Source organism: Hymenobacter perfusus (genome assembly GCF_003944765.1).
Classification (GTDB): Bacteria; Bacteroidota; Bacteroidia; order Cytophagales; family Hymenobacteraceae; genus Hymenobacter; species Hymenobacter perfusus.
The window spans coordinates 57,672-114,740 of the sequence record NZ_RWIU01000009.1 but is presented as its reverse complement, the minus strand read 5'-3'; the positions used below and the strand labels follow the sequence as shown (position 1 = coordinate 114,740).

Annotated in this window: 52 protein-coding genes (2 of these 52 running past the window's edge); 14 read left to right on the top strand and 38 right to left on the bottom strand. The window is 60.2% G+C overall.

Annotated elements, in window-relative coordinates:
* The 5 genes from EI293_RS20150 to parS form a co-directional block, all read right to left on the bottom strand.
* Positions 1-33: the 5' portion of a flavin reductase family protein gene (locus EI293_RS20150; protein WP_125440352.1), read on the bottom strand. It extends 615 nt beyond the left edge of the window; the window shows 33 of its 648 coding nt (coding positions 1-33); the start codon lies at positions 31-33; the stop codon falls past the left edge of the window.
* Positions 34-198: 165 nt separating this feature from the next.
* Positions 199-771: a fasciclin domain-containing protein gene (locus tag EI293_RS20145; RefSeq protein ID WP_125440351.1), complete on the bottom strand. Its 573-nt coding sequence runs from the start codon at positions 769-771 to the stop codon at positions 199-201.
* A gap of 231 nt (positions 772-1,002) precedes the next feature.
* Positions 1,003-2,427 carry a L,D-transpeptidase family protein gene (locus EI293_RS20140; RefSeq protein WP_170170461.1) on the bottom strand — a complete coding sequence of 475 codons (1,425 nt, stop codon included), beginning with the start codon at positions 2,425-2,427 and terminating at the stop codon, positions 1,003-1,005.
* Positions 2,428-2,610: 183 nt separating this feature from the next.
* Complete coding sequence (locus EI293_RS20135) at positions 2,611-3,063, bottom strand: RES family NAD+ phosphorylase (RefSeq protein WP_125440349.1); 453 nt, start codon at positions 3,061-3,063, stop codon at positions 2,611-2,613.
* Between the two features lie 69 nt (positions 3,064-3,132).
* Positions 3,133-3,585, bottom strand: coding sequence for a type II RES/Xre toxin-antitoxin system antitoxin (gene parS / locus EI293_RS20130; RefSeq protein WP_125440348.1), 453 nt, complete (start codon positions 3,583-3,585; stop codon positions 3,133-3,135).
* Positions 3,586-3,736: 151 nt separating this feature from the next.
* Between parS and EI293_RS20125 the strand changes: the two genes are divergently transcribed.
* The 5 genes from EI293_RS20125 to EI293_RS20105 all read left to right on the top strand — a co-directional run bounded on the left by EI293_RS20125 (position 3,737) and on the right by EI293_RS20105 (position 10,777).
* The gene (locus tag EI293_RS20125; protein WP_125440347.1) at positions 3,737-4,426 is read left to right on the top strand and encodes an HD domain-containing protein; all 690 of its coding nucleotides are present in this window, start codon (positions 3,737-3,739) and stop codon (positions 4,424-4,426) included.
* 16 nt (positions 4,427-4,442) lie between these two features.
* Positions 4,443-4,685 (top strand): hypothetical protein, encoded by a 243-nt coding sequence (locus EI293_RS20120; RefSeq protein ID WP_125440346.1) that lies wholly within the window; start codon positions 4,443-4,445, stop codon positions 4,683-4,685.
* A 126-nt stretch (positions 4,686-4,811) separates the two neighbouring features.
* Positions 4,812-7,397: a DNA gyrase subunit A gene (gene gyrA, locus EI293_RS20115; RefSeq protein WP_125440345.1), complete on the top strand. Its 2,586-nt coding sequence runs from the start codon at positions 4,812-4,814 to the stop codon at positions 7,395-7,397.
* A gap of 86 nt (positions 7,398-7,483) precedes the next feature.
* On the top strand, positions 7,484-8,626 hold the full coding sequence (locus tag EI293_RS20110) for a tetratricopeptide repeat protein (protein WP_125440344.1): 1,143 nt from the start codon (positions 7,484-7,486) through the stop codon (positions 8,624-8,626).
* 1,017 nt (positions 8,627-9,643) lie between these two features.
* Positions 9,644-10,777, top strand: coding sequence for a hypothetical protein (locus tag EI293_RS20105; RefSeq protein ID WP_125440343.1), 1,134 nt, complete (start codon positions 9,644-9,646; stop codon positions 10,775-10,777).
* 161 nt (positions 10,778-10,938) lie between these two features.
* Here the strand turns inward: EI293_RS20105 and EI293_RS20100 are convergent, their stop codons facing one another.
* Positions 10,939-12,621, bottom strand: coding sequence for an ArnT family glycosyltransferase (locus tag EI293_RS20100; RefSeq protein ID WP_125440342.1), 1,683 nt, complete (start codon positions 12,619-12,621; stop codon positions 10,939-10,941).
* Between the two features lie 101 nt (positions 12,622-12,722).
* A complete protein-coding gene (locus EI293_RS20095) occupies positions 12,723-13,634 on the bottom strand; it encodes a glycerophosphodiester phosphodiesterase (protein WP_125440341.1) in 912 nt (303 codons plus the stop codon).
* 163 nt (positions 13,635-13,797) lie between these two features.
* On the opposite strand from EI293_RS20095, the gene EI293_RS20090 reads away from it, so the two are divergent.
* Positions 13,798-14,778 (top strand): GDP-mannose 4,6-dehydratase, encoded by a 981-nt coding sequence (locus tag EI293_RS20090; RefSeq protein WP_125440340.1) that lies wholly within the window; start codon positions 13,798-13,800, stop codon positions 14,776-14,778.
* Positions 14,779-14,875: 97 nt separating this feature from the next.
* On the opposite strand, the gene EI293_RS20085 is transcribed toward EI293_RS20090, so the two are convergent.
* The 14 genes from EI293_RS20085 to hisG form a co-directional block, all read right to left on the bottom strand.
* On the bottom strand, positions 14,876-15,532 hold the full coding sequence (locus tag EI293_RS20085) for a lipid-A-disaccharide synthase N-terminal domain-containing protein (protein WP_125440339.1): 657 nt from the start codon (positions 15,530-15,532) through the stop codon (positions 14,876-14,878).
* Positions 15,533-15,544: 12 nt separating this feature from the next.
* The gene (locus tag EI293_RS20080; protein ID WP_125440338.1) at positions 15,545-16,333 is read right to left on the bottom strand and encodes a glycosyltransferase family 2 protein; all 789 of its coding nucleotides are present in this window, start codon (positions 16,331-16,333) and stop codon (positions 15,545-15,547) included.
* Positions 16,334-16,460: 127 nt separating this feature from the next.
* Positions 16,461-16,991 carry a GNAT family N-acetyltransferase gene (locus EI293_RS20075; protein WP_125440337.1) on the bottom strand — a complete coding sequence of 177 codons (531 nt, stop codon included), beginning with the start codon at positions 16,989-16,991 and terminating at the stop codon, positions 16,461-16,463.
* 102 nt (positions 16,992-17,093) lie between these two features.
* Positions 17,094-17,732 carry a bifunctional phosphoribosyl-AMP cyclohydrolase/phosphoribosyl-ATP diphosphatase HisIE gene (hisIE, locus tag EI293_RS20070; RefSeq protein ID WP_125440336.1) on the bottom strand — a complete coding sequence of 213 codons (639 nt, stop codon included), beginning with the start codon at positions 17,730-17,732 and terminating at the stop codon, positions 17,094-17,096.
* Between the two features lie 109 nt (positions 17,733-17,841).
* Complete coding sequence (hisF, locus tag EI293_RS20065; protein WP_125440335.1) at positions 17,842-18,600, bottom strand: imidazole glycerol phosphate synthase subunit HisF; 759 nt, start codon at positions 18,598-18,600, stop codon at positions 17,842-17,844.
* 104 nt (positions 18,601-18,704) lie between these two features.
* Positions 18,705-19,421, bottom strand: coding sequence for a 1-(5-phosphoribosyl)-5-[(5-phosphoribosylamino)methylideneamino]imidazole-4-carboxamide isomerase (gene hisA / locus EI293_RS20060; RefSeq protein WP_125440334.1), 717 nt, complete (start codon positions 19,419-19,421; stop codon positions 18,705-18,707).
* 161 nt (positions 19,422-19,582) lie between these two features.
* Positions 19,583-20,173, bottom strand: coding sequence for an imidazole glycerol phosphate synthase subunit HisH (gene hisH / locus EI293_RS20055; protein ID WP_125440333.1), 591 nt, complete (start codon positions 20,171-20,173; stop codon positions 19,583-19,585).
* 223 nt (positions 20,174-20,396) lie between these two features.
* Entirely contained in the window at positions 20,397-21,509 is a 1,113-nt protein-coding gene (hisB, locus tag EI293_RS20050) for a bifunctional histidinol-phosphatase/imidazoleglycerol-phosphate dehydratase HisB (RefSeq protein WP_125440332.1), read from the bottom strand.
* A gap of 73 nt (positions 21,510-21,582) precedes the next feature.
* Positions 21,583-22,344: a tRNA(His) guanylyltransferase Thg1 family protein gene (locus tag EI293_RS20045; protein WP_125440331.1), complete on the bottom strand. Its 762-nt coding sequence runs from the start codon at positions 22,342-22,344 to the stop codon at positions 21,583-21,585.
* A complete protein-coding gene (locus EI293_RS20040) occupies positions 22,334-22,783 on the bottom strand; it encodes an AAA family ATPase (protein ID WP_125440330.1) in 450 nt (149 codons plus the stop codon). Before EI293_RS20040 ends, EI293_RS20045 begins: the two co-directional genes overlap by 11 nt.
* An 8-nt stretch (positions 22,784-22,791) precedes the next feature.
* On the bottom strand, positions 22,792-23,202 hold the full coding sequence (locus EI293_RS20035; RefSeq protein WP_125440329.1) for an Imm50 family immunity protein: 411 nt from the start codon (positions 23,200-23,202) through the stop codon (positions 22,792-22,794).
* A gap of 79 nt (positions 23,203-23,281) precedes the next feature.
* Positions 23,282-24,334 carry a histidinol-phosphate transaminase gene (gene hisC, locus EI293_RS20030; protein WP_125440328.1) on the bottom strand — a complete coding sequence of 351 codons (1,053 nt, stop codon included), beginning with the start codon at positions 24,332-24,334 and terminating at the stop codon, positions 23,282-23,284.
* Positions 24,335-24,503: 169 nt separating this feature from the next.
* Positions 24,504-25,805, bottom strand: coding sequence for a histidinol dehydrogenase (gene hisD / locus EI293_RS20025; protein WP_125440327.1), 1,302 nt, complete (start codon positions 25,803-25,805; stop codon positions 24,504-24,506).
* Positions 25,806-25,892: 87 nt separating this feature from the next.
* Positions 25,893-26,744 carry an ATP phosphoribosyltransferase gene (hisG, locus tag EI293_RS20020; protein WP_125440326.1) on the bottom strand — a complete coding sequence of 284 codons (852 nt, stop codon included), beginning with the start codon at positions 26,742-26,744 and terminating at the stop codon, positions 25,893-25,895.
* A gap of 531 nt (positions 26,745-27,275) precedes the next feature.
* On the opposite strand from hisG, the gene EI293_RS20015 reads away from it, so the two are divergent.
* From EI293_RS20015 to EI293_RS20000, 4 genes are all read left to right on the top strand, one after another.
* Positions 27,276-28,349, top strand: a complete 1,074-nt coding sequence (locus EI293_RS20015; protein WP_125440325.1) for a DUF2911 domain-containing protein — start codon at positions 27,276-27,278, stop codon at positions 28,347-28,349.
* A gap of 117 nt (positions 28,350-28,466) precedes the next feature.
* Positions 28,467-29,033, top strand: coding sequence for a Crp/Fnr family transcriptional regulator (locus EI293_RS20010; protein WP_125440324.1), 567 nt, complete (start codon positions 28,467-28,469; stop codon positions 29,031-29,033).
* A gap of 86 nt (positions 29,034-29,119) precedes the next feature.
* Positions 29,120-29,308 carry a hypothetical protein gene (locus EI293_RS20005; RefSeq protein ID WP_125440323.1) on the top strand — a complete coding sequence of 63 codons (189 nt, stop codon included), beginning with the start codon at positions 29,120-29,122 and terminating at the stop codon, positions 29,306-29,308.
* Positions 29,302-29,547, top strand: coding sequence for a hypothetical protein (locus tag EI293_RS20000; protein ID WP_125440322.1), 246 nt, complete (start codon positions 29,302-29,304; stop codon positions 29,545-29,547). Before EI293_RS20005 ends, EI293_RS20000 begins: the two co-directional genes overlap by 7 nt.
* A gap of 140 nt (positions 29,548-29,687) precedes the next feature.
* Here the strand turns inward: EI293_RS20000 and EI293_RS19995 are convergent, their stop codons facing one another.
* From EI293_RS19995 to mnmA, 6 genes are all read right to left on the bottom strand, one after another.
* Complete coding sequence (locus tag EI293_RS19995; protein ID WP_125440321.1) at positions 29,688-32,255, bottom strand: TonB-dependent receptor; 2,568 nt, start codon at positions 32,253-32,255, stop codon at positions 29,688-29,690.
* A gap of 9 nt (positions 32,256-32,264) precedes the next feature.
* The gene (rpe, locus tag EI293_RS19990) at positions 32,265-32,948 is read right to left on the bottom strand and encodes a ribulose-phosphate 3-epimerase (protein ID WP_125440420.1); all 684 of its coding nucleotides are present in this window, start codon (positions 32,946-32,948) and stop codon (positions 32,265-32,267) included.
* A 326-nt stretch (positions 32,949-33,274) separates the two neighbouring features.
* Positions 33,275-33,604, bottom strand: coding sequence for a hypothetical protein (locus EI293_RS19985; protein ID WP_148103287.1), 330 nt, complete (start codon positions 33,602-33,604; stop codon positions 33,275-33,277).
* Between the two features lie 227 nt (positions 33,605-33,831).
* Positions 33,832-35,541: a S8 family serine peptidase gene (locus EI293_RS19980; protein WP_125440319.1), complete on the bottom strand. Its 1,710-nt coding sequence runs from the start codon at positions 35,539-35,541 to the stop codon at positions 33,832-33,834.
* A gap of 154 nt (positions 35,542-35,695) precedes the next feature.
* Positions 35,696-36,454 carry a hypothetical protein gene (locus tag EI293_RS19975; RefSeq protein ID WP_125440318.1) on the bottom strand — a complete coding sequence of 253 codons (759 nt, stop codon included), beginning with the start codon at positions 36,452-36,454 and terminating at the stop codon, positions 35,696-35,698.
* A 118-nt stretch (positions 36,455-36,572) separates the two neighbouring features.
* Complete coding sequence (gene mnmA, locus EI293_RS19970) at positions 36,573-37,718, bottom strand: tRNA 2-thiouridine(34) synthase MnmA (protein ID WP_125440317.1); 1,146 nt, start codon at positions 37,716-37,718, stop codon at positions 36,573-36,575.
* A gap of 341 nt (positions 37,719-38,059) precedes the next feature.
* Here mnmA and trpF point away from each other — a divergent pair, with 341 nt between their 5' ends.
* Positions 38,060-38,683, top strand: coding sequence for a phosphoribosylanthranilate isomerase (gene trpF, locus EI293_RS19965; RefSeq protein ID WP_125440316.1), 624 nt, complete (start codon positions 38,060-38,062; stop codon positions 38,681-38,683).
* Positions 38,684-38,755: 72 nt separating this feature from the next.
* On the opposite strand, the gene EI293_RS19960 is transcribed toward trpF, so the two are convergent.
* The 10 genes from EI293_RS19960 to EI293_RS19915 all read right to left on the bottom strand — a co-directional run bounded on the left by EI293_RS19960 (position 38,756) and on the right by EI293_RS19915 (position 51,611).
* Positions 38,756-39,595 carry a maleylpyruvate isomerase N-terminal domain-containing protein gene (locus EI293_RS19960; RefSeq protein WP_125440315.1) on the bottom strand — a complete coding sequence of 280 codons (840 nt, stop codon included), beginning with the start codon at positions 39,593-39,595 and terminating at the stop codon, positions 38,756-38,758.
* A 192-nt stretch (positions 39,596-39,787) separates the two neighbouring features.
* Positions 39,788-40,450 carry a tRNA (guanosine(46)-N7)-methyltransferase TrmB gene (gene trmB, locus EI293_RS19955; RefSeq protein ID WP_125440314.1) on the bottom strand — a complete coding sequence of 221 codons (663 nt, stop codon included), beginning with the start codon at positions 40,448-40,450 and terminating at the stop codon, positions 39,788-39,790.
* 173 nt (positions 40,451-40,623) lie between these two features.
* Positions 40,624-41,925 (bottom strand): bifunctional folylpolyglutamate synthase/dihydrofolate synthase, encoded by a 1,302-nt coding sequence (locus EI293_RS19950; protein WP_125440313.1) that lies wholly within the window; start codon positions 41,923-41,925, stop codon positions 40,624-40,626.
* Between the two features lie 125 nt (positions 41,926-42,050).
* Positions 42,051-42,935, bottom strand: a complete 885-nt coding sequence (locus EI293_RS19945) for a hypothetical protein (RefSeq protein ID WP_125440312.1) — start codon at positions 42,933-42,935, stop codon at positions 42,051-42,053.
* A gap of 147 nt (positions 42,936-43,082) precedes the next feature.
* On the bottom strand, positions 43,083-43,493 hold the full coding sequence (locus tag EI293_RS19940; RefSeq protein ID WP_125440311.1) for an ExbD/TolR family protein: 411 nt from the start codon (positions 43,491-43,493) through the stop codon (positions 43,083-43,085).
* A 124-nt stretch (positions 43,494-43,617) separates the two neighbouring features.
* Complete coding sequence (locus EI293_RS19935; protein ID WP_125440310.1) at positions 43,618-44,349, bottom strand: MotA/TolQ/ExbB proton channel family protein; 732 nt, start codon at positions 44,347-44,349, stop codon at positions 43,618-43,620.
* Between the two features lie 111 nt (positions 44,350-44,460).
* Complete coding sequence (locus EI293_RS19930; protein ID WP_170170460.1) at positions 44,461-45,690, bottom strand: HU domain-containing protein; 1,230 nt, start codon at positions 45,688-45,690, stop codon at positions 44,461-44,463.
* Between the two features lie 193 nt (positions 45,691-45,883).
* Entirely contained in the window at positions 45,884-47,575 is a 1,692-nt protein-coding gene (locus tag EI293_RS19925) for a TonB-dependent receptor (protein ID WP_125440308.1), read from the bottom strand.
* Between the two features lie 153 nt (positions 47,576-47,728).
* Entirely contained in the window at positions 47,729-50,971 is a 3,243-nt protein-coding gene (locus EI293_RS19920; protein WP_125440307.1) for a tetratricopeptide repeat protein, read from the bottom strand.
* 184 nt (positions 50,972-51,155) lie between these two features.
* The gene (locus EI293_RS19915; RefSeq protein WP_125440306.1) at positions 51,156-51,611 is read right to left on the bottom strand and encodes a hypothetical protein; all 456 of its coding nucleotides are present in this window, start codon (positions 51,609-51,611) and stop codon (positions 51,156-51,158) included.
* Positions 51,612-51,853: 242 nt separating this feature from the next.
* Here EI293_RS19915 and EI293_RS19910 point away from each other — a divergent pair, with 242 nt between their 5' ends.
* Positions 51,854-54,268 carry an FG-GAP-like repeat-containing protein gene (locus EI293_RS19910; protein WP_246010757.1) on the top strand — a complete coding sequence of 805 codons (2,415 nt, stop codon included), beginning with the start codon at positions 51,854-51,856 and terminating at the stop codon, positions 54,266-54,268.
* Positions 54,269-54,417: 149 nt separating this feature from the next.
* Here EI293_RS19910 and EI293_RS19905 read toward each other — a convergent pair whose 3' ends face one another.
* On the bottom strand, positions 54,418-55,125 hold the full coding sequence (locus tag EI293_RS19905) for a hypothetical protein (RefSeq protein WP_125440304.1): 708 nt from the start codon (positions 55,123-55,125) through the stop codon (positions 54,418-54,420).
* Positions 55,126-55,233: 108 nt separating this feature from the next.
* On the opposite strand from EI293_RS19905, the gene EI293_RS19900 reads away from it, so the two are divergent.
* Positions 55,234-56,055 carry a hypothetical protein gene (locus EI293_RS19900; protein WP_125440303.1) on the top strand — a complete coding sequence of 274 codons (822 nt, stop codon included), beginning with the start codon at positions 55,234-55,236 and terminating at the stop codon, positions 56,053-56,055.
* 461 nt (positions 56,056-56,516) lie between these two features.
* Positions 56,517-57,069: the 5' portion of a PKD domain-containing protein gene (locus EI293_RS19895; RefSeq protein WP_125440302.1), read on the top strand. The gene runs 3,905 nt beyond the window's last position; only the first 553 of its 4,458 coding nucleotides appear in the window; it begins with the start codon at positions 56,517-56,519; its stop codon lies off the right edge, out of view.

The window sequence follows — 57,069 nt, the reverse complement described above, 5'->3', positions numbered from 1 at the left end:
CTGGGCGAGGTCGGAGGCGGTAAAATGGGGCATAGGGTAGCAGGAGAGAGAGGTCAGTAGCCTCTCTAACCGACAACCTGCGGAAAAGTCTGCTGAATATTTTATATTTATTCCTTTCTGTAAATATAAAATAAAACACCGAAAGGCGCCATAATTTAATTATGACGCCTTTCGGTGTTTTATCGAAGTGGCCGTAATTTACGGCATCAGTACTTTGTCAATTACGTGAATTACCCCGTTGCTCTGAATTACGTCGTAGGTGGAAATGGTGGAGATATTTCCTTTTTCGTCCTGCAGTACAACGTTTTTCGGCCCGTTCATCATGGCTTTCAATGTGCCGCCGCTCACTGTTTTCAGAGTGGCCGTGCCTTTGCCGGCTTTGATGGCCGCCATAATTTTGTCGGTAGTCATGTTGCCGGCCACGACGTGGTAGGTCAGAATTTTGGTGAGGGTGGCTTTGTTCTCAGGCTTTACCAGTGTTTCCACGGTGCCGGCGGGCAGGGCGGTGAAGGCCGCATTGGTGGGTGCGAATACGGTAAATGGACCCTTGCCTTGCAGCGTTTCTACCAGGCCGGCAGCCTTTACGGCAGCTACCAGGGTGGTGTGGTCGGCCGAGTTAACAGCATTTTCCACGATATTCTTGTTGGGGTACATGGCCTGACCGCCTACCGATACGGTGCCGGGCGTCATCTTGGCCTGAGCCGTAGCGGAAGTTGCGGAGGCCGCGCCCAGCAGGGCAATAAATGCGAGGGAAAGCAGGTGCTTTTTCATGGAAAATAACAGGAAACTGACGTGGGTTGGAACTATTTGCCAGCACTTACGCCATAACTTTCCTGTTCGGATTTCCAGTTGCCAAAAAATAATAATGGCAGGGAGCAATTTGTATTGCTAATAGAGCAGGCAGTGAAAATTAAATAAAGGTAAACATCTGAGCAGCTGAAATAAAAAATCCGGCCTCCACTAAAACCAGTGGAGGCCGGATCAAGAAAAAAACAGCCGTATTTACTGCCCGAATAATGCAGCAGCCAGCGGTCCGTCCTGTTGATAAATATCCGGCAGGAATACCAGCCGTCCGTTGTCGGTTTCGCAGGTGTAATAGCGCAGGTAGATGGGCAGGCTGCGCTGCAGGTCGAAGCGTTGCTTCTCGTGTTGTCGGACGCTTTGGTACAGGCCGGTCAGCTCTTGTGCCCGGTCCTCCCGGCGCAGCAGGTACTCAGCCAATTTGAATGGCTTTTCCACCCGCACGCAACCGTGGCTCAAAGCCCGTTCGGTGCGGGTGAAGGCGCTGCGGGCTGGTGTATCGTGCAGGAAAACGGTCTGCTGATTGGGAAAGTAGAATACCACGCTGCCCAGGGCATTGAACGAGCCCGCGCGTTGCCGGATGGCGTAGGAGAATTTCTGTGGCGTCATCTTCTGCCAGTTCACCTGCCACGGATTAATCTGCCGGCCCCGGCCGTCATACATGCGGTAATGATTGTCGTAGAGGTAGCCCGGGTCGCGCTGTAGTTCCGGCAGAAACTCCCGGACGGCAATACTGTACGGTACGCGCCACTCCGGCGACGTGACAAATACCGCTATGCGGCTGCTGAGGACGGGAGTCGGCCACTCCGGCTTGCCCACAATCACCCTGTGGGTCTGGATGACCTGCCCGTTGCGGATAAGCTGGAGCCGGTACGCCGGAATATTGACCACGGCGTATTCTGAATCGGCCGGGGCGGCCCACCGGAGCCGTTCCAGGTTCAGGGCCACGCGGTGGAAGCCGGCCGTGGTGTCCTGCATCAGACGGGCCGAATCGGAGGGGGAGGCGTGCAGGCTGCGTACCCAGGCCCCTTGCAGCAGGCGGTAGGCGCGGGCAGTAGGCTGATTGCCCAGCAGGACGGTCGTAAAATCGGGGGCCAGCAGGGCCTGCTGTAATAGGTTGGCGGTAGGGCCGGCAGTCAGGCTGTCGGCGGCGGGAGCGGGGGTAAGTGTTTCGGGAAGCAGATAGCCTTGGCGCAGGTGAGTGGTGTAGCGCAGCAGCGCATCCGTCAGGCGCAGTTCCGAGAGGGCTAGCTGTTCGTTCCGACTGGTGCTACTGGTTTGTCGCAGGGAGTCCGGAAAATCCTGCAGCGTTGCCCAGGCGTAGCGGTTTGGGTCCAGACCGACATCTGCGGCCCGGCTGAGCAAGGTCAGGGCCTGACGGGCCCGGCTGTTCCAGCCAGTTTCCTGTACCCAGCAGGTGGCGTACTGCTGGGTGGTATAGAATGTCTGTACGGCCGGGCCGGCCATCAGGCCCAATTGGCGGTACGTGGCCGCAGGGCCGCGCTGGCGAGTGTCCAGCAGGCTGCGCAAAGTAGCCCGGGCCGCCGTCATTTCCACGTCGGTTACTCGCTCACTATGTTTCCCCGGATGAGCTTCCAGAGAAAATGCGCAGCCAGTGAGGAGCACAAGTAACAGGGCAGACCGCACGGTGCTTCTTAACCAATCCATAAAGCTGTGGGCAAGAAGGTGACGGAAAAGCTGGCAGTAGGGTTCAGCACATAGGCTCCGGAATGAAAGTACGGCGCAGTACCCGGGTAAGGGTGAGTATGCTTTGATAAAGTAGAAAAAAAATAAAGAATATCCAACTTGCTATTTCAGCCGGGCATCGAAGGGATGCGGCTCCAGGCTAACGGTGCGCAGGAGCCGGGTGTGGTCGGCATGCAGCGGGTTGAACAGGTAGTTCCATTCCGATGGTGCGTGCGCCGACGGTACCCGTAGTATCCAGTGCCGGCCCTCCTCCAGCCAGGCCCGTCCGATTTCGGCCAGTTCGGCCGGATATGGCACCTGCTGCCAGTTGGCGGGCAGGTCGGCCGCCTCAATTTTTCGGAACGGCGTACCGTCGGGAATTTTCAGGGTGAGGGCGAAATAGTTGCGCGGCAGCACCGGCGAGTTGGCCAGTACTTCCAGCTTGGCCAAAGATAAATGCTCGGCCGTGTAGAGAATCTGGCTCCCGACTTTATGCCAGCGTCCGCCGTAATACAATCCTCCTTGCCCGGAGGTATCCGAAATGTAAGGTGCCTTGCCCAGGCGGTAGAGAAGCACAGACTAACGGTTTATGACGGTTTAGGGAATGATAAGGGAGTTGTCCAGCCCAGGAAAACTACCACATCATCAGGAAAAATGCCCGTGCTGAATACGGCCCAGTACATCGTGCACTTGGTCGCGGCCGATAACGGAATGGAGCAGATGCTTGGGCTTCTGCCCACCCAGGGCCGGAATAGGCGAGTTAAGCCAGAAATGCAGGTCTTCCTCGTCTTCGAACACCTCCATGCCCTTCGCTAACACGGCGGAGAGCTGAATGGCTTTCTCGCCCTCATCGAGCGTCAGGGGCTTACGGGTTTGCTCGCGCCGGGCCAGGGTGCTTTCCGAAACGCCCAGTACTACGCTCATTTCCTTGTTGGAAAAGCCCAGGTGCTGCTGCAAGGCCCGTACCGCCTGCACCGAAATGCCTTTGATAGCCACGGCCAGTAGGTCCATCTCATTGCGGACGAGCTGAGGAATAACGGTTGGCCCGCCCATCAACTCCACCATGTTGGCCACCGAGGTTTTACGAACGACTGTCATTTGGTTGTTTTTTACTCGTCATTTGACGACAATATACGCAGTAACGGCAAAACCCACGCGAATGATTCAGTTAAGGACCGGGTAATCGGGTAATGCATAGGTGGGGGCCGTTGGAAGCCGATATCTTTGCCGCAAACAATCCTGCGTCCTGATGTCTACTTCCTTGCTGCCAGCCCCTGATCAACTGGTAATCGACCGTACTGCCGAATTTATTCGGGAGAAATTCCTCCACGAAGGTTCCGGCCACGACTGGGAGCATATCCGCCGGGTGTGGCAGGTGGCCCGGGCCCTGGCCGTTCAGACGCCCACGGCCGATGCGCTGGTAACGGAGCTGGCCGCCCTGCTGCACGACGTGGCCGACTGGAAATTCCATGACGGTGACGAGGAGGCCGGCCCCCGGGCGGCCCGCCGGTGGCTGGAAAGCCAGCAGGTAGCGGAGGCAATTATTCAGCGGGTGGAGGCCGTCATCCGTGAAATCAGCTTTAAGGGTCTGGGAGTGGCCACGCCCATGAGCACGGTGGAAGGGGAACTGGTGCAGGATGCCGACCGGCTCGATGCCATTGGGGCCATTGGGGTAGCCCGGGCCTTTGCGTACGGCGGCCACAAGGGCCGCCCCCTGCACGACCCTACGGTGCCGCCCGTGGTGCATGAGTCGTTTGCCAGCTACAAGCAGAACGTTGCTCCCACCATCAACCACTTCTACGAGAAGCTGCTGTACCTGCGCGAGCGGCTTAATACTCCCGCTGCCCGCCGCGTGGCCGAGGAGCGCCACGCCTTTATGGAGCAGTTTCTCACCCAGTTTCTGCGCGAGTGGGACAGCCAGGATGTGGCCCAATCCTAATTCCTATCTTTACCCCATGCGTTTTTCTCCCTCTTTTGTCCGTTGGCTGGCTCCTTTGGTGGTGTTGCTACTGGTCGCCTCGTGCCGTACCTGTCCCATAGAAGCCTGCCACACTCGTAAGGTGCATCTGCATAACGGCACCAAGTATCGTGGGCAGCCTTGGTTCAAGAAACAGAACCCGGCTATCGGGGAAAAAATAAAGGTGCACAAGCAGGAAAAGGGCAAGCATTCCAACGACCGGAGCAAGACCCTTAAATAGGCCCCTAATCGGGCTTTTAGCTAGGTAAAACGGGTTTTTCTGCCTATCTTGCAGGCTTAACGAAGTTCACTCTCACGGGCTGCGAAGCTCCTCTTTACGGGGCTTCCGGCCGACTACATTCTCCCTATGGCGGAAGGCGAAAAGATCATTCCGATAAACATTGAAGACGAGATGCGTGGGGCCTACATCGACTATTCGATGTCGGTTATCATCTCCCGGGCACTGCCCGATGTGCGTGACGGCCTTAAGCCCGTACACCGCCGCGTGCTCTACGGCATGTCGGACCTGGGCGTTTCCTACAACAAGTCCTATAAGAAGAGCGCCCGTATCGTGGGGGAAGTGCTCGGTAAGTACCATCCCCACGGTGACTCCTCGGTATATGACACCATGGTGCGCATGGCCCAGGAGTGGAGCCTGCGCTACCCGCTGGTCGATGGTCAGGGAAACTTCGGCAGCATCGACGGCGACTCGCCTGCCGCCATGCGTTACACCGAGGCCCGCCTCAAGCGCCTCTCCGATGAGCTGCTGGGTGACCTGGACAAGGATACGGTGGATTTTCAGCCCAACTTCGATGACTCCCTGGAGGAGCCGTCGGTGCTGCCGGCCAAGTTCCCGAACCTGCTGGTGAACGGTACCACCGGTATTGCCGTGGGTATGGCCACCAATATGGCCCCGCATAACCTCACGGAGGTGGTCGACGGCATCATTGCCTACCTGGCCAACTCCGATATTACCATTGCCGAACTGATGGAGCACGTAACGGCTCCCGACTTCCCTACGGGCGGTATCATCTACGGCTACGAAGGCGTGAAGCAGGCCTTCGAAACGGGCCGGGGCCGGGTAGTGATGCGGGCCAAAGCGCACTTCGAAGTCCTGCCCTCGGGCAAGGAGCAGATTATCGTGACCGAAATTCCCTACATGGTGAACAAGGCCTCGATGATTGAGAAGACGGCCGCGCTGATTAACGAGAAGAAAATCGAGGGCATTGCCGACCTGCGCGATGAATCTGACCGCGACGGGATGCGCATTGTGTATGACCTGAAGCGGGACGCAATGCCCACGGTGGTACTCAATAACCTATATAAGTACACCCAGCTGCAAAGCTCGTTCGGCGTCAACAATGTGGCCCTGGTAAAAGGCCGCCCGATGACGCTCAACCTCAAGGACCTGATTCGCCATTTCGTGGATCACCGGGCCGATGTGGTGGTGCGCCGGACCCGCTACGAGCTGGCCGAAGCCCAGAAGCGCGCCCACATCCTGGAAGGCCTGCTCATTGCGCTGGACCACCTCGATGAGGTAATCAAGCTGATCCGGGGCTCCCGCGACGGGGACGTGGCCCGGGCCCAGCTTATCGAGCGGTTCTCGCTGAGCGAAGTGCAGGCCCGCGCCATCCTGGATATGCGTCTGCAGCGCCTTACCGGCCTGGAGCGCGACAAGCTCATGCAGGAGTTCAACGACCTGATGGCCCTCATTGACCATCTGAAGGCCGTGCTGGCCTCCGACGAGATGCAGCGCGACATCATCCGGCAGGAGCTCATCGACATTAAGGACCGCTACGGCGACGCTCGCCGCACCAGCATCGAGTACGCCGGCGGCGACTTCTCGATGGAGGATATGATTGCCGATGAGAGCATGGTGATTACCATCTCGCGCGAAGGCTACATCAAGCGCACGGCGCTGGATGAGTATCGGGCGCAGGGTCGGGGAGGAGTAGGGGCCCGGGGGGCTGCTTCCAAGCAGGATGACTTTACGGAGCACCTGTTTGTGGCCACCACCCACGAGTACCTGCTGTTCTTCACCGAAGCCGGCCGCGTATTCTGGCTGAAAGTATACGAAGTGCCCGAGGGCGGCAAGAACACCAAGGGCCGGCCCATTCAGAACCTGATTGAGATTCCCCGCGAAGATTCGGTGCGTTCCGTGCTGAACGTGCGCGGCCTGCGCGACCCGGATTACCTCGACAACACCTTCCTGATGTTCTGCACCGAGCAGGGCACCGTGAAGAAAACCCCGCTGGAGGCCTATTCGCGCCCCCGTACTGCCGGTATCAACGCCATTACCATCAACGAAGGCGACCGGCTGCTCGACGTGCAGCTGCTCAACGGCAACTCCGAGGTGGTGCTGGCCCTGCGTTCCGGCCGGGCCGTGCGTTTTCCCGATGAAAAAGTGCGCTCGATGGGCCGCACCGCTGCCGGGGTACGTGGCATCACGCTTTCGGAAGAAATGGCTGATGACCGGGTAGTAGGCATGGTGTGCCTGGATAAGGATAGCCAGGACGAGTTGCTGGTGGTTTCCGAGAATGGCTACGGTAAGCGCAGCCCGCTGGAGGAATACCGCATCACCAACCGTGGTGGTAAAGGCGTACGTGCCATGAAGCTGACCGACAAAACGGGCCAATTGGTGACCATCAAGACGGTAAATGATACCGATGACCTGATGATTATCAACAAATCAGGTATTACCATCCGTCTGCGCATGAGTGAGCTACGCAGCATTGGGCGGGCCACTCAGGGCGTACGACTACTGAAAATCAGTTCAGGCGACGAAATTTCTTCGGTGGCCAAAGTAGCGGCCGAGGAAAAGGAAATCGAGCTGGAAGCTGATGGGACCGAGGCGGTAACGCCGAATGGCAGTCCGGACGGAGAGGGGGCAGTCAGCCTTCCGGATACGGACCTCACGGACCTGACCGATCCTGAATCCATCAGCGCTAATTAACTTGCAACGGCAGAACTCCCTTGGGCGTTCTGCCGTTTGCGTTGCAATTCCTTTCCTTTACCTGTAAATTCTTCAGCAAAACTCCCATGAAGAAGATCATCCTGACCCTGGTAGCTGCCGCCGCGCTACACACCGTGTCGGCCCAGAATTCGGCCGTTACCAACGCCATTCTGTTTCAGAAGCAAGGCACCCTTGACAAGGCCCGCGTTGAAATAGACAAGGCCATCACCAATGAGAAAACCCAGGGGAAAGCCAAAACCTGGTATACCCGTGGCGAAGTCTACGAAGGCATCGTAGCCAGTCCGATCTACGGCAAGACGGTGCCCGCTACGGAAGCTACCAAAACGGCTTTCGAGTCATACTCCAAAGCCGTTAGCCTAGAAGGCAAAGACAGTGAGTACGGTAAAATGGCTACGGCTAAGCTCGATGGCCTGTATGGTCTGGCCCTGAATTCCGGAGTGGAAAGCTACAACGGCAAGGATTTCGCCAAGGCCATTGATTCGTATCGGATGGCCCAGCAGATTCGTCCACAGGACACGACGGCGTATCTGTACGCTGCTTATGCGGCCGAAGCCAATCAGGACTTTGGCGGGGCGAAAGAAATGTACGGCAAACTCCAGGGTATTGGGTATAAGACCCCCCAGATGTACGGCCGGATGCTGCAGATTGCCCGGCAGGAGAAAGATGACGCGGCGGCTCGTAAAGTAGTTCAGGATGCGCTGGTTGCTTTTCCGAATAACAAGGGCTTTATGCTGGAAGACCTGAACATGGAACTTAGTGCCGGTCGTGGTAAGGAGGCTATTGGTAAAATTGAAAAAGCCATTGCGGCTGATCCAACCAATTCCAACCTGTACGCGGTGTTGGGTTCCGTATACGACCAAGACAAGCAGCCAGCCAAGGCACTGGAAGCCTATAAGAAGGCTGTAGAAGTAGACCCCGCCAATTTTGATGCAAACTTCAATCTGGGTGTGTACAATTATAACAAAGCGGCCGACTTGTACACAAAAGCTAGCAAGATGAGCCTGGCAGAGTATCAGAAGTCGGGTAAGAAGTTTGAGGCCGACGGTAAGAAGTACTTCCAGGAGTCATTGCCATACTTTGAGAAAGCCCTGCAGGCGCAACCGGATGACCGGGCAGTTATTTCCTCCTTGCAGAAGGCGTATCTGCGGGTAGGGCGCCCTGCGGATTCAGAGCGGATGGCAGCTAAACTGGATGCTCAGAAGAAATAAAGCAGGATTCTATTTCGCAGCCTTGCTACTACTAGTAGGGGAGAATAAATTACAGCCCGGAATACCAACGGGCTGTAATTTTGAATCGATACTTAACATAATATAAATTATAAGACAAAATAAAATAGTCTTATCGTCTTACGGTAGCTACAACGGCATGGCCTTGATACATACACATGATAGATATGTGTGATTAGGCTAGGCAGAACGCAACACGAATGTAAGTCCCGTCGCTTGCTGTTTGTAAGGTGATCCAGCTAAAACGGATAGCGTGAAGTCGTAGCTTAACCGCTCATGACTGAAAAATCAAATCCTAGCGGCTTGCCTGCCACCCGTAATAAAGATATGTCGGCTTTCAAGGCTAAGTGCGTGCGTCAAGTAGCGGTCGGCATCCGGCAAAGCGACGGCCCCGTCTACTCATGTTGGGGCGCTGGTAAGGCGGGCCTTGGAAACCGATGTAAAGTTGATGACAGCCTTGATTGTGTGCTCGGTCAATCCTTGTCATTGTTTTCCTGTAGCAGAGATGCTCCGAGATGCTTAGTCCAGTACATGCAAGGCGACCTGGTGTGAGCGAATGCGGCGTCACCTGTTTGTTGCAGTAGTACAGCCAATGACGGAGTAGGTTTTGCGCTGCGGCCCATGAAGCAGATATTCCTCCCTCCTGCTTTACCATGCTTGTTGCGTTTTGATTCTTCCAGATACGTTGAGCGAGAGCCTTTTTAAGAAGGTCTTAACCCTGCGTGTGGCAACAGAGCTATATGGGTTTAAATCAATGGGAATTCACCCAATAAGGTCATACAGGCAAGTAGAATGCTGCCATAGTTCAAAAGAGTGGTTCCCCCCACCCGGCCGCCTTTTATAAAGAGGGTAATTAAACAGTGTCAATACGCTGGGAGAGTGGATATATAAAATGGTATAACCATAAATGGTAATAAAAAGTACAAAAAGTATTAAATAGTTAAACTTTTATATGCTTTGTACTGCTTTATTATACTATATGCTCTTTATTTTTACCTTATGCGTAGTTACTTTTACTTTATCCTTTTCATACTCTTACTATTTACCAATATGCCTAAAACCATAGACTACCCACGTACTTCTTACTTAGGAGCTTGGGAGGTTGCTGAAGTAGTTGATGACACAGGCGGAAAGTGTGCCATTGAAACCACTGCTCGCAAACTCAATCGCAAAGTCAGTGGCTCCTTTAAAGCCATTATTGGTTCAGCCGTCAAGTTCGGATTGCTAACCAGCAAACGTGAGTTGCTCACGACCACCAATTTATTCCGTCGAATCAAGCATGCGTATGACAAACAGGAGGAACGGATATATCATCGGGAAGCCTTCCTACATCCTCCCCTGTTTAACCAGATCTGCCGTAAGTTTCGCAACCGGGAATTACCGGTACACATGTTTGATGTAATGCTGGTCCGGGAGTTCGGTGTGGAAGAGATAAACGCCCAAAGCGTTTCGAAAGCATTCATCGATGGTGCCCGTATGGCCGGCATTCTGGATGAGAACAATATAATGGCCGACGTCGACGCCCTGGCTGCTCAGCAAGCCCCACGTAAGGAACTCGCCAGTTCAGAGATGCCTATGAACCTGTTCCGTCCTAGCGGTGTGCCAGAACCTGCGGTAGCGGTTACTGGCACACCACTAGGTACTCCTGCTCCTACACCGGCCATATACACTACGCAGCCTACCAAGCCAGTCGTAGCTGCCAGCATATCCTCTCCTGCCTCCTATGTACCTTCCGTAACAGCCCCGGCCCGTACCCATGATGCGGTATCAAACCTATTTGGCCTGGACACAAATGATCTGGATGACCATTACCCTCTTCCGGAGGATGAAGCCGGTCTATATAAAGGACCGGAGGCTGTCTTTATACCATCTGCCAGCCCACCTGGTATCCTGCCCCCGGCTACGCAACCCTCTGGGCAGCCGGTACCCATGAGCAGCCTCCCTGAGTCTATGGTTACGCCTGCTGCCATTACTATTGCCCAAACCACTACCGCTACGGAAACCAGCCTGAGCTATAGCATACGCATCCAGGGCCCAGGATTGGATACCCATCTGACCGTTCAGGACATTGACGACCTGGACATCGTAGAGGCTTTCCTAAAGCAGATTCGCCGTCGTTTATCCGTTTTATAAAGCAAAACAAAAAAGGGGAGCGGCTCAGAACCGCTCCCCTTTTTTGTTTTCTGTCAGTTATATAATACCTGTTATACCGAGCACAGGTTTGTGTTTCTGAATTATGTTAAATGGATTTTTTGACAACTATCTTGCTGTTACCCCTTTATTAAAAATAAGCACTATCTCCGTATAGGATCTATCCGGGAAACAAGCCAACGACCTGACTCCAGGTCCCGGCCCAAGTAAAAGCTATCCACCACCTGTGCGTGCACGAAACGGGACCAACCGGTGGGGAGCCGTGAACCGACCGGAGAGCCGGAAAGCACAACCACCGGCTGCCGAAGATTTGCCAACGAATCGAGCGTGGGGTGCCAGATCGGCACGGCTCGACCAGCCCCCCACACCTGCTTGACGTGCAACGTGTCCAGGCTGCGCCAGCTTACTACTCCAGCTACCGCTGGCGGCCGACGCATATCCTGCACATGGGACAACCCCGGTGCATCGCGCCGTCCCTCCCACACCGGATACACCGGCATCAGCAGTGCCAGCAGACTTCCCATCACGGTAAGCGTACCGGCCATGACCGCAACGGGTCGGGCCCGGCGGACACCCTGCCAGACAATCCAGCTAGCCAGTCCGCCAAACAGCACTACGGCCGCGGTAAAACGGGTCGAGCCAAACCCAAAACCCGGTAGCCCCAGAACAGCCATGGCAACGGGCAGAGCTACGCATACCAACGCCAGCAATGCCCCCCACCCACGTACCAACCCCAGATCCGACAGTCGCCACCCAGACCGCGGGGTGCTTTCCCAGTACCGCAGTAGACCAGCCACCAACAGGGCCAGCGGCGGCATCAGGGGCAGCATATATCGCTCTTTCTTCTCCGGCACCAGACTCAGCAGTACCAGGCCAGCGACCAGCCAGGTCAGGGCCACCACGTAGGGAATATACTGTGCTGCCCGGCGCTGCGCGTAGGGCTTCACCAGTGCCGCCAGCGCAACCAACGCCCACAGTCCGGTAAAGGCGAAGAAAGACCAATAATACCACAGCGGCTGCACGTGCCGATTGCTCCAGGAGGCCGTTTCGATGCGGGCGACGCGCAGGGCGGCGGGCGCTACTTCCGACCAGATGTAAACCGGCCAGCTGCCGCCTATTACCAACGCTACCACCGCCGCTGCCGCCGTACCCCACCCCTGCCGGGCCACCAGCCGACGGTGCAGCGGCTGCCGCACCAGATAAGCCAGCAGAAAGGGTAGCAGCAGCCCATACAACGGAACCGGGCCCTTGCTGAGAATGGCCAGCCCGATCAGCACCCCGGCTCCCAGCAGACTCCCGCTGCCACCCTGCTCCCGCTGCCAGCCCCGCACCAGCAGCCACAAGCCTCCCACCATAAGGCTATTGGCGAAAATATCCCACTGTCCTTCCCGTCCCGTGGTAATTACCAGCAGGCTACTGGCCAGTACCAGAGCGGCCAGCCAGGCCGTACGGCCGGGGTTGGCCGCCTCACCGGGGACGGTACGCGTCAGCTCCCGCACCAGGCCCCAGAAGAAAAGCACTAACAGAGTGGCCGCCAAGGCCGCCGGCCAACGCAGAATTCCCAGGTCTTCAGTGGGGCCGGTCAGCTGCTGCACTGCCGCTACGGCCCAAGTGGGCAGTGGCGGCTTAGCCAGGCGTAACTCGCCGTTCATGGTGGGAATCAGCCAGGAGCCGCCCGCTACCATTTCGCGGGCCGCCACAAAGTTGCGCGACTCCATCAGGCTCACGGCCGGCGCGCCGCCGTGCAGAAAAAAACTCAGCCCACATACCCCCAAAATCGTCAGAAGCCGCCCCCAGCGGGAACGGCTCACTTGCTGTACATCCATGAAAAACTACCTGTGACAACTGCGTAAGATGCTACCTATTGCTATACCGTGAGTACTGGTCAGAGCCCAGGACTCACGTCTGAAAACGTTAGTATACGTGTTTAATCGGATTGCCGCCGCAGCGTAGCCTGCAACCGTCGCACATTATCCACCTCGTAGGCATCCGTACCGGCGGCTACTACCCGGCTGACGGCTTTGGCCGAACGCCCCCCGAAGACGACTACTTCCTTGCCCAGCGCGTGCACCTGCGCGGCCCGCTCAGGCGTCAGATCATTTTTGTGCAACACGGCCATCTGCACGGTGGGCAAGCAACGGAGCGTGGCGAGGCCCGCCGCGAAGTCCGCCCCCATTTCCAGGCCCAAAGGTACTGCCGGCAACACCTGGCGCAGGTACACCAACGTACTGGCCCGGTTGGTGAGAACCAGGAGCCGCCCAGTTGGCACCCGGTACTGATGCAGCAGGTCGCGCAGGCGCCGCGCCAGGGCCTGACTGCGGGCCGGGTCGTTGCCGTTGCAGTCATCATCCTCGTGCAGATCCAGATGCAGATATGGGAACTCCGGCCGCTTGGCCAGCGAGTTCAGCAGGGTTTCCAACGTCAGGAGCTTTTCGCGCTGAAACCAATCGTAGGGCCACCCACCCCGGTAGTGCAGCGTGGTAAGCGTGGCGGCCGGCGTCTGGCTTACGCAGCCCGTGCCATCGGTCATGGAATTCAGAGAATTATCGTGGTAGAGTACCGGAATACTGTCCTGACTCAGACGAATATCTACCTCCACCCCATCGGCCCCCTGGCGCAGGGCACGGTTAATGCTGCGCAGACTACTGGGCGGCAACGGGTTAAACAACGGATGAAAGAAGCCGGAACCGGCATGCCCGATAACCAAAGGGCGCCGCTGGGTCTGCTCCCTGGGTGCGACATCGACCGGATGCGCCAAAACAGACGAAAAGGGAAGCCCGCTCAGCCCGCTCACAGCCACCACCACGGGCCAGGTAAGCAGGCGCGTAACGTACGTCATAGCCAACAGAGGAAGAAAGAAGGTAGGGCAGCGGCAAAACACCCGTGGCGGCCGCTGCGTACGGCCTATACGCAGGATAACCGGGGTCGGGTAATTCCGGTTACATTTGCGCCCCGGGCTTCAGGGCCCGGTTCTCTCCTCCTTTCCCTGCCTTTTTTTACGCATGGCTTCCATTCTGGTAACGGGCTGCGCGGGCTTCATTGGCTCGCACCTGGCCGAACGCCTGCTCCACGACGGGCACCGCGTGGTCGGACTCGATAACTTCGACCCGTTTTATGACCGCTCCCGCAAGCAGCAGAACCTGGCCGGCTGCCGGGCCCACCCCCGCTTCAGCTTCCACGAAGCCGACCTGCGCCACGGACTCGACGCGCTAGTAGACGCCCTGCCCGCCGACCCAATTGACGTAGTGGTGCACCTGGCCGCCAAGGCCGGCGTGGGACCCTCGGTGCAGCAGCCCGTGGCTTACCTGGAAAACAATGTACTCGGGACCACCCACCTACTGGAGTGGATGCGGCAGCGCGAGATTCAGAAGCTGTTCTTTGCCTCATCATCGTCGGTTTACGGCAATACCCGCGAGCAGCCTTTCCGGGAGGATATGAACCTGCTCTCCACCTGCATTTCGCCCTACGCCGCCTCCAAGCTCAGCGGCGAGCAGCTCACCTACACCTACCACCACCTGCACGGCCTGGATGTGCTCAATGCCCGGTTCTTTACCGTGTATGGTCCCCGCCAGCGCCCCGATCTGGCCATTCATAAGTTCGTACGGCTGCTGCAGGCAGGCCAGCCCATTCCGGTCTTCGGCGACGGCACCACGGCCCGCGACTACACCTTCGTGCTGGATACCGTAGACGGCATTTCCCGGGGCGTGGATTATCTGCTGGAGCACACGGACGTGTACGAAACCCTCAACCTGGGCAACAACTGCCCCGTGCCCCTGCTGGAGCTGATTGCGGCCATCGGCGAGGCCGTGGGTGTGGAGCCACAGCTGACGTTCCAGCCCATGCAGGCCGGTGACGTGGACATCACCTACGCCGACATCAGCAAGGCCCAGCGCCTGCTGGGGTACACCCCCCAGACTAGCCTGGCCGACGGGCTGCGAGAGTTTGTACAGTGGCTGAACGCGCAGGAAATGGCGGCCGTCTAAGAGTATTGAGACATGAGGACGGAGTAATTAGATGATTGTTAATTATCTAACTACTCCGTCCTCATGTCTCAATACTTAACTTATTGTATCACAATACTTATTCCGTTGATACGGCCCCCGAAGCGGTACGCCGCTGCTCCCGACGCAGCAGCACGATGTTGCGGGCGTATACCACCGTACCGAACACGTTGCCAATGATGAGCACGGCATCCCAGCGCAGGAAAGCATACACCAGAATCAGCACCGAGCCCACGAAGCTGATAACCCAGAAACTCAGCGGCAGCGTGGATTCGCCCTTGCGCTCGGAGTATATCCACTGATACACGAAGCGCAGCAGGAAAATCACCTGGCCCACGGCCCCCAGGGCCAGCAACCCGGCCGGAATACGGCTGCCCAGCATGGCCCGCAGGCTGAAGTGCTGGTTGCCGGCCACAAACCAGGCCAGCATGGCCACCGGAAACGCGTAGGCTCCGGCCCGGAACCACGGGCTCAGCTTGCCCCACTCCTTCAGCAGCTGCAGGTTGCGGATGTAGATGGCGTAGCTAATTACCTGCGCCCCCAGAATCACCGGGTCATGGCGCAGAATACCATACACAATCATCAGAAACGAGGATACCAGGCTGATCTGCCAGAACAGCGTGGGCACCAGCACGCGTTTGGCCCGCTCGCTCTGAATCCATTGCAGCACAATGCGGCTGGAAAACAGCAGCTGCGACACCAGCCCAATGCCCAGGGCAACTGTTTGTGACGTCATAAAACCCGGCGCTTACTTGCTGCTGGCACCAGTTGTCACCCCGGCAGCCTCCTGGCGGTGGGCTTCCCCGATTTCATAGTTCTTCCAGCGGCTGCGGATCCAGCGGAAGCCGAACGTATCCACCAGCGGCTTCCAGGCCCGGTTCCAGAGGTTGTACTTGGCCGTGCCCGCGAAACGCGGGAAGTGGCGCACGGGCAGCTGCTTGACTTTGCCACCCTGCAGCTGCACCAGCGCCCCCAGGAAGCGGTGCATGCCGTGAAACAGCGGAATGCGGCGGGCGTGCTCGGTTTTGATGATCTTCAGCGGGCAGCCGGTATCCTGAATCCCGTCGTTGATGAGCGTGCGGCGCACGGTATTGGCCACCAGGGACGACATCTTCTTCACAAACGTATCCTGCCGCTTGGCACGGATGCCGTTCACCATATCAAACTCGGGCAGAAACTCAAAGAAGGTCAGAAAGTCCAGCGGGGTGGTCTGAATATCGGAGTCGATGTAGCCGATGAGCGTAGTGCGGGCGTGGTCGATGCCGGCTTTCACGGCCGTGCTCAGCCCCCGGTTCTGGCTCAGGCTGATGAACTCGTACTGCGGCTTCCGGCGGCACACCTCGCGCAGAATGGCCACGGAACCGTCAGTGGAACCGTCGTTGACGAACAGCACGGTGGTAGCTACCGGCGTTTCGGCCAGAAACTTGTCCATCTCCACCACAAACTGCCCCAGGCTTTCTTCTTCGTTATAGACGGGCACCAGCACCGTCAGACTTTGGGAGGCGAGATAAGCAGCGCGGTCGGGAGCAGCAGACATAGAAACAGAAAAGGTAAAACGGGCCGCAAGGTACGCAAGGTTTCGAGCCTGATACCTGCCCATACGCAAAAGCAGCCGAACGGATGGATTTGACCGCCTCTGCGGGGTACTGCTCACCCACTACTCGCTACGACGCACTCCACTCCTCCCGCAGCACCGACATCATCAGCTTATCATGAAAGTCCCCATTACGCAAGCAGGCCTGCCGCAGCCGGCCCTCCAACTGGAAACCGGCCCGCAGGTAGGCTTTCACGCCGCCCTTGTTCGGCTCCGAAACCGTAAGCATAATCCGGTTCAAGCCCAGTTCCTCAAAACCGCGCGCCACAACTTGCCGGGTTACCTCCGTGGCAATACCCTGCCCCCAGTACCGCTTTTCGCCCAGCAGAATAAAATACTCCCCCGCCTGATTAGCCGTGGAAATACCGGAAATACCGGCGTGTCCAATCAACTCCTGGGTCTCGGCCAGATACACGCCCAGGTTCAGGCAGCGCGGATCAGCCAACGTAGCTTCCAGCCATTCCGCAACCTTCGCCAGCGAATCCATCTGCTGGAAGGCATTCAGTGAGTAAAGAACAACCTCCTGGTCCTGAATCCAGCGGTGGAAGATTTCGGCCTGGTCAAGTCGTAGAGGCAATAACTGGATAGCGGAAGGAAACATTAGAGACGTAACTGAGAAGATTAAAGAAATGGCAAAACGCTGCCCGTACCTGATGAGGCACCAGCAGCGTTTTGCTTGCAGATACAAAGAAAGGAGAAGACGTTACTCCCGCCGCACCCCGCCGGAAATGGTGGTGTGGCGCTCCTTCAGCACAGCTACCACGTCTTCCAATGACAAACCCGAGGCCGTCAGCAGGACCAACAAATGGTAAAGCAGGTCGGCGGCTTCGCCTTTGAGGCCCTCCACGTTGCCGCCCACGGCGTCGATGACGGTTTCCACGGCCTCCTCTCCCACTTTCTGGGCAATTTTGGGCATGCCCTTGCGGAACAGGGAGGCGGTGTACGACTTGGGGTCTTCGTCGGGGTGCTGGTGGCGGCGCTGCACCAGGCGCTCCAGCTCCGCCACGAAGCTCACGGCCGGGGCCGGGTAACGCGTCTGCTGGGGCTGCTCGAAGCAGCTGGTGGTACCCCGATGGCAGGTGGGGCCGTCGGGGCGGGCCAGGATGAGCAGGGCGTCCTGGTCGCAGTCCTCGTGCTCACTCACCACGGTAAGGTAGTTCCCGGAGGTTTCGCCCTTGGTCCAGAGGCGCTGCTTGGAGCGGGAGAAGAACGTCACGCGGCCCGTTTCGCGGGTCACGCGCTGCGCTTCCTCGTTCTGGTAGCCCAGCATCAGCACCTGCCCCGTGTGGGCATCCTGCACAATCACCGGAATCAGCCCATCGGGCATTTTGGCAAAATCCATTTCGTAGTGGTTTTTGGTGGGTGGTTTTTGGTTTTTGGCAGATGTTTATTTCGATTATCGGCAACGACTTTCCGTCCCAAGCCAACAACCACCCACCAAAAACCAGCCATTACAGCCGCACGGCAATGCCGTCGTGGCACAGATGTTCTTTCAGCTCGCGGATACCGATTTCGCCGAAGTGAAAGATACTGGCGGCGAGGCCGGCGTCGGCGTGGGCCTGCTGGAACACGTTGGTGAAGTCCTGCTTGGAGCCCGCGCCGCCGCTGGCAATGACCGGGATGGTCACGGCCCGGCTCACGGCCCCGGTGATGTCCAGCGCGAAGCCGTCCTTGGTGCCGTCGTTGCTCATGGAGGTCAGCAGGATTTCACCGGCGCCCCGCTCGGCGGCTTCCCGGCACCACTGCACCGCGTCGCGGCCGGTGTTGTGGGTGCCGGCCCGGGTGTACACCTGCCAGCCGTCGGCGTCGTTGTAGCGGGCATCGGCGGCCACCACAATGCACTGGGACCCGAAGCGGGCGGCCAGCTCGTCAATCAGCTCCGGACGCGCTAAGGCGGCCGAGTTGATGCTCACTTTGTCGGCTCCGTTCATGAGTAGGGCCTCCACATCGGCCACCGTGCCAATGCCGCCGCCCACGGTGAACGGAATGTCCAGCTCCCGGGCCACGTCGCGCACCAGGGCCACCAGTGTGGCGCGTTTCTGGTTGGTGGCCGTGATGTCGAGGAATACCAGCTCGTCGGCGCCTTCGCGGGCGTAGCGGGCAGCCAGGGCCACCGGGTCGCCCGCGTCACGCAGGCCCTCGAAGCGCACCCCTTTCACGGTGCGCCCGTCCTTCACGTCGAGGCAGGGAATGATTCGTTTGGTTAGCATCTTGCTCGTTATTGGTTGTTCGTTTTTCGGCTGTTAAGTATTCGTTGGCAGACTTCGTTTCCTCTTGGACGAACCGAGCGAGAAACGAACAACGAAAAACGAAACTACAGCCAGGGCTGCAGCTGTTCCAGCGTGATGGTGCCTTCGTAGATGGCTTTGCCGATGATGGCCCCGTGCATGCCTACGGCGGCCAGGGCCTCCACGTCGGCAATGGTGGTGACGCCGCCGCTGGCAATGAGGCGGGCGGCGGGCAGTTGCTTGCGCAGCTCGGTGTACGTAGCCAGCGACGGGCCCTGGAGCTTGCCGTCCTTGCTCACGTCGGTGCAGATGAAGGTGGTGGCCCCGCTGGCCAAGTAGCCCTCCACAAACTCGCCCAGGGTCCGCTCGCTCTGCTCGGCCCAGGCGTTGATGGAAATGTGGTTGTCGCGGTAGTCGGCCCCGATGATGATCTGGTCGGCCCCGAAGGTGTGGAGCCAGCCGTTCACGGTTTCGGGCTCGCGCACGGCAATGCTGCCGGCCGTAATCTGCCGGGCCCCGGCGTTGAATGCCTGGCGCACGGCTTCCTCGCTCTGCAGCCCGCCTCCGAAGTCGATGTGCAGGCTGGTGTGGCGGGCAATGCGCTCCAGCACGGGCAGGTTCACGGGGCGCTTGGCGCGGGCTCCGTCGAGGTCCACCAGATGCAGGCGCTTCACGCCGGCGGCCTCGAATCGTTGGGCCACGGCCAGCGGGTCGGCATCGTAGGTGGTCAGCTGGGCAAAGTCGCCCTCCGTCAGGCGCACGCACTGGCCGTTGATGAGGTCAATAGCGGGAATGATTTCCATGTTGGAATTAGGGCTTGGTGCTGTTGATGCTGGTAGCGGATCAAAAGAACGTCATGCTGAGCGGAGCCGAAGCATCTCTACCGAGGGTAATCAAGTACTACCACAACGAAGCGGTAGATATGCTTCGACAAGCTCAGCATGACTGTTCTTTTATCACGGGCTTACAGCTTGAGAAAGTTTTCCAGGATACGGGTGCCGACGGGGCCGCTCTTTTCGGTGTGGAACTGCACGGCGTAGAAGTTCTCGTGCTGCACGGCGGCGCTGAACGGCGCGGGGTACGCGGCCTCGGCAATAGTATACTCGCCTACCGGGGCGTAGTAGCTGTGCACGAAGTACACGTAGTCCTCGGCGCTGAGGCCTTCAAACAGCGGACCGCGCAACGCCTGCAGGTTGTTCCAGCCCATGTGCGGCACTTTGTACTCAGCGGTGGCCTGGAACCGCACCACATCAAACGGGAGGATACCAAGCAGCTCGGTGCCGCCGCCCTCCTGGGTGTGGCGGCCCAGCAGCTGCATGCCCAGGCAGATACCCAGGAACGGTTGCGTAAGCGTGGGCAGCAGCTCGTGCAGGCCCTGGGCGCGCAGCTCCTTCATGGCGGAGGCAGCCTCACCTTCGCCCGGGAACAGCACCTTATCGGCGCGGCGAATCACGTCGTGGTCGGCCGTGAGCGTGGCCTGCACGCCCAGCCGTTCCAGCGCAAACAGTACCGACTGCACGTTGCCGCCTTTATAATCTACTATGGCTATTTCCATTTGAACATATCGAGTGAAAGACGTTGTTTATTCTTTTGTTTAAACAAATGTTTAAGGGAGTTTCTGCTTATAAACCGTCAGCCTGATTGCAGCGAAGGGCCTTATTACGGTAGCACGAATCGATGCAATGTGATAAGGTCCTTTGCTCCACTCAGGCTGACAATTATGCGCGCAATTCACATCTCAGTAACTCTTTACTCATTTGTTTAAACAAATGAGTAAATTACAGAATACCTTTGGTGCTCGGGATTTCCATGCGGCCGGCGTCACGCACCAGGGCCATTTTGATGGACTTGGCTACGGCCTTGAAGATAGCTTCGATCTTGTGGTGCTCGTTCTGCCCCTCGGCTTTGATGTTGAGGTTGCAGCGGGCGGCGTCGGAGAAGCTCTTGAAGAAATGGTAAAACATTTCGCAGGGCATATCCCCTATTTTCTCGCGCTTGAACTCGGCATCCCACACAATCCAGGGACGGCCCGAGAAGTCGATGGCGGCCTGAGCCAGCACGTCGTCCATGGGCAGCAGGAAGCCGTAGCGGGCCAGGCCGCGCTTGTCGCCGAGGGCCTGGGTGAATGCTTCGCCCAGGGCAATGGCCGTGTCCTCGATGGTGTGGTGCTCGTCGATGTGGAGGTCGCCCTGCACCGTGATTTTCATATCCACGCCCGAGTGCTTGCTGAGCTGGTCGAGCATGTGGTCGAAGAAGCCCAGACCAGTGTGCATCTCGGGGCGGCCGTTGCCGTCGAGGTTGAGCTCGATGCTGATTTTGGTTTCGTTCGTGTCGCGTTGTACCACGGCGGTGCGGGCGGGCAACCGCAGAAACTGGTATATTTTTTCCCAGCTCATGGTCGTCAGCGCGGCGCGCTCGTCATCCTCCCCTTCCGGCTTCAGCAGGATGGACTGGCAGCCCAGGTTCTGGGCCAGCTCCACGTCGGTCAGCCGGTCGCCGATGACAAAGGAATTTTTGAGGTCGTAGCCGCTGCCCTCGCCCAGGTACTGGGTGAGCATGCCGGTGCCGGGCTTGCGGGTGGGCAGGTTCTCGTGGGGGAAGCTCCGGTCGATGTGCTCGGCCGCAAACTCTACTCCTTCCGAGCGCAGCACGTCGAGCATCATATTGTGCGCCGGCCAGAAGGTATTCTCCGGGTAGCTGGCGGTGCCGAGGCCGTCCTGGTTGCTCACCAGCACCAGCTCATAATCCAGCTCGCGGGCAATGCGGGCCAGACCCGTGATGGCGCCGGGCACAAACTGAAATTTTTCCCGCGTCAACGCGTCCACCTGAAAATCCGTCGGAGGCTCGATGAGGATGGTCCCGTCGCGGTCAATGAAGAGTACTTTTTTCATGAAAAGAAATCTTGGTGCCGGATCACTACAATCCGACAGCCGGGAATAAACAAAGAAACAGCCGCCGTCTTACTCAGGCGGCCGGCAAAAGGGTCCGGATGAAATCCGCGTAAGCATCGCCCAGCGGCAATTCCAGATTAAGCGCGAGTCGCCGGCGCATCGTTTCCACGGGCTCCTGCGTGTGCGGGTTGAGGCCGGATTTCGGATACTCTTCCCAGTAAAAACCTAAGCCCCGCTTTTGCCAGGCCGGCAAATCATTATAATTAATGCCGTGCGCGAACAGCAAATCGTGCTTAGTGGCAGTCCGCTGGCCTTTTACCTGCGCCGTAGCTTCGGCTACAGAGCTGCCCTGTTTGCGCAGTAGCCAGTAGCAATGGGCGTTCAGGGAGTTACGGCCAGCATCTTCCTGCCGCCACCGAAAATAGTCCACCACATTCTCCCGGCGCGGCAGCTGAGAAATCCGGCAGTCAAAAACGCCGACGTCACCCAGCAACAGGGAAAATTTGGCTGAGGCCTCCCCGGCCAGCACCGACGTATACTTGCGCAGCTTACGGCCGAAGGAATCCTCGACAGGATGCAGCAACAGGGAAATTTCGTCGCTCTGGGTGTAGCCGTAGACCATCCGGAACCCACATTCCAGCAAATGCCGGGTGGTTTCGGCCATATAGTCGCGCATCCGCACGTCGAAGGGAGCCTCGAAAGGGTGTATTTCCTTCGTTAGGCGGGTGAAGCCACGCCCGTCTAAACGGGCCACCAGGTAAAGGCCGGGCAAAGCGCAGTGGTCGTGAGCGGTTTCGAATACCCGCAACCGCGCGTCGAGGTCGTTAAATTTCATCTTGCCAACTGGTAACGTCAAACGCCTGATTATTGAGCACCCGCACAAAGTATAACTGGTCAAAGCCCTCGGCACGGGTGGGCAATTCCAACCGGTTGCGAGTGGCCCGAATACCCTTGTCGGGTATCTGCCGCTCCGGCGGGCGCTGCTGGTTGCGCACCAGGGCCTCCGCCGCCACCGATTGAAAAAAGTAACCGACCACTTCGAACCCCGCCGCCCGGGCCGCCGCCAGGTACACGGCCCGCTCAGCCTGCGTGGGGTTTGTATTATCTATCACGCAGCACTGCTGAGTTTCCAGGCACAACTCCAGCAACCGCCGTTCCCGGTGGCGCGTGCGCAGCAGGTCCATGCTGATGCGCACGTGGGAGTGGAAAAACCGCTGTTGATAAAAAGTCGATTTCCCGGTAGCTTGAATTCCGCAGAACAGCACGAGCTGCATGGTAGGGATTATATAGGGAGTATGGGAGTCAAACTTACAATCTCAGCAGCTTGCGCAACAATGAAAGCATCCAGACCGACCGCCGAGTCGAGCGTGCAGGTGAGGCCAACGTCTTGCTCGTCAAATTCTAAACTGAAGATGACATTTTGATGACCGAATCCATCAAAGTGGATTTCCTTGATGCCTGTAAACCGAAGTTCGATTTCGCAGTGCTTGGCCTGACGAAAGTATCCCCGCTCATCGGTTGACGCTGTCGTCTCAAATGCAGCAAGCACAAAAGTAACCGTTGGATAATAGCCCGGATTGGCTTCAAAGGTCACTTTCTTCACTTCCGCATCGTGAAAGCTGGGCCAGTAACCGAAGTGCTGAAGAACTAGAGACGCATTGGCTATCCGGCCAATCACAGGATTTTCGCTCATGGCTCGGACTTGATTAACGAACGAAACGGTAGAGATGCTTCGGCGAGCTCAGCATGACGTTCTTTACTCCTTATATATACTACCCCGCAAACTCCCGCAGGGCCTGGAGCAGCAGCTCGTTCTCGGCGGGGGTACCCACGGTGAGGCGGAGCGTGCCGGCGCAGCCGGGCTGGGTGGTGCGGTTGCGCACGATGATGCCCCGGGCGACCAGGAAATCGTACACGGCCGTGGCATCGGGACGGAAACGGACCAGCAGGAAGTTGGCATCCGAGGGAAACACCTCCGCCACGATGGGCAGCGCGGGCAGGCGCTCCTGTAGCCAGTCGCGGCCTACCAGCAGCTGCTGGCGCAGCGCCTCAAACCGGTCGGCGTCGCGCAGGGCCTGCAGGGCGAAGCGCTGGGTGGCTTCCGACACGTTGTAAGGCGGCTTGATCTTGTTGAGGTAGCCGATGACTGCCGGCGAGGCGAAGGCCATGCCCAGGCGCAGGCCCGCCAGGCCCCAGGCTTTGGAGAAGGTTTGCAGCACCACCAGGTTGGGAAATTCGGCCAGGCGGGTGGTCCAGCTGGGGGCGGCGGCGAAATCGGCGTAAGCCTCATCTACCACTACCAGTCCACGGAAACCGCGCAGAATTTCCTCGATGGCTTCGGCGTGGAGCAGGTTGCCAGTGGGGTTGTTGGGCGAACAGAGCCACACGATTTTGGCGTCGGAAGCCAGCACGCCGGCCACTATTTCGGGCGAGAGCTGGAAGTCGGGCGTCAGCTGCAGGCGCTCTACGCGCACATCATTCAGGTTGGCAGCCACCTCGTACATGCCGTAGGTGGGCGGCAGGATGAGCAGGCTGTCGTGGCCGGGCACGCAGGTGAGGCGCACCAGCAGGTCGATGGCCTCATCGGAGCCGTTGCCGAGGAAGATCTGCTCGGGACGTACGGCTTTGAGCTGGGCCAGCTCCTGCTTCACGGCGCGCTGCAGCGGGTCGGGGTAGCGGTTGAACTGGTCGGGGCCGGCGCTGCCGAGGCTGTTCTCGTTGGCGTCGAGCATGACCTGGGCCTCGCCCTGAAATTCGTCGCGGGCCGACGAGTAAGGCTTCATATCCCGCAGGTTGGGGCGTACGAGGCTATCGAGGTTGAACATGAATCACGGATTTAAACGGATTATTCGGATTTCACGGATTTTGTAGAGCGTCAGGCGGCGGTTCAGTAGCCCAGGGTTTAAACCCTGGGCTATGGAGCGGTTGTCGTTTTGGCGTCAACAAGCGATATTCCTCGTGGGGCTCGGAATGACGTTCGACTCTATCCAATCATTACTCCTCCCCGCCAGCCAACGCCTCCAGGCGGAGGGTGACGGCGCGGGCGTGGGCGCGGAGGCCTTCGGCTTCAGCCATAGTTTCTACCACGGGGCCCACGTTCAACAGGCCTTCAGGGGTGAGGCGCTGGAAGGTGATTTTCTTCAGGAACGAATCCAGCGACACGCCGCTGTAGTTGCGGGCGTAGCCGTTGGTGGGCAGCGTGTGGTTGGTGCCCGAGGCGTAGTCGCCCACGGCTTCCGGGGTGAGATGGCCTAGGAATACGGAGCCGGCGTTGGTGACACCTTCGGCCAACTGCTCGGGGTTGCGCACGGCCAGAATCAGGTGCTCGGGGGCATACTGGTTCGAGAAGTACAGCATTTCCTCCGGCGTGCGCAGCAGAATGGCGCGGCTTTCGGTGAGGGCCTGGGCGGCCACCTCGGCCCGGGGCAGCTCCCGCAGCTGGCGCTCCACCTCGGCTTTGGTCTGATCCAGCATCGACAGGGAATCCGACAACAGAATCACCTGCGAGTCGGGGCCGTGTTCGGCCTGGCTGAGCAGATCGGCGGCCACGAAGGCCGGCGTGGCGGATTCGTCGGCAATAACCAGCACTTCCGAGGGCCCGGCCGGCATATCAATGGCCACACCGTAGCGGGTGGCCAGCTGTTTAGCGGCCGTCACGTACCGGTTGCCGGGGCCGAAAATCTTGTCCACGGCGGGCACTGAATCGGTACCGCCGCTCAGCGCGGCCACGGCCTGGGCCCCGCCGGCTTTCACGATGGTGCTGATGCCCAGCAGCTGGGCCGTGAACAGAATGATGGGGTTCACCGAGCCGTCCTTCTGCGGCGGCGTGCAAAGCACGATTTCAGGGCAGCCGGCCAAACGGGCCGGTACGCCCAGCATCAGCAAGGTGCTGAATAGCGGCGCGGTGCCGCCCGGAATATACAGGCCCACGCGCTGCACGGGTACCGCCCGCCGCCAGCACGTTACGCCCGGCATGGTTTCCACGCGCTCCTCCTGCGGAATTTGCGCTTTGTGGAACCGCAGAATATTGGCGTGCGCCTGCCGGATGGCCGTTTGCAACTCCGCAGGCACCTGGGCCGCGGCGGCAGCCAGTTCCTCAGGGCCCACGCGCAGGCCGCCCGCGAGGTCGGCCCCGTCGAACTGGCGGGCGTAGTCGAGCAGGGCCGCGTCGCCGCGCTGGCGCACGTCCTCGAAAATCTGCTGCACGCGCTGCTCCACGTCCTGGGCCTGCTGCTGGGCCGCCCGCTGCTGCAGCGCCGCCCACTCCGGCTGGGATGGATATTGGAAGATGTTCATCTGGAATAGTGCTTGGTGCTTAGTTGTTAGTGCTTAGCATTTTAAAACCCATTTACTAGGCACTAAGCACTAACAACTGAGCACTAATCAGGAAATCATTTTCTCAATCGGGAGGACCAGGATGCCTTCGGCGCCGACGGCTTTGAGCTGGCTGGTGATGTGCCAGAAGTCGTCCTCGTTTACCACCGACTGCACCGATACCCAGCCTTCCTCGGCCAGCGGCGTGATGGTAGGCGACTTGATGCCGGGCAGCAGCTGCTTCACCGCATCCAGGGCCGCCACGGGGGCGTTGAGGATGATGTACTTGTTGCGGCGGGCGCGGCGCACGGCCTGCATCCGGAACTGCAACTGCTCGAGCAGCTCCTTTTTCTCGGCGCTCAGGTTCTGGTTGGCAATGAGCACGGCCTCGGAGCGGAATACGGTTTCCACCTCGCGCAGGCCGTTGCCCAGCAGTGTGGAGCCGCTGCTCACAATATCACAGATGGCCTCGGCCAGCCCGATGCTGGGGGCAATTTCCACCGAGCCGCTGATGGTGTGCAGATTGGCTTTCACCCCGCGCTCGGTGAGGTAAGCGCCCAGAATCTGGGGGTACGAGGTGGCAATGTTCACGCCCTGCAAGTCCTGCACCGAGTCGTAGGAGGCAGCGCGGGGCACGGCCAAACTCAGGCGGCACTTGCTGAAGCCCAGGCCTTCCACTTCCAAAGCAGGGAAACCGGCTTCCACCAGCACGTTCTGGCCCACGATGCCCAGGTCGGCCACGCCGTCCTGCACGTAGCCGGGGATATCGTCGTCGCGCAGGTAGAGGATTTCGAGGGGAAAGTTGGTGGCTTCGGTTTTGAGCTTGTAGGAAGCCGAGAGGAAGCTAATGCCGCATTCCCGAATCAGGTTCAGGGAATCTTCGCTTAAGCGGCCCGATTTCTGGATGGCCAGACGGAGCATATCGTGGGGAATTAGTAATTAAGAATTAGTAATTAAGACTTGACCGATGTGGCTCGTTCTTAACTGTAATTCGGGAAGAGTGACTTGGGGAAAAAGGACCCGGTCGTTGGGATGGGGCCAAACTACGGCCGGGCCACCGTTTTTCGGGGGCCGGGGAGCCAACTGTGGCTCGCCCAACGGGGTCAATATGATGCGTATATTCCTCTAGAAAGAGGAATGGTGCCCGTGGTGATGGTGATGCTTCGACTCAGACGCGCAGGGCCCGGCCAGGCGACCCGCTACGGGGGCGGCCAGATGGCTGGAGGGGCTCAGGAAAAGCGCGGAGGATGGCATACGGGGCTTAGAGTAGCGGGGCAAAGGTAAGCGCACCAGCCAGAGATGAAAACTTTTTCACAGAAATTTTACCTTAAAAGCAGGACCTTTACGTTTTCTGCACCCTGCTAACCGTATTTCTGGCACCATTGTTTCGGAGTGCCTTGCTCCGAGGGTGTTTTTCGTCCCGGTTGTCTGCCTCACCTGTTGATCTTCTCTATGCTTAATCTTCGGCTATCGGCTCTTTACTGGGGATTGGGCCTAAGCCTGGCCTGCGCCCCTAACCTGGTACAGGCCCAGACTACGCCCGCGCCCACCCCAGCTCCACTGCCGGCATCCCCAGCCACGCCGGCGCCCACTACCGTTTCGCCGACTACTACTGCGCCGGTAGCTCCCGCTACGCCTTCCCAACCAACCGCTGCACCAGTACCGGCTACGGCGGGCAGCACCGCGCCCAACGGCATGGCAGCCCCGGCTGCCGGCGTGCCCACCGTGCAGCTGCCGCTGCCCCAGGCCAGTCCGCGCGCGTTGGTTTCCCAGGGATTCGGCCTGACGGAAGTGACGGTGGATTACCACTCGCCCGCCGTGCGCAACCGCACCGTGTGGGGTGGCCTGGTGCCTTATGACCAGGTCTGGCGGGCGGGAGCCAACGAAAACACACTCATCCGCTTCTCCACCCCAGTGCTGCTGCGCGGGCAGTTGGTGCCGGCCGGGCAGTACTCGTTCTACGTAGTACCCCACCAGGACCGAGACTGGGAGCTGACCCTGAACCGCGTGACCACCCACTGGGGCGCCGAGGGCTACGACCAGCGCGAGGACATCATCCGGGTGCCGGTGATGCCCGAAACCGCGCCCTATCACGAAAACCTGCTCTACTGGTTTTCCGACATCAAAGCCACCGGCGCCCACCTCAACCTGACCTGGGAGAAGCGCACCCTCACGCTGCCCATCGAGACGGAAGTGCACAAGCAGGTACTGGCTGGCATTGAGCAGGTGTTGCAGCAGCAGCCCAACGACTGGCAGCTACTGGCCCAGGCCGCCGACTACCTGGTGCAGAACAACATCCAGCCGGAGCGTGCCCTCACCTGGATCAATGAGTCGCTGAAGCTACAGGACGCGGCTACCAATAACTGGATTAAAGCGCGTTTGCTGGCCCAGCAGCAGGATTTCGGCACGGCCATCGTGTACGCCCGCAAGGCCATCAAGCTCGGCGACAAGGAAGATACCACCTTCAAAACCCAGCTCCCCACCATGCGCATCGCCCTCACCGAGTGGCAGGCTAAGGCGTATTAGGCAGTCAAAGGGAAGAAGTCAACAGTAAAAGCGCCTACGTCTCATCAGGAAGACGTAGGCGCTTTTACTGTTGACTTCCTCCCTTTTAACTTGTCTCTCTCCCTTTCGATTTTTCTCATGGATGCACTGCTAGCCATTTGCCGCGCTATTCACCCGGTTTCTGCGGATCTGGAAGCGGCCCTGCACCGGCAGGTGCGCCGCGAAACGGCTCCGGCCCACACGTATCTGCTGGAACCGGGCCACACGGCGCACCGGCTGTATTTCGTGGAACAGGGGCTGGTACGCGGCTTTTCGCTCCGGGAAGGCAAAGAATCGACTTCGTGGTTTATGCAGGAAGGGCACTTCATCATTTCCATCCTGAGCTTTTTCTCCCGGCAACCATCCCACGAGTACGTGCAGGCCCTCTCCGACTGCGTGCTCTGGTCACTGAGCCACGAGCAGCTGCAGCGGCTGTACCAGGAGTTTCCGGAATTCAACTTTATTGGCCGCGTGCTCACGGAGCAGTACTACGTACTCAGCGAGCAACGGGCGCTGCACCTGCGCATGCTGCCGGCCGCCGAGCGGTACGAGCTGCTGCTGCGCGACTTCCCGGGCATTGCGCAGCGGGTGCCCCTCAAGCTGCTGGCCTCGCACCTGGGCCTCACTCCCGAAACCCTGAGCCGCCTGCGTGCCCGCCGTTCTTGACAAATATCAACAGAAGTGTGCCCCGCCCGGGGGACTTTTGACGCATGGTTTCACCACGCTAACGCCCTTGACCGGCTGCTCTTCTGATGCACTTACTCATTGCTACCCTCCTGGCGGCCGGCTTGCTGACCGGCAACGTCGTGCTGGGTTATTACTCCGCCCCAACCGAAATCCTGCTCACGCCCCTGGTGGTGGTAGCCACCACCCTGCTGCTGGTGCCAGCCAATGCAAGCGACCCAAGCCCTTACTTAGCGCCACGCTGGCCGCATTGCTGATTTGCGCGCACGATGCCGGCGTGAAGCTGTACGGCGGCGGCGCCCACGATCTGGCGGGGCAGGGCTTTATTCATGCCTTTCTGTTTTTTGGCCTATTCCCCACGTATCTGCTGCTGTTGCACCGGGTGAGCCAGGTGACAGGCATTTCTGCCAGGAATAAAAGGGCGGCTTACCTCGTGTTTCCGCTGGTGCTGGCGGTGCATCTGACCCTGTTCGGCTGGCTGGGCGTGAACCGGTAGCCCAACATATTTCCTTCGTAAGCATATCAACTCGATAAGCGTGTAAAATTCAGTGTGGCTCCTGGTTATAACAACTACAAAAAAGTCCCGCCAGACAATCTGGCGGGACTTTTTTGTGCAGATTTTCTCGTTCACTTACATCAGAACCGGGCAATAACGCGCAGGTTCACGAGGCGGCGCGAGAGGAAGTTGGGCACGGAATAGATGCGGCCGTTCAGGTCCTGAATGTAGTTGTAGCCGGCCAGGTTATCCGCCCCGAGGATGTTGAGCACTTCCAGGCTCATCCACAGGGTTTTGAGCTGCACGGTGCGGCCGTTGGCTTCTTCTACCGCCGTGCGCAGGCTCAAGACTTTGGTAAAGCCCAGATCCACGCGCTTATAGGAGCGGGTGAGCTTACTGGTCCCTCGCAAATCGGGGGCATCGGGCGGGCTGTACGGCAGGCCGGTGCCGAATACCAGGTTCACGTAGCCCTTCACCGAGGGGTTACCGGGCAGGTTATCCTGCAGAAACACGCCCAGATTCAGCCGCTGGTCGGAGGGCCGGCGGATGTAGCCTTTCGGTTCCCGGCCGGTCACGTTGCCCGCCGCATCAAAGGTATTAATGGAGTCGCCGGCCAGGTTTTCGCGGGTGGTCAGCACGCCCAGACTAAACCACGACTCGGTGCCGGGAATGAACTCCCCACTCACCCGCGCATCCACCCCGGCGGCGTAGGCGCGGGCATCGTTGTTGGCCTGGTAGCGTAGGCGCACATTGTCGATGTCGTAAGGCACCACGTCGGTGAGGTATTTGTAGTAGGCCTCACCGGTGAAGCGGAACGGTCGGTTCCACTGGGTAAACCGCAGCTCATTGCCCACAATAAAATGCAAGGAGCGTTGGGCCCGCAGCGCCAGGTTCAACTGGCCTTCCTGGTCCTGGGGCGCACCGGTCTGGAAGCGCAACTCCCGGTAGAAGGGCGGCTGATGGTACACGCCCACGGCCGCCTTCCAGGCCAGGCGCGGGTTGCGGGCGCTGGTGAAGGCATACTGCACCCGGGGACTGAAGGTGGTTTGCCGGTTTACCGTCCAGTAGCTCACGCGCCCGCCGTAGGTGAGCGTACGCAGCGAGTCAAACCGGACGGTGTGCTGCAGGTATCCCTGGGTGCGGGTGCTTTCTAGGTTCAGGCCGGATACCAGCCGGGTGCGGCGCGCATCGGGCACGAAATCCGCCGAATCGACGAAGCTATACTCGTTCAATTCGTCCTGAATTCGCTCCCGGCCCACTTTCAGGCCCCAGCGCACGGTGCTCCGCTCGCCCGGCGTCCAGGTGCCCCGGGTTTCCAGGGTGGCAATGCGGGCGGTTAGGTTGTTACGCGAGTGCTGAAACCGTGACCCGATGCCGCGCCGGTTCACATCGTTACCGAACTCGGTTGAGTTCTGGTCCCGGTTGATTTCGGCAATGCTGTAGGCAGCTTCCACGTCGCGGTACTCAAACTCACGCGAGTACACCAGGCCGCCAAGCAGCTCCAGCCGCAGGTTGCGCAGCGCATCATGGCGTAGGTTCAGGCCGCCTTGGTACATATCGTACTGCATTCGCTCCCGGCCCGCATACCCGATGTAGAGGCGGGAAAGCTGGTTGGTAGCGGTACTGAACGTACTTTCTCCGCTCTCGGGGTTGAAGCGAAAATCGTTGTGGGCAAAGGTGTTGAAAACGCCCAGCGAGGTACGTTCCAGGTTATCCTTCGGCCCCAGATTCACCGTAATTAGGCTCTGCCCGTCGTAGAACGTGGGGTTGTAGCCGCCCTGCTGCTGTTGCAGCGAGTTGAACACGTAGGTGGCGTTTTTGTAGCGCAACCCGGCCAGGTAGCTGACCCGCCGGTTGGCCGAGGCTGCCTCGGCGTGGGCCGTGCCGCCCACCAGGCTGGCCGTGGCCGAGCCAGCAAACCGGCCCGGCTGCTTGTAGGTGATATCCAGCACTGAGGACAGTTTGTCGCCGTACTTGGGCTGCCAGCCCCCGGTCGAAAACTCAATGGTATTTACCAGATCGGGGTTGATGAAGCTCAGGCCCTCCTGGGCGGCGGCCGTCACCAAAAACGGCCGGTACACCTCAAAGCCGTTCACGTACACCAGGTTTTCCTCGTAGTTGCCGCCCCGTACCGAGTAGGTGCTAGTCAGCTCGTTGGTGCTGGCCACGCCGGGCAGGGTTTTCAAAATGGCCGAGAAGTCGCCGAAGGGCGAGGGAATTTCCTTGGCCGTGCGCGGCTCCAGCTGCAGAATACTCACCTGCTCGCGGGTATCGGTCACGTCGGAACGGCCGCGCACGGTCACGTTGCCCAGGGCGCGGCTGTCTTCCTGCAGCGTCAGGGTCAGCTCGCGCTGGCTGTCGAGGTTGAGGGTGGCACGCTCGGTGCGGAAGCCCAGCCGCCTGATGACCAGCACCGGGGCCTTCCCGCCAAGGGGCCGCACCACGTTCAGGGCGAAGCGGCCCCGGTCGTCGGTGCTGGTGCCGCCGGGCATGCCCTCCACGCCCACCGCCACCTGCCCCAGCGGCTGGCCGGCCGCGTCGCGCACGGTGCCGGTTACCAGCACCCGCGCCGTCTGAACGGGTTGTTGGGCACGGGCCGGACTCAGGCCCGCCGCGAGGGCCCCGGCCAGCGCTACCGGTACGGGAGAAAGCAGCAGCCGCAGCCACAGCGCAGGAACCACCGACGAAACGCGAAGAGGTGCGGGCATGCGCGGGCGCTAGTTATAGTCTTCGGTAGCGGCCGAGGTGGCCAGCTGCTCGCGCATGCGGGCCAGGGTAGCCACCGGGTCGGGCGAGCTGAATACGAAGGAGCCGGCTACCAGCACGTCGGCCCCGGCTTCTACCAGCGCCCCGGCGTTGTCGAGGGTCACGCCGCCGTCAATTTCAATGAGGGCTTCCGAGCCCGAGTCCACCAGCATCTCTTTCAACACGGCCACCTTGCGGAGCGTGTTCGGAATAAACGCCTGCCCCCCAAACCCGGGGTTTACCGACATAATGCACACTAAATCGAGGTCGGCGGCAATATCGGCGAGCAGGTGCACGGGCGTGTGCGGGTTCAGGGCCACGCCGGCCCGGCAGCCCAGCTGCTTGATTTGCTGAATGACGCGGTGCAGGTGAGTGCAGGCTTCGTAGTGCACCGTGATGTTGGCCGCGCCCGCGTCACGGAAAGCACTGAGGTAGTGCTGGGGCTCCTCAATCATGAGGTGCACATCGATGGGCTGCTTAGCGTGGCGGTGCACAGCCTGCAGCACCGGAATGCCAAAGGAAATATTGGGCACGAACCGGCCGTCCATCACGTCGAAATGCAGCCAGTCGGCGGCAGAGCCGGCCAGCCGCTCGGTTTCAAATTGCAGATTGCCAAAATCGGCGGCGAGAAGCGAAGGGGCCAGCAGCGGGGCCATACGACGGGTCGGATTCATACCGCGAAAGTAACTGAATAACGGAGGATAGTGTAGCCCGGCGGCGGAATAGCCCGGCGGCGGCCCGGCCGGTGGACGCCCGGCCCAGGGCCCCAACGCGCCTACCACCCCGGTTCGTACCGACAAACGCAAAAAAACCGGCCGCTACCCTGGGGGCAGCGGCCGGTTTTTTTGTATAACTGAGAGCTTAGAAGTGAGAACTTAGAGCTTAGAAGCCAGACGAATAAGAACTACAGCAGCATCGGGCCCCGTGAAGTTCGCGTATCCAGGCTCTAACATCTGACTTCTAAGCTCTCACATCTAAGTTCTCACTTGGTAGCGGGCTCCTTTTCCCAGGCGCGCCAGTCGAGCTTGCCGTCCTCGGTTTTGCGCAGGAACACGGTTTTGTCGTCATCGGCGCGCTTGCCGAAGGTCACGTCGCCCCGGCAGTCGAGGCACTTGAGGCTGGTGTACTTGAACTTATCCTGGGCCACGCGGGCGGTGAGGTCGAGGTTATCGGAACCACAGAGGCCACACTTCGGCACGTCGGGAAAGCTGAGCCGGTCGTACTCGGCCACCACTTCGTGGAAATTGGCGCCCTGCACCGTAAAGTGAAACTGCCGACGCCCGAGGCGCTTGGTGACCATCATTTGCAACATGGGAGAGAAATGGTAAGAGTGAATAAAACGAAACCAGGGTTTCAGACTAGCAACAATGGCCGCCGGGAAATCATTGCCAATTTACTAATTTTATTTGCAATTATTCAGCCAATATGAATAGCAAATCATTCTTTTGTCTGCCTTCAAGATACGCAGCCCGGCTTTTCCACGCATAAAAAAAGCAGACCTCCCAGCCTGCTTTTTTTAATGTTGCTTTTACCCACTTATCAGAGTTTCACGAACCGTACGGTTCGCTGTTCACGCCGGTTGCTGACGGTGCAGGTGTATACGCCTTTGGTGAGGACGCCCGGCTGCAGGCGCACAGCGGCGGCCGTAGTAGGCGCAATCTGCTGCTCCGACACCAAGGCTCCGCGCGCATCATAGATGCGCACCTGCAACGGCGTGGCCTGGAAGTCAACGGCTAGCTGCAGGTACAGCTCGTCGTCCTTGCTGGGGTTGGGGTAAATCAGCAGGTCCTGGCGCGGGGCGGGCGGGGCAGCGGCCAGCGGCGTGCCGGGGTTAGCCAGGTTATAGGCCCGCACGAAGTTGGGAATACCGTAGCCGATATCGTCGTTGGGGGTGGTGGCGCGGGTACCGGAACGCTGCAAGAAGCTGATGACCTGCTGGGCCGTGAGCGTGGGGTTGGCCTGCCAGAATCCCGCCACCAGCCCGGCCAGCACCGGGCAGGAGTATGAGGTACCGTTGCCCCGAATCACGGCACCGCCCGGTGATACAATGGCCGTCTGCACGCCCATAGCGGCCAGATTTGGCTTGATGCGCCCATCAGCTGTAGGGCCCCGGGAGCTGAAACCGGCCACCACGGCCAGCGAGTCGGTAGCCCCTACGGTCAGAATGGAGTCGGCGTCGGCGGGGGCGGTGATGTAACGCCAGCTGCCGTTGCCCTCGTTGCCGGCCGAGCTGACGACCACCATCCCCACGCGGGCCGCTACCGTGGCCGCCCGCGTGGAAAGAGCCGTGCGCCCGTTCATGGTGGCGTAGCTGTAATCAATGGAGGGGAAGTCGAAGGTGCTGTAGCCCAGCGAGGAGCTAATCACGTCTACGCCGGCCGAGTCGGCCTTTTCGGCGGCAATCAGCCAGTTGGCTTCCTCAATGGGGTGCTCCGAGGATACGTCCTCGGTGATGAACAGCCGGAAAGTGGCCTTGGGCGCGGTACCGATGTACAGCCCGGTTTCGTTGCCACCGATGGTAGACAGGCAGTGCGTGCCGTGACTGTCACGCAGAAAGACGTTGGTGGATTTATCCACCACGTTGAACGTGCCGGCCAGCCGGTTTTCCTGGGTGATGGAACGGAAGGCAGAAGCCGAATTTACGCCCGGAAAGCCGCCATCGAATACGGCAATCTGCATGCCTTCGCCCCGGAAGCCGGCATCGTGCATCTGCACGGCCCCGACCATCTGGGCCTGGGTGAAGGCCTTGCCGTACTGGCTGCGGGTGCCCCGCTCCTGATCGAGCGTTCCATTGGCATCCTCGCCTTTGGGTTTGCGGGTGCCGGGCAGGCCCCGGTTCAGCGTTTGGGCCGAGCGCACGCAGGGCAGCGCCTGCACCTGTTGCAGCGTGGCCGAGTCGCAGGCCACAATGGCCGCGTTAAACCAGCGCGAGGTGTACCAGAGCTGCGCCCCGGCCACGGCCTTCACCTGCTGCACGTAAGCGGGCGAAACCGGCAAATCGCGCGGCAGAACGACAATATTCTGCCGTTGCCGCCGCTGAATGGCGCGGGCGGAAAGGAAGGCCTGCGGGTTGGCCACGGTATAGGGCGTTCCGGCTTTATCTTTAAAATAAATCAGGTGCTTGCGCACCGTGCCGGTGGTTTTGGCAACCGGAGCAGCCGGCGGATTCTGCGGGTCCGAATCGGCCAGCAAAGGAAGCACGGCCGTCAGGCTCAGACCGGTAGTCAGGAAGAGGCGGGATAGAATCATTCGAAACGCGAATAGACGTGCCGGAAGATACAAACGAATCCGGCAAATACATCCGTTCTGGCAGCAGGGGCCAAATCCGACACCCGACTAAACGCGCAACGCCCCGCCGAAACGCGCAATTCCGGCGGGGCGTTGTGGCTCCTGAAAGTAGCAGTTACTTGCCGCTTTCAATCAGTACCTCACTACGCGACTGGCCCTGGTAGTTCAGGCTGGGGTTGCAGCCCAAGGTACCGGTATTATCGCAGTGAAAAAACCGGCGGCGCACCCGGTACACAGGGCCGGTACCGGCGGCGAAAGTGGTGCGCAGAATGGTAGTGTAGGCCGCGTTGGCTTCAACGGCTACATCGTTGATAGTCGTGACCGTATTCTCGTAGGCGTAGGTTTTGCCGTTCCGGGTAAGGCTCAGCGGCTGACCTACGTTGCGGTAGAAGCGGTTCTCAGCAATGATGGTATCCTGGGCGTTGAAGGCGTTGATATTCCAAACTTTGCCTTCCGCCACCGGAAATACCAACTCCACGCTGCGGCGGTTATTGCGCTGCTCCGTCACGGTCTGGCGGCCAACCGTCACCGTCAGCACAGAGTCTACGGCCCAGGCATCCGTGGCCGTGGCGCGGCGCGAGCGAACAACGCGGTACGCGGGCTGACCAGTGGCATCGGGGCTCAGCTCGGCTTCTACCTGCTCCCGGAACTGGAAGCGGCTGGCCGTGGGCGCATTATTGCGCCAGGTGGTATCGGCCACGTCGTAGATGCGGTAGGTGCCTACTGCCAGCGGGTAATACTCGGGGCCGGGGTTAGGCAGCACTTCCGTCTCGTTCTGGCAGCCGGCTACGGCCACGGCCAGCAGCACTGCCGACCCCAGCCGGCCGGCCGCGCTGCGGAGGGTCGGAAAATAAGCAGCATAGTTCTGTTTCATAGAAAGCAATTAACGCCCTGAAAGTACCACGGGTTTAGGAAGAATCCACGGTCCAGCCGCCGCCTCAACGTACAAACGGCCCGGACAAGTGCCCGGGCCGCTGACTTATTCCGGCCGCCTAGCGCACGGCCACTGCCTCGGAAGGCTCTGGGATTTCGCCGATAGTATGGCGCTCGATCCAGCCGCCACCCAGCACGTCGTTGCCGTCGTAGAATACGGCGGCCTGGCCGGGCGTCACGGCGTGCACCGCTTCCTCGAAATACACGTAGATTTTGTCGCCCTTCTGCTCTAGGAAGGCCGGGGAGCCGTCGTGGTTGTAGCGGATTTTGGTGGTACTGGGCACTAGACCCCGGCCCTCCAAAGAGGCGAATTTGCCCATATTGAGCTTGCCCACCACGGTGCGGGTGCTGGCCAGATCATCGAAGTTGCCGAGCACTACGCGGTTGGTTTCGGGGTCGATGGCCGTTACGTAGGCCGGGAAGCCCAGGGCCACGCCCAGCCCCTTGCGCTGCCCGATGGTGTAGAACGGGTAGCCCTCGTGCTTGCCGATAACCGTGCCGTCGCGCAGTACAAACTCGCCGCCGGCTACGCGCTCCTCCAGGCCTGGCACCCGGCGGCGCAGGAAGCCGCGGTAGTCGTTGTCGGGAATAAAGCAGATTTCGTAGCTCTCCGGCTTGTTTACCAGTTCGGTGAAGCCCCGCTCGCGGGCAAAGTCGTAGATGGCCGTTTTGCGCAGCTGACCCAGCGGGAACAGCGTGCGGGCCAGGCTTTCCTGCGTGACGCCCCACAGGGCATAACTCTGGTCCTTGTTGTCGTCGAGGCCTTTGCTGATGACGTAGCGGCCGTTTTCCTCGCGCACCTGGGCGTAGTGGCCGGTGGCAATGAACTCGCAGCCCAGCTGGTCGGCACGGCGCAGCAGAGCATCCCACTTGATGTGGGTGTTGCAGAGTACGCAGGGGTTGGGGGTGCGCCCGGCCAGATATTCCTCGGTGAAGTTGCTGATGACGAAGTCGCCGAATTCGTCGCGGATGTCGATGATGTAGTGCGGGAAGCCCAGCTCCACGGCAATCTGGCGGGCATCGTTGATGCTGTCGAGGGAGCAGCAGCCGGTTTCCTTCTTGCTGCCGCCCGCCGAGGCGTAATCCCAGGTTTTCATGGTCATCCCGACCACTTCGTACCCCTGCTCGTGGAGCATCACGGCTGCCACGGAGCTGTCGATGCCGCCGCTCATAGCGACGAGCACCCGTCCTTTCGTTGTATTCATACGTGAATCAAATTGCGCCCGAAGCGTGAAAGGTTCCGGCCGAATGGGCAAAGGTACGAAAGAGGGAGTGGTGAATGGTTGAATTGTCATTGCGAGGCCAAAGGCCGTGGCAATCCTTCTCTCACGCAGTCTGAATCCTTACGTAATTCCAAAGCCCCTGACGCCAGCGCAAACGTCAGGGGCTTTGGGGTTCGTTGCGGCCGGGCTCCCTGAGAAGGACAGATTGCTTCGCTCCGCTCGCAATGACAGCTCACCCATCCAACAATTTCCCGCAGAAGTCCCGATTATTGCAGCGGCAACGGCGGTAGCGCCGGGCCTGGTTTCCTTCAATTTCCTTTGCTATGTCTTTGTTAGTTCCCGTGATGGTGCGCGGCATCAATAATTTGTCCGATGCCCGCTACTGCGCCGGTATGGGGGCCGATTCGCTTACTTTCCGCCTCGACCCCTCCTTTGCCGATTACCTCACCCCGCAGGCCGTGCAGGAACTCAGCGGCTGGGTGGCGGGCGTGCAGCTTATCGGCGAGTTCGACACGCTGCCCGTGGCCGAAATCAATGCCCTGGTGCAGCAATGCGGCCTTCACGCCGTGCTGCTGCACCGCCGCCGCACCGCCGAGGAGCTGGCGCAGCTGACGGTACCCGCCCTCAAGCTCACGCCCTGGGTGCAGGACATGATGCCCGAAGACGTGGAGCTGCGCTTCCGCGAGCAGGCTCCGCACTACCTGGGTTTCGTACTGGCTACGCCGCCCTCGCCCTTGCCCAACGCCACCGAGCTGCTGCGCCTCACCGAGCAGGCCCGCACCTATCCGGTCTGGCTTGGGGCCGGTTTTGCCCCTGATACACTGCGCAACTTCGTGGAAAAAGTACGTCCCGCCGGCATTGTGCTACAAGGCGGCGACGAAATCAAGCCCGGCCTGCGCGACTTCGACGAAATGGAAGCCGTATTTGAGCAGCTGGAAGAAGAATAAGCGCCTCACAGCCCCCGAATGAAATAGCAGCGCCCCGAAAGTGTATTTTCGGGGCGTTGCTGTTTTCAGGCGTCAGGCCATCACCGTCAGCAGCGAGAGGATGGGCTGCGTGAGGTTCGGCGGGCCCTGCCGTTGCAGGTACCGGACGGCTTCGGCCGGGGGTAGGCTTTTGGTGAACAGCCGCCAAGCCACGGCCCCGTCCAGCGTAATGCTGGCCGCTACCGGCCTCATATAGTCCTGGCCCAACTCCCAGCCGGCCGGGGTACGCCGCAAAAACCACGTACTGGGCGCGGGTCCCGTAAGCTGTACCCGCACCACCGTGCCCAGTTCGGCGGCCACACTGCGGTAGTGGTGCGGCAGGGCCTGAGCGCAGGTGGTCAGAAACGGCTCGTATAGCGGCGGTTCCAACAAAGGTCCCTCCTGCCCCACGGCCTGCCGGATCTGCTGCTGGTGATGCCACTTCTCGGTGTACTCGCGGGCAATGTGAAAGTGGTTGGTCGATTCTGCTTCGCCGGCCCAGGCCACCGCAAACGCGGCCGGCGCAGTGGGCTCCAGGGTGCGCAGAAACTCGTTGTACCGGGGGCCGACCATGGCCAGCAGCTCCAGCAGCACGGGCGGACTCAGCCGCTGCCCGGCCGCTACCCAGGAGTTGTTAAGCGCATTGAGGTGGCCCACTACATCGGCATACTCGCCACTGGCCGGGCCGGGGCTGGCGAAGTGCCCGTCGCGCAGCATGGACAGGCTGCGGAGGCTACCATCGAGCAAGTGCAGCGCCACGGCCTGCACGTTCCAGCCGGGCGCCAGCGTGGGCCGTTGCCAGTCGGCCGGACTGAGGCTGCGCAGTACGTCCAGCAGCAGCTCGTCGAGCACCGGGAACAGCGGCAGGGTATCAGGAACAGAAACGGGCAGCATAAACAGGAAACCGGAGAAAGACAGAAAAGCAGCGTACTCCAGGGTAGAGCCACCGTCGTTGCCCTTGTACTCCGAAGCTGTGCTTTGGCCCGCGGCAGCGGATACTCAAGACGCAACCACAGAGCATCACTCTCTGCCCGCGAGCCGAAGCATAGCTTCGGAGTACAAGGGCAACGACGGCCGAAACGCGTTTTAGCTCACTTGGAACTGCAGGTACTTGATGGGCACGCCGACGGAGCGGTATTTGCGCTCGAAGGTGGTTTGGATGTCCTCAGCGTGGGGCAGCAGCTCGGGCGTGGCGTACAGGTCCTTGGTGTGGGCCAGGATGGTAGCGCCGGGGCGCTGCTGCACGATTTCGAGGGAGTAGTCGAACAGGTCCTCGTTGTCGGTTTTGAGGTGAATCAGGCCGCCAGGGCGCAGAATCTGCTGGTACAGGTTGAGGAAGCGCGGGTAGGTCAGGCGGCGCTTGATATCCCGGTCGCGGGGGCGCGGATCGGGGAAGGTAATCCAGATTTCGTGCAGCTCGCCGGGGGCAAAATGCGTGAGCAGATCGTGGGCGCGGGTGCGCACCCAGCCGACGTTCTGCAGGCCCCTTTCCTCGGCCCGGGCGTTACCCCGCCAGATCCGGTCACCCTTGATATCGAGGCCCAGGAAGTTGCGCTCGGGGTAGCGCTCGGCCAGGCCCACGGTATACTCGCCCTTGCCGCAGCCCACTTCCAGGGTAATCGGGTTCGGGTTCTGGAAAAAAGCCTCGTGCCAGCGGCCACCGAGCTGCTGGTAGGTGTCTTTCCCGGGTTCTACCACACTGGCCCGTTCGGCATTTTCGGCAAAGCGCTTCAGTTTAACTCGACTCACTGGATTGATATTTTCGTTTTTTGGTTGTTCGGTTGTTGGCTACCGTTGTCATCCTGAGCCTGCGAAGGAGCTTACTGCGCCAGCGCGGCAACTGCCCGGTAGTACTCCTGACGTAGTAAGGTCCTTTGCAGGCTCAGGATGACAACGGTAGCCAGAAATACACGGCGCAAAAGCTACAGCTCCTCAATCTCCGCCACCACAAAGGTACTGCCCCCGATGAAGACCACATCATCCGGGGCGGCGGCGGCACGGGCGGCGGCCACGGCGGCCGGCACCGGGCCATACGCGCGGCCTTTCAGGCCCAGGGCAGCGGCCCGCCCGGCCAGCTCATCGGCCGGCAGGGCCCGCGGAATGGTAGCCTGGCAGAAGTAGTAGGTGGCTTCCCGGGGCAGCAGGGCCAGCATCTTGCTCACGTCCTTATCATTGACGACGCCCAGCACGATGTGCAACTGCTGGTACGGCAGACGCGCCAGCTGCCCGGTAATGAAGCGGATACCCGCCTCGTTGTGGCCCGTATCACAGACCACCAGCGGCTTGCGACCCAGGATGGTCCAGCGGCCCTTGAAGCCCGTGAGGCGGCGCACTTCCCGCAAGCCCTCCCGCACGGCCGCTTCCGGAATGCGGAAACCCTGGCTGCGCAGCTCTTCCACCACGGCCAGCACGCCGGGCAGGTTCAGGCGCTGGTAGTCACCCACGAGGGCCAGCTCCAGATCGGACAGGTACGGCTCTTCGTTGCGCAGCACGCGCAGGCGCTGGGTGGGCTCGTCGGGGGCGGGTTCCTGGGCCAGCTCCACCCGGAACTGCTCGTCGGCAAACAGAAGCGAGGCCGCTTCAGTGGCGGCTTTTTGGCGGAACACATCGGCTACCTCCGGCTGGGTCTGGCTGATGATGGCGGGCACGCCGGGCTTGATGATACCGGCTTTTTCGGCGGCAATGAGCGGCAGCGTCTCGCCCAGCAGGTTCTGGTGGTCTAGACTGATGTTGGTGATGAGCGACACCAGCGGCCGGATGATGTTGGTAGAATCGAGCCGCCCGCCCAGGCCCACTTCCACCACGGCCACGTCCACCTGCTGCTCGGCAAAGTAGGCAAAGCATAAGGCCACGCACATTTCAAAAAACGAGGGCTGCACTTCGTCGAACAGCCCGCGCCACTTCGCCACCCACTGCACCAGGTAGTCAGGGTCCAGGTCCTGGCCGTTCACCTTGATGCGCTCCGTGAATTCCTTGAGGTGGGGCGAGGTGTAGAGGCCCACCTTGTAGCCGGCGGCCTGCAGAATGGCGGCCAGCAGGTTCGAGGAGCTGCCCTTGCCGTTGGTGCCGGCCACGTGTACGCAGCGCAGCTGCCGCTCAGGGTTGCCCATGGCGGCGGCCAGTTGCTCGGTGCGCTCCAGTCCCGGCTTGTAGCCCGCCTCACCCACCCGCTGAAACATGGGCAATTGCTGGTAGAGAAAGTCGAGGGTTTGCTGGTAGGTCATGGGGCCGGAATGCGCGGATGGACTGCAAAGGTAGCGCACACCGCCATTCGTACGCGGCCCCAGCAACGCAAAAGCGCCACCCCGTTGCCGGAGTGGCGCTTTTAGCATTTGGTTGCAGCTACTTTTTACCGCACCGTAAAGCGGAAGGTGTAGAAGCCGGTAGCCCCACCCTCCGCCGAGCTGGTGCGACGAAACTCCAGCTTCAGCAGCTCGTCCCGGCACGCCCGTTCCTGGGCCGCCGATACCGTGCCGGATACTTTCGTCACGGATTCTACTTCGCCGTCGGCGTTGATTTTGATTTTAAAGCGGACGGAGCCGGAGTTGTTATCCAGCGCCGCTACCGTGGGCTTGCTGACGATGGCCCAGCCGGCCATATCCAAGCCACCGCTGCCGGGGCTGGTGCCCCGGCCGCCGCTACCCGGCTCGCCGGAGTAGGCCGTGCCGCCGTAGGTGCCGCGCGGGTCGCCTTTGTCGCCCACGGTGCCGGGGTTGTCGCCGTTGTTATTGCCAGTGGGCGCGTTACTGGTGCCGTTTACGCCGTTGCCGCCGCCCGCATTGCTATTGGCGCGGGGCGTGAATACGGCCCGCTGGTCCACTTTGGGCCGGGGTGGCTCGGGCTTCACTTCCTCGCGCTGCGGGGCGGGCTTTTCTACCGGCGGAGCCGTTACGGGGCTTTCCTCGGCTTCGCTGGTGACCACGCGCGCCTCGCTGGGCGGGGTTGGGTCGGGCTGGGCGGTGGGCTGCGGGGGCGTGGGGTCGGGCTGAGCGGCGGGCGGGCGGCTGTCCTCCCGGTTCTGCGACTCGTTGGCCGGGGCCTGGCTCTGAATGTCGCCGGAGCCGACTTCGTCCACGCCGTAGTTCAGCTCCACCCCGTCGCCGCCCAAGGCTTCCAGGGGCGGATCGGGGCCTTTGAAGACAGTGAAGATGAACAGCGCCGCCAACGCCGCATGCAAGGCTACGGTGCCAATCAGGGCTTCGCGCCGGTGTTCTTCCCGATAGTCAGTTGCCATGTTGAAGTTGATTGTATAGGTCGTGGCCTGAAGGCGGCAGCCTATTCCGTTAAACCGAACGCCCCGCTCCGACGAACGGTAGACGGGGCGTATGCTCTACTCCTGAACGACAAAACGACTGTTCCCGGTTCAGGGCATAACGCTAGGCTATTTGCTGGCCGCCTGCTGGGCCTGGGTGGCCATGACCATCTTAATCTTGAGGCGGTTGCCGATTTCGAGGATATCCACCAGCTTCTGCACGTTCAGGGAAGCATCCACACGCAGCACGGCCGTAGGGCTTTCCAGGCCCTGAATGCGGCGCTGCAACTCCCCTTCCAGCTGCTGGGCGCTGGTGGGCTGGCGGTCAATGAAATAGGCCCCGCTGGCATCCACCGAGACGGTAATGGGCTGTTTCATCATCTGCTTGCTGCTTTTGGCGCTGGGCAGCATGAGCTTGATGATGTTGGGGTTCACCATCGTCGACACAATCAGGAAGAACAGCATCAGGAAGAACATGATGTCGTTCATCGAGCTGGTCTCGACGTGGGAAGAAAGCTTACGGCGCCGGCTGAGGTCCATGGGCGGTGAGATAGTGAGGTGGTGAAATGGTGAGTGGATATTTCAGTGGTGCAGATGGCGCGAGTTGGGCAAGTGGCGCAAGCAGAACGTCAACTCATCATTTCACCACCTCACCATCTCACCGCTAGTTGTCCTGAAGAATATCCATGAACTCGATGGCCGAGTTTTCCATACGGAACACCATGCGCTCCACCATAATGCTGAGCCAGTGGTAGCCAATGTGGGCAATAATACCCACGATGAGGCCGGCGGCCGAGGTGACCATTTTGGTGTACAGACCGCCCGAAATCTGGGCAATACCAAAGTCGCCGGTGGAACTGATGGCGTAGAAGATTTTGATTACCCCGATGATGGTACCCACGAAACCGAGCATGGGAGCCACGCCCGCAATAATGCCCAGCACGTTGATGTTCTTTTCGAGGCGGGCAATTTCAATCTTACCCACGTTTTCCACGCTGGTTTCAATTTCCTTGAGTGGCAGGCCGATACGACGGATACCCTTCTCAATCATGCGGGCCAGGGGGGCCGAGTTCTGAGCGCACAGCATTTTGGCTCCCTGCAAATCCCCTTTCACCATCAGGTTGCGGATGCCGGGCATGAACGACTCCGGCACCGCCCCGGCCTTGCGGATGGTGATGTAGCGCTCTAGAATGATGTAAATGGAGACGAACGAGAGCAGAAACAACGGCACCATAATCCAGCCCCCGGCCAGAATCAGGTCGATGAGCGAGAGACCGGGCGCGGCAGCGGCGGCGGCGTTGGCGGCCGTGGCAGCAGAATCGGCGGCGGCGGGCGAAGCGGTGGGGGCCGCGTCCCCTACCTGGAGTTGCAGCAGCAAGGAAAGCAGGTGCGTCATGCGTGGGGTTGGGTGAGAAGCAAAAGAAAAGCTAAAACACCAAGGCCCTAAAAAGGTAACCCTGAGTATTTTAGCTTCTCACAAATACAATACATTAATTCAAGTGGGAGACTAGTAATTTTTGATCCACAGGTCGCCGAGACGCTTGCGCAGCAGGCTGGCCTGACGGTCGGCCGAAGCACGGTCCGGGAAATCAGCTACCGACAGCATGTACTGGCGGCTGCCAAAGGCGGGCAGAATCACGCGGGGCTGGTGCCCCAGCCGCAGCAGCGCCTGACGGCCCTTCTCGGCGTTAGCCAAGCTGGTGTAGGAACCGGCCACGATGAAGTAACGGCCCGTACGGCTTTTAATTGTCGCCGATTCGGCCACGTTGGTTGCATTGGCGGCAGCCGCTTTTTCCCAGCCGGGCGCTTTGGTGGTGGGCTTGGCTGCTGCTTTCGCCTTGGTTGTCTGCACAACCGGAACTACCCCAGCAGGCTTGGCAATAGCCACTACGGGCGTTGCGGCAGGTTTCGCGGCGGGTTTGGCTATCACGGTTGCTTTCACAACGGGGCGAGCTACCACCACCGGCTTCGTGGCTGGTGCAGCAGCTACTGCTACGGGGGCCGTAACGGGCGCGGGCGTCATGTCAGGTGCGGGAGCAGCGGCCAGCTCCGACTCGGAGCCGGGGTTGCCCAGCGCCGCCTGCTGCCGCAGTACGGGCTGCGCGGCTGGCTCAGCAGCAGGCGCCACTGCGGCCACTGGCAGGCGCAACTGCTCGGGCAGGTACCCGAACATATCCGCAAAGAAGTAGTTGGCCGACAGTACCAGTCCCGCAATAACCACGGAGCCCACCGTGCGGAATGCCCGCGTGGCGCGGTTGGAACGGGAAGCTGCCAGCAGCGGAGCGGCCGTCGGCCGCTCGCGGGCCAGCAGCGCATCGGTGGCGCGCACCGGCCGCGACACCAGCTCGGGCAGCCCGAAACTGGCGCTCAGTAGGTTCTGCCCCCCGGTGTACTCAAATTCCAGCCCCCGGCCCGGCGTGCGCCGGAATGTACCGACGCCGCTCAACTCGGTCCGCATGCCTGTTTCCAGCTCCTGCTCCATCCGCAACACGGCCTCGCGCACCAGCTGGCGGGCCTGGGCGGTGCTCAGGTCCAGCTTGGCACTCAGCGCATCCACCAGCAGCCCGTCGTTGCGGGTAAGCGACTGGTTGAAGGCCACGCGCTTGGCCGGGGGCGTGAGCGTGTGGCGCACCGGATGAATTCGGGCGGGTGCATATTCGGCAATCAGGCCGCCAAAATCGGGAATGATGATGCAATCATGGTCCCGGAGCAAGGTGCGGATATGGTCAGAAAGCATTCGGTTGCGGGTACTGGTAAGGAGAAAACGCTGGACGGAAGCTACAAAAACACCGGTCATCCTGAGCGCAACGAAGGACCTTGCCCCGGTAGAACAGCCGTATTAATGCGGCATTCCAGGCGGGCAAGGTCCTTCGCTGTGCTCAGGATGACAGATGGTTAAGCCGGAATTTCCGCATTACATCAGCGTCAGATTAGAAGTCATACGTGACACCGGCCAGTACGTTGATTCCCTTCACTGGGTAGTTCAGGAACCGCTCGTACTTGCGGCCAATGAGGTTGTTGCCTAAAGCAAAGATGGACAGATTTTCCATAATGCGGTAATCGGCCCGCAGATTCAGGTCGATTACGGAATCGGTGGGGCGCACGGTTTCGCGGTACGGCAGGCCCGCGCCGGTGGGGCGCAGCAGCCCGGTGCCGTAGCTGGAACTGTACGTATACAGCTCGCCGCCCACCAGCAACTTGTCGTAGAAGTTGTACGTTCCGAAAAGCACGCCCTGGAAGGCCGGACGGTGGAAGGCTTCGGTCAGCGTCTTCACGTTGTAGCCGTTGTAGTCGGCCTTGAAGCCCAGGCGGAACTGCTCGGCGGCGTTGTAGATGATTTCGCCGTGGACGTTCACCAGCTGGGTGGCCTTCTTATCGTATACCAGGTCAAACTTGCTGGAGTCGCGGCGGGAGTTGTTGTAGAAGTACAGGTTCCGGTCGTTGCTCAGGGTCACGCGGGCATTCACCTCCAGGGCCCGGGCCGGGGCGGCCTGGAACCCGAAGTAGAGCGTGGGGCCGCGGCGGGTATCGGCCACGCGCACGTTGGGGGCCAGCCAGGGGTTTTCGGTGGTCAGGTCGTACATCGTCACGCGCTGGATAGCGCCGCCCAGGCCCGCGTAGGCCACGAACTTGTCCTCCGTAACCGTGTAAGCTGCCCGGATGGCCGGGTAGGCGTTGAACTGCCGGGCGTTGCCAATGGTGTCGCCGGTGTAGCCCAGCGTGGCCCCTACCGACAGGGCCAGCCGGTCCAGGGTCAGCTCATAGGCGGGCGTCACCTGCACGAAGGGCCGGCTCACGGTGAGCGAGTCCTTGTGGGAGATGAACGAGACGTCGCCGTTGACGCTCACGCGGCTGGTTTCGCCCAGCTTGTACCCCGAGCGCAGGGTGGCGTACACATTGCTTTCCCGGGCGTTGTAGAAGTCGCTCCAATAGTTGAAGCCCAGGCCAAAATCATACTGAAAAGCGGCGTCCTTGGCCCGGTTGCGAGCATATACCTTGATGGCGGCGCGCTTGAACACCTGCTTGATGCTGTCTTCCGTGGGCAGCACGGGCACGTTGCGGTTGTAGCCGTAAAAGTTGTACCGCTCCCGGCCCACATCCACCTTGGCTCCCAGCACCAGCGGACCGCTGTACGTTTCGCCATTGAGGCCCAGGCTGGTCTGGCTCTGGCGGGAGTTTTCCTTGTCCACGGCCCCGCGCGAAGACGAGAGGTGCTTGAAGTCGAGGCCGTAGCTGGCCGCGTCGGAGCGGGTATTGTGCAGGTAGGCCCGGCCGTAGGCGGTGCCGTAGTTGCCCAAAGCCGCCTTCAGGTAGTTGCCGGTAAGCGGGGTCAGTTCCTCCTGGCGGATGGTGAGCACCCGCACCGAAGGGTTCAGCTTATCGGCGGGCAGGCGGAAATCGGAGAAGGAGTAATTGACGGGCTCCGTGGATTTGGCCGGGGCCTCCAGCTTTACCTTCTCAAAGTTGCGGGTGGCCTCGGGCAGCTCGTTTACCCGCTCTTTTACAATCTCAATTTCCGCATCCTCAATCTTGCCGCGCGTTTTCTGGGCCCAGGCATCGGAGCCGTGGGCGGTGGCAGTCAGCAGGGCCGCAGCGGCCAGCAATTTCGACGAATTTGTCATTCTATCTGGGAAACTCAAGCAAGCAGAAAATTCGGGGGTCAAACCTATCATAAGGTTCCCACCTCTCTCCTATTACTCAGTGTTTATCTTTTATTATCAACCAATTACCACGTTCAGCATCAAGCTACGCTTGCAACCGAAATCCGAACCCTGCTACTCCTCCCGGGGCGTGGGACTGGGGTTAGTGGTAGTGTCGGCGGGCTGCACTTCCGAGGGGGCCAGGGAGTTGCGCACCGGCGTTTTGCCCGGGGTGGTTTTGCCGGTGGGCTTGGTGGTAGCGGGTTTGGTGGTTGATTTGGGCGTGGTAGCCGGGGCCGATTTGGGCGTGGTTTTGGGCGTACTCGGGGCCGGGGCCGGCGCGGCGGGGTCGGCGGGCAAAGCGGCGAGGCGCTCCTTGGCACCGGCCACCACCTCGGCTACCGGGAATTTGTTGTCGATGATGGAATTGAGCGTGGCCCGGGCCTGGAAGATTTCGTTCTGCGCCACGTAGGTATCCGAAATCAGCAGGAAGGCCCGGCCCAGCCACAGGTCGTAGTTGGCGAAGTCGGAGTTGCTCTTGTAGGCCGCGTCCAGGGCTTCGGGGTATTTTTTCTGCTGGTAGAGGGCACTGGCAATGAGGTACTGCGCCTCGGCCCCGCTCTCATCCTTGGCGGTGGCGGCGGCCGTGGTCAGCTCCCCGATGGCCTGCTCCAGGCTGCCGGCCTTGTAGCTGGCCTTGCCCAGGTACAGCAACGCCAGGTTGGTAGCGTTGAGCGAAGCCCCACCCTGGGCCTGCAACTCCTGGGCCACCCGGCGGGTGCCTTCCAGGTCGCCGGTTTCGTAGTAGCTCTTCATCAGCCCGATACCGGCGTTGGCTACCTCGCGCTTGTTCTGCGACACCTCGCGCAGGCGGCCGTAGTACTTGGCAGCCTCGGCGTAATTCTTGTTTTCAAACTCCAGATCAGCCACGCGGCCCACGGCCCGGTTCACGAACTCACTCTTGCCTTCTTCCACCACCGCTTTCAGGCGGGGCAGCGCGTCGGTTTTGCGGCCGGTGCGCAGGTAGGAGTCGGCCAGGAAATAGCGGCCGTCGGCGGCCAGGGTGGTGCTGGGGTACTGCTGCAGGTAGCCTTCCAGGCGCGGAATGGCCTGGGCATATTTCTCGGCCAGGTACAGCGACTTGGCGGCCTCAAACTCCACGCTTTCGGTGGCCTTGCTGTCGGGGTTCTGCTGCTTGAACTGGGCCAGGTACTGGTCGAATTCCTCTGTTTTGCCCTGGGCGCTCAGGCTTTCCTGCAGGCTGTAAATGGCGCTGCTGGCGGCTTTGGTGCGCGGAAACTGGCTTAGCACCTGCTTGAAGTCCTCAGCGGCCTTGGCGTGCTGCTCCAGGTTCTGATAGGCCACCCCGCGCTTCTGCAACGCCTGCGGAATCAGCGGGGAGTTGGGGCGGTTATTGATCAGCTTGGAGAAGCCTTCCACGGCCGGCTGAAACTCGCCGGCCTCGTAGTCGAGCTGGGCCTGCTGGTACACCGCATCATCGGCGTAGCGCGAGGTGGGCGAGGTTTTAAGCAGGGTGCTCAGCGTCGCGCCGGCCTCGTCGCGCCGGCCCAGCAGGCCCAGCACCACACTTTTCTGGTAGTAGGCGTAATCCTTGTCGGCGGCGTTGGCCTGAATGACTTTGTTATACTGGTCGAGGGCCTGCTGATACTGCTTGCCGATATAGTAGGTGTCGCCCAGGCGCAGGGTTACGTCGTAGTAGTTCGCGTCGGCGGGCTTGGCCACGGGGTCCTGCAGCCAGGCCTGGAACTGCTGCCGGGCCCGGTCGTACTGCTTGGTGTTGTAGTAGGCGTAGCCGAGGCCGTAACGGGCCTTCTGGTCGAAGTCGGTTTCGGAGGCCGAGCCGCTGCGGGCCGTGCGGGCGGCGGCGGTGTAGGCCGTAATGGCGGGCTGGTACTGCTGCCCGATGCTGTAGATTTCGCCTTTCAGCACCTGGGCGGCAGCGCGCAGGGCCTCATCCTGGGGGTATTTGAGGCTCTTATCCAGCACCGGCAACGCGTCCTGGTAGCGGTTGTCGTTGTATAGGGTGGCGGCCTGCAAATACGCCACGCGCTGGTAGGTGGCGTTCAGCTTCTGGCTCCGGTCGTCGAGGTTATCGAGGTAGTTGAGGGCCTGGGCGTAGTCGGAGGAGTTGAGGAAACTCTCGCTCAGAATATCGTCGGCGGCGGCGCGGTTCTTGGAGCGCGGGTACTTCTTGCCGAAGTCGCGCAAAGCGGCAATTACCTCCTGGGTGTTGCCCAGCTCGTAGCTCACCTGGGCGTACTTCAGCGTGGCGTTTTCGGTAATCACCTTATCGAAGGTGAGCTTGCGGGCCGCGTCAAACGAGTTCAGGGCCAGCGGCTTCTGGCTGGTTTTGAGGTAGCTCAGGCCCAGGTGGTAGGCGGCGTTCTGACCCAGCGAGTCGCGCCGCGCCGCCACGCCCTTCAGGTTGCCGATGGCGCCCTTGAAGTCGCCCTGCTTGAAGTTGGCATACCCGATTTTGTACTGCACCTCGGGCTCGATCTTCTTGCGGCCGGCGGCGTACTTATCGAAGTACTCGGCGGCCTGCTTGAAATCCTCCTTCTGGTAGTAGGCGTCGCCCACCAGCAGCTGAATCTCGTCGGCGCTCTGGGGCGGCGGGGTCTGGCTCAGCACCGGGCCGGCGTAGGCAATCAGGCCGTCGTAGTCGCCTTCCTTGTAGTAAATCTGGCTCATCACGGCCGGCACTACAGGCTTGTAGGCGTCGTTCTGCTCGGCCACGGCTAGGTCCTTACGGGCGCCGGGGTAGTCGCCGGCGCGGTAGGCCAGGTAGCCGGCGTAGTAGGAGCTGGCGTAGCGGTACTGGTGGTTGCCGGCCTTGTTGCGGTCGAACTGCAGCTTGGCTTTGTCGAACTCCTTCTGGGCGAAATAGGCGTAGCCGAGCTTGAACTCGGCCTCAGCCCGCTGGTCGTCGGAGAGGTTATCGGGGCCTACCTTCTGCAAATAGTCGATGGCCCGCACGTAATCCTTCTTATCGAAGTAGAACTTGCCCAGCTCGAAATAGGCCTGGGCCGCCTTGGGGTGGGCCGGGTTCTGGGAGGCAAAGCCCAGGATGCGGTCCTCGGCGTCGGGGTGGAACAGGTAGAGGCCGGCCACGGCGTAGTAGTACTCGGCATCGGTAGTGCGGCCGGGGGCCAGCTCGCCGGTGCGGCGCTGGGTGAGGTCGAGGTAGCGTTGGAAAGCCTGCTGGGCCGCGCCGTACTTGCCACGGTCGAATAGTTCAAGGCCTTCCTGGAAGTGGCGTTCATCAGCGGTGAACACCTGCGTTTGCTGGGCCGAGGCTGCCAAAGGGGCGGCAGCGGAAAGGGAGGCGGCCAGCGCCAAACGGGGTATAAACTTCATTGCGGGGCGTTACGGGAAACGGCTTACGCAGCCGGATATGGCCAAAAGTAGCGAAAACCCGGCTTGGGTTGCGGCAGGAATTGCCTTTTCGCTGCCCATAACGCCCCAAGCCACCCGTTTGGTGTAAGTTAACCGTCCGTGCAGGGTACCGCCTTACTTGTCTGCACCCGTCTATCCCCCACTTTCACCGGGCTGCTGCATACTCGGCGGCGGTTATGGTGTAGCTGAACCGGATAGTATACTCATCCAGCGCTTCTGTCTGATACTGCCCCAATGACAGCAGATTACGCACCGGCTGACACTGTCCGGCCTGTTGCGCCTGGGGGCAGTAGTGCAGCAGCTGCTTTCCGTCCTGAAACACCAACCGGACGGAATCTCCCTGGGAAAACAGTTCCGGATAGGCAATATTACCCGCTCCACCGTAGCTGATCCGCTCTACGCTGGCAGCATGCGGCAGCGACAGAATCAGGGGAGGTTGCTGCCGGTTCTGCGTGCGGTACACCCGCACTTCCACATCCTGTCCCGACTGGTTCGTAATGGTAAAAATCCCCTTCTGTTCCTCTTCGCCGATTTGCTGACAGGCGGCGAATGAGGCTACGAGGCTAGCCGCAGTGGCGTATTGCAGACACTTTTTCAGCATAACTATCGAGTGATAAACCTAGTGAACAAACCGTAGCGGGAGTAGCCGAAAGTATAGAAAAATGCCCGCAGGTTGCGGTGAATCCATTTTTTGTCCTGGTAAAACGACTATTGCCTCCGTTTCTTACCTAGTTTTACTGGCTTTTGCCGAAGCAGTGCGAATTTTCCACCTCTACACTCCTCCTTTATTCATCGTTTTATATGCTTCAACGCTTACCACTTTTCCTTACTGGTAGCCTCTTGGTGCCAGTTCTATCAGGGTTTGGGCAGTCCTTCCCGGTTTTTCCGCAACCCATCGGCTACGGCGTGGGCTCTCCCTACCCCGAGACGCCCCGTAGCGTGGTAGCCGTTGATTTAAACCGGGACGGCCGCCCGGATGTGGCAACGGCCAATTTAGTGGGCAATAAAGTAGGCGTATTGTTGAACAGCGCAACCAATACGTTGGGAGCCGCAACAACTTACGCCGTCGGCAGTAGCCCGAATGCTATTGTGGCCGCTGATTTTAATGGTGACCTGTACCCCGACCTAGCCGTAACCTCCTATAACGGCCGGTCGGTATCGGTGCTGCGCAACGACCGTTCCGGCCGCTTCAACGCGGCCGTCGACTATCCTACCCCTAACAATGCCGCTGCCTACGAACTGGCGGCCGGCGACCTGACAGGGGATGGCCGGCCAGACTTGGCCGTGCTCAGCTCTGCGGGTGCTACCGCCCAGCTTACCGTGTTAGCTAGCCTGAGCAACGGAACTTTCACGGAAGTAGGTTCTGTGCTCACCCTCCCTCAAGGAGCGGGCGGCATTACCATAGCCGATATGAATGCCGATGGCAAAGCAGATGTACTCGTCTCGAACGATGCTACCGCTACCTTTGAAATATTGCGCAATGCCGGCAACGGCGTACTTGCGTCCGTGGGGCGCTATCCGGGCGCGCAGGACGGGATAGAGCTATTGGTGGCTGATTTCAACGGGGATGGTCGCCCGGACGTGGCGCAGGCCGACTTTGCCAACGCGGCCACTATTACCCTAGCCACGGCCACCGGCTTTGCGGCCCCTGTGAGCTACCCAACCGGCCTGGGCTCCACGGGTATTGCCAGCGCCGATGTGAATGCTGATGGCTTCCGGGATATCGTCGTATCCAATAGCCGCAGTAACGACGTCACCATGCTACTGGGCTCGGCTACCGGCGCATTTACCTCGGCCGGTTCCTTTGCTGCCGGGGTAACGCCCTACGATGTGGCCGTGGCAGACCTGACGGGCGACGGCCGCCCAGACCTGGTTACGGCTAATTATGTCCAGACGGTTTCCCAGTCGCTGAGCGTGTTGCCAGGCCTGGGCAATGGCCGGTTCACCGCGGCCTCCTCTACCGCCATTAATGCGCCCAATGGCCCGCTCCGTTTGGCACAGGGTGACCTGAATGCCGACGGTCGGCTAGATGTAGTGACGGTAAGCGGCGTTTCGGCCACAGGGAGTACCCTGGCCGTGCTGCTCCGCCGGGCCGATGGCACGCTGGCTCCCGCAGTTACCTATCCGGTAGGTCGTCAGCCGGAAGCAGTAGCGCTGGTAGACGTCAATGGAAACGGCCGGTTAGATGCCGTGACGGCCAACCGGGGGGGCGCTTCGCTTTCGGTGCTGCTGAACACCGCCGGAACGGGCGCACTCACTACGGCTACTACCATCAGCGTACCGGGCAACCCCACGGGCGTCGTAGCCGCCGACTTCAACGCGGATGGACGCCCGGACCTGGGCGTATCGGGGTCAACCGGCAACTCGGTGGCGGTCCTTCTTAACAGCGGCAACGGCCAGTTTGCCAGCCCGCTCGTGCTGCCGACGGGCGCGTTTTCTACCGGGCTGGTAGCCACTGATATGGATGGCGACGGCCGACCCGACCTGGCGGCGGCCCACTCCACCGGCCCGGTAGCCGTTCTGCGGAACCTCGGCAGCGGGCAGTTTGCGGCCCCCAGTATTATTACCGCCAGCGGGACTCCCGTACAAATTATTGCTGCCGACCTCACGGGTGATAATCGCCCCGAGTTACTTACCAGCAGCGAAGGCAGGTCGCCGGTAGTTGTGCTGCGGAATGATGGCACTGGCCAATTTCAAATTGAGCCCCAACAGAACAGCTTTTATTCCAGCGGCCTAAGCGTGGCGGATATCTATGGAGATGCGCAGCCAGAGGTGATTGTTACCAATGCCCAGTATAGGGAGGTCTCTATCCTGCCCAATACCAACGGCATCCTGTCGTTTGGCGTCATTTTAACCGTAAGCGGAGCACCGTATGATGTGGCGGTGGCGGATGTGAATGCTGATGGCCGCCCCGATCTTACAGTGGCCAACCTGGGGGCCAGCGCCGTGAATACCTTCCTGCAAGGGGGCGGCACGGTTACCAGTAACCAGGCAGCCATTATCGCTGCCGACCACTGGCAGGTATACCCCAACCCGGCTGCCGACCGCCTGAACCTGCGCTTTTCCGGCCCGGCCTCCGCGTTTACTTACCGGGCCGAGTTGCTGGATGCCACTGGCCGGATAGTACTGAGCACTGTGTTGACCGGAAACCAGTTGACGCAGGAACTGAAAGTGGACAAACTGGCTCGGGGCTCCTATATTTTGCGCCTTACTACCGCTTCAACCCCACCCATCACCCGTCACATCCTGCTTCGATAACCTTTTGCTTTTACCCGTATGAACGGCTGGAATGCAGGCTCGGGCCGGTGCGTTCCAGCCGTTTTTTTACCGGTACACCGTAGGAGCGTCGCCCATTTTATTTCGCTTGTGACTGACCAATGGCAACTACCTGGCAGTTGCCTCACCCTCTACTGCACAATATGGCTACGAACCAATTGCCACGTCTGCCACCGGCCGTTGCGGTTGATGCGCCGGAGCACGACGCCCTGACCGGGCACCCAGTAGTAATGCGTCGGCCAGCCGTCTTCCGAGGCGTCCGCCGTGAGCTTTACCTGTAGTAAGCCGGCGTACGAGGTACCGTTCAGTACTACCGGCTGCGAATACCAGTACGGGTACATCACGGCCGCATAAGCAACCAGGAATGTGGGCTTGTCTTTGTCGATGCGGTAGGGGAATACCAGTTCGCTGCCTTCGTCGGCAGTACTATTGGGCAGGTAGCGGCCCCGCTCCAACACCCAGCAAGGGCCTTTCGTGCTCTGGTTTTCCCGGTAGGGCAAGCCGCACTCCCTAAGGATTGTGTAGTAGAAGTTACCGCCTATCAATGAGTTTGTCCGGACGGTAAACGCTTCGTATTTCAGAGCTACCCTATCGGATGTTCCTCCCGAACCCATTCGCAGAATCTCCTTCTCCGTCGAAACCACCCAGACACTATCCAGCCGTTGAGTAGCAGAGTCCCGGTAAATCCAATGGGTGCCCGGCTCGAAAAGCGTGTAGGCTTTCAGCTCTGCCGGTAATGGCACCGCATCGGGCTCGGGGACAGGTTTATGACATGCAGCAGCCACAGCCACTACGGCCAGGCACAGGATGCGCTGGAAGGATAGGATAGAAACGGGCATACGGAATAAGGCAACGGGCATAACTACCGGCGAAATATAGGCCGTTTGCCGCTGACGTTTCACACCGTTACCTTACGGCCGGCTGGGTTGCCCTCTATCTTAATAGCTATGTTTCGCATCTTTTTACTACTCCCGCTGCTGCTGGCGGCCTGCTCCTCGCCTGCCGTCAGCCAGTCGCCTTACCCGCAGAACCCGGCCGTTTCGGATGCGCAGGGCCACCCGCGGGATTCAGGCACGTTCTATTTCCCAAGGGCAGATTCGGTAAGTAAGCCTGACTTGACTGCAAACCAGTTGAATATTGAGGAACAGAACACCCAGGCCACCTACTGTCAGCTGGTGTTTGGTTCGGCCTCCGCTAATCTGTACTGCTTCGGGGCGCCGGTACTGTCGAACTATTACCTGGGCCACGATACCTACCGGTTTCTATGGCTACGAGCTTTCCACCAGCCGGTGCTGCTCACGCTTACGCAGCAGGCGAACGGGGCCACGCTCCAAACGCAGTTCCTCACCAAATCGGCCTCAGCTCCCAGGCTTGCGCTGATTCTGTTCATTCCCCCTACCGCATCACCCGACGAAGCGGCCCGGTTGCAACGCGAATTCGACCTGAAACAGAAAGACCCTAAAGTACTGCGCGAACTGGCTGAGCGGAACCGCCCGGCCGAGCGGCTACCGCAGCTAGAAACAACCCACGTCCTCACGCCGCAACAGTGGCAGCAGTTTCTGCATTTGGTGCAGCAGAGCGGGTTTCACCAGCAAACGAGCTGCGAAATCAGTACTGTAATGGACGGGGCCGGCTGGCTGCTCGAAGCCCATACGGCCGGCGGCTACCACGCAGTGTATCGCCACAGCCCCGATAAACCGGACAGTTTCCGCCGGGCCTGCGAGTATCTGCTGGACCTGAGCTCAGCGAGGAAGGAAGACCGGTACTAATGGAGCTTCCGCCTTGGAGTCTGGAGCATAAAGGGCCAGGTTATCAAACCAACATAACCTAGCCCTATCACATCATTATGTATTAAATAAAGTATATATTTTATTTAAAAATTACCGTAAATTATTCCCTTTCCCACCACCGTTCAGTGCTGCTTGAGGCTCGTTGGGTGGCCCGGCCGGGAGCCGGGCTGATTTGTAGGTGTGGTGCCGCCCGAGTGGCCGGCACTGGTGCAGGGTATAGTACATCAATTGTATCTATCGGGGCTCCAATAATCGAGCGGCCGGCACAAACGCTTTTCTGACTTCAGAACGGACTCACCGCAGCCTGCTTAAAGCCTGCGGCTTTAAGCAGGCCTGTGGGCCGCACCTTACTCCACCACCTCCTCTTCCTGGTTTTGTTCCGCTGCCCGGACCGGCAGCTGGCCGGGAGGTGGTATGTCTCATTTTAACTCCCCTCCGCTATGCGCTACCGTATTCTTTGCCTGCTCCTGCTTTCCCTGCTCGGCCCGCTGGCCCTGCCGGCCCAAACCCCGCCCGCGGGTTTTACTTCCACCTTGGTGTCGGGCCAGTGGAACGAGGCGGTGGGCCTCACGTTCACGGCCTCCGGCTCCCACATGTTCGTGTGGGAGCGGCCCGGCAAGGTGTGGACGGTGCAGAACGGACAGCGCCGCCTGCTGCTGGATATCAGCGAGGAAGTGGGCGCCTGGCACGACCACGGCCTGCTGGGCCTGGCTCTGCACCCGCAGTTTGAAACCAACGGCTACTTCTACCTCTTTTACCTGGTGGACCGCCACTACCTGCTCAACTACGGCACGTCGGCCTACAACCCCGCCACCAACGACTACTTCAGCGCCACCATTGGCCGGCTTACGCGCTACACGGCTACCCTGAGCGGAGGCGTGTACACGGTAAACCCAACCAGCCGCAAAGTGCTGCTGGGCGCCACCAAAACCACCGGCGTGGCCTCCACGGAGCGCAGCCACGTAACGGGCGGCCTCGTGTTCGGGACGGACG

What these genes read in the sequence shown, in the direction of transcription:
- EI293_RS19945 (WP_125440312.1), bottom strand. Translation starts at nt 42,935, where the DNA reads ATGGCAACTGACTATCGGGAAGAACACCGGCGCGAAGCCCTGATTGGC.
- EI293_RS20080 (WP_125440338.1), bottom strand. Translation starts at nt 16,333, where the DNA reads ATGTCTGCTGCTCCCGACCGCGCTGCTTATCTCGCCTCCCAAAGTCTG.
- parS (WP_125440348.1), bottom strand. Translation starts at nt 3,585, where the DNA reads ATGACAGTCGTTCGTAAAACCTCGGTGGCCAACATGGTGGAGTTGATG.
- EI293_RS20040 (WP_125440330.1), bottom strand. Translation starts at nt 22,783, where the DNA reads ATGCAGCTCGTGCTGTTCTGCGGAATTCAAGCTACCGGGAAATCGACT.
- EI293_RS20095 (WP_125440341.1), bottom strand. Translation starts at nt 13,634, where the DNA reads ATGACGTACGTTACGCGCCTGCTTACCTGGCCCGTGGTGGTGGCTGTG.
- hisIE (WP_125440336.1), bottom strand. Translation starts at nt 17,732, where the DNA reads ATGGATTTTGCCAAAATGCCCGATGGGCTGATTCCGGTGATTGTGCAG.
- EI293_RS20035 (WP_125440329.1), bottom strand. Translation starts at nt 23,202, where the DNA reads ATGAGCGAAAATCCTGTGATTGGCCGGATAGCCAATGCGTCTCTAGTT.
- EI293_RS20085 (WP_125440339.1), bottom strand. Translation starts at nt 15,532, where the DNA reads ATGACGTCACAAACAGTTGCCCTGGGCATTGGGCTGGTGTCGCAGCTG.
- EI293_RS19925 (WP_125440308.1), bottom strand. Translation starts at nt 47,575, where the DNA reads ATGACAAATTCGTCGAAATTGCTGGCCGCTGCGGCCCTGCTGACTGCC.
- EI293_RS19985 (WP_148103287.1), bottom strand. Translation starts at nt 33,604, where the DNA reads ATGTTGCAAATGATGGTCACCAAGCGCCTCGGGCGTCGGCAGTTTCAC.
- EI293_RS20005 (WP_125440323.1), top strand. Translation starts at nt 29,120, where the DNA reads ATGCACTTACTCATTGCTACCCTCCTGGCGGCCGGCTTGCTGACCGGC.
- EI293_RS19980 (WP_125440319.1), bottom strand. Translation starts at nt 35,541, where the DNA reads ATGATTCTATCCCGCCTCTTCCTGACTACCGGTCTGAGCCTGACGGCC.
- trpF (WP_125440316.1), top strand. Translation starts at nt 38,060, where the DNA reads ATGTCTTTGTTAGTTCCCGTGATGGTGCGCGGCATCAATAATTTGTCC.
- EI293_RS20125 (WP_125440347.1), top strand. Translation starts at nt 3,737, where the DNA reads ATGTCTACTTCCTTGCTGCCAGCCCCTGATCAACTGGTAATCGACCGT.
- mnmA (WP_125440317.1), bottom strand. Translation starts at nt 37,718, where the DNA reads ATGAATACAACGAAAGGACGGGTGCTCGTCGCTATGAGCGGCGGCATC.
- hisD (WP_125440327.1), bottom strand. Translation starts at nt 25,805, where the DNA reads ATGAACATCTTCCAATATCCATCCCAGCCGGAGTGGGCGGCGCTGCAG.
- hisH (WP_125440333.1), bottom strand. Translation starts at nt 20,173, where the DNA reads ATGGAAATAGCCATAGTAGATTATAAAGGCGGCAACGTGCAGTCGGTA.
- EI293_RS19930 (WP_170170460.1), bottom strand. Translation starts at nt 45,690, where the DNA reads ATGCTTTCTGACCATATCCGCACCTTGCTCCGGGACCATGATTGCATC.
- EI293_RS19920 (WP_125440307.1), bottom strand. Translation starts at nt 50,971, where the DNA reads ATGAAGTTTATACCCCGTTTGGCGCTGGCCGCCTCCCTTTCCGCTGCC.
- gyrA (WP_125440345.1), top strand. Translation starts at nt 4,812, where the DNA reads ATGGCGGAAGGCGAAAAGATCATTCCGATAAACATTGAAGACGAGATG.
- EI293_RS19960 (WP_125440315.1), bottom strand. Translation starts at nt 39,595, where the DNA reads ATGCTGCCCGTTTCTGTTCCTGATACCCTGCCGCTGTTCCCGGTGCTC.
- EI293_RS20120 (WP_125440346.1), top strand. Translation starts at nt 4,443, where the DNA reads ATGCGTTTTTCTCCCTCTTTTGTCCGTTGGCTGGCTCCTTTGGTGGTG.
- hisG (WP_125440326.1), bottom strand. Translation starts at nt 26,744, where the DNA reads ATGCTCCGTCTGGCCATCCAGAAATCGGGCCGCTTAAGCGAAGATTCC.
- EI293_RS20110 (WP_125440344.1), top strand. Translation starts at nt 7,484, where the DNA reads ATGAAGAAGATCATCCTGACCCTGGTAGCTGCCGCCGCGCTACACACC.
- hisB (WP_125440332.1), bottom strand. Translation starts at nt 21,509, where the DNA reads ATGAAAAAAGTACTCTTCATTGACCGCGACGGGACCATCCTCATCGAG.
- EI293_RS20100 (WP_125440342.1), bottom strand. Translation starts at nt 12,621, where the DNA reads ATGGATGTACAGCAAGTGAGCCGTTCCCGCTGGGGGCGGCTTCTGACG.
- hisA (WP_125440334.1), bottom strand. Translation starts at nt 19,421, where the DNA reads ATGGAAATCATTCCCGCTATTGACCTCATCAACGGCCAGTGCGTGCGC.
- EI293_RS20145 (WP_125440351.1), bottom strand. Translation starts at nt 771, where the DNA reads ATGAAAAAGCACCTGCTTTCCCTCGCATTTATTGCCCTGCTGGGCGCG.
- hisC (WP_125440328.1), bottom strand. Translation starts at nt 24,334, where the DNA reads ATGTTCAACCTCGATAGCCTCGTACGCCCCAACCTGCGGGATATGAAG.
- hisF (WP_125440335.1), bottom strand. Translation starts at nt 18,600, where the DNA reads ATGCTAACCAAACGAATCATTCCCTGCCTCGACGTGAAGGACGGGCGC.
- rpe (WP_125440420.1), bottom strand. Translation starts at nt 32,948, where the DNA reads ATGGCCCCGCTGCTGGCCCCTTCGCTTCTCGCCGCCGATTTTGGCAAT.
- EI293_RS19995 (WP_125440321.1), bottom strand. Translation starts at nt 32,255, where the DNA reads ATGCCCGCACCTCTTCGCGTTTCGTCGGTGGTTCCTGCGCTGTGGCTG.
- EI293_RS20015 (WP_125440325.1), top strand. Translation starts at nt 27,276, where the DNA reads ATGCTTAATCTTCGGCTATCGGCTCTTTACTGGGGATTGGGCCTAAGC.
- EI293_RS20075 (WP_125440337.1), bottom strand. Translation starts at nt 16,991, where the DNA reads ATGTTTCCTTCCGCTATCCAGTTATTGCCTCTACGACTTGACCAGGCC.
- EI293_RS19950 (WP_125440313.1), bottom strand. Translation starts at nt 41,925, where the DNA reads ATGACCTACCAGCAAACCCTCGACTTTCTCTACCAGCAATTGCCCATG.
- EI293_RS20090 (WP_125440340.1), top strand. Translation starts at nt 13,798, where the DNA reads ATGGCTTCCATTCTGGTAACGGGCTGCGCGGGCTTCATTGGCTCGCAC.
- EI293_RS20010 (WP_125440324.1), top strand. Translation starts at nt 28,467, where the DNA reads ATGGATGCACTGCTAGCCATTTGCCGCGCTATTCACCCGGTTTCTGCG.
- EI293_RS19915 (WP_125440306.1), bottom strand. Translation starts at nt 51,611, where the DNA reads ATGCTGAAAAAGTGTCTGCAATACGCCACTGCGGCTAGCCTCGTAGCC.
- EI293_RS19935 (WP_125440310.1), bottom strand. Translation starts at nt 44,349, where the DNA reads ATGACGCACCTGCTTTCCTTGCTGCTGCAACTCCAGGTAGGGGACGCG.
- EI293_RS19975 (WP_125440318.1), bottom strand. Translation starts at nt 36,454, where the DNA reads ATGAAACAGAACTATGCTGCTTATTTTCCGACCCTCCGCAGCGCGGCC.
- EI293_RS20105 (WP_125440343.1), top strand. Translation starts at nt 9,644, where the DNA reads ATGCGTAGTTACTTTTACTTTATCCTTTTCATACTCTTACTATTTACC.
- EI293_RS19905 (WP_125440304.1), bottom strand. Translation starts at nt 55,125, where the DNA reads ATGCCCGTTTCTATCCTATCCTTCCAGCGCATCCTGTGCCTGGCCGTA.
- EI293_RS19940 (WP_125440311.1), bottom strand. Translation starts at nt 43,493, where the DNA reads ATGGACCTCAGCCGGCGCCGTAAGCTTTCTTCCCACGTCGAGACCAGC.
- EI293_RS20045 (WP_125440331.1), bottom strand. Translation starts at nt 22,344, where the DNA reads ATGAAATTTAACGACCTCGACGCGCGGTTGCGGGTATTCGAAACCGCT.
- EI293_RS19900 (WP_125440303.1), top strand. Translation starts at nt 55,234, where the DNA reads ATGTTTCGCATCTTTTTACTACTCCCGCTGCTGCTGGCGGCCTGCTCC.